Genomic DNA, 48,479 nt, shown 5'->3' on the forward strand with positions numbered 1-48,479 from the left:
ATCCGACTCCGTTTGAGCCAACAGAATGCTTCAATCTAACCAGGAAAGGCTCTAGATCGGGTTTGCGCCTTCCGCAAAAGTTTCAAGCTCGGGGTCGAAATCGACCTCGACGACATTGTTGAAGACGGCGGTGGCCAGCATGATGCCGGCGAAAGCGACGAGATCGACCAGCGTCTTGGTCTCGTAGCGCTCCTTCAGCTTCGCCCAGAGCTCGGCGGGAACAGCGTTGGAATCGGTGACAACAGCCCTGCCGAAGGCATCGAGCAGCGCTTCCGTTTGAGAAAGCTCCAGCGCGTCCGGATCGAAACCCTTGTTGATCAGCGCCCGGCGAAAGAAGGTGATGGCGATCTTCGATTTCGCCGCCTTCGAGATCGCATGCGAGAAAATCCAGATCTCCCGGTCGCTGATGACGGGATCGAGCTCGGCCCGCAACGTGAACCATTCGGCGTAGATGCGATGGGCGGCGGGCGAATGCAGGAGAGTCCGCTTCATATTGGTCATGCGCCCGCGCAGCGTGACTTCCTCGTCATGTGCCGCCCGAACCTCTTGCGATGCGGTATCGTAATCGATCTGCGGGAGGTGGCTCATCGGGTGAAACGCTTTCCTTGAAGATAAATCCGCTTGGCCGCCGCGCGGCGCCTACCTAGATTGTTTACACCGAAGATGGAGGCAGCGCATGAGCGACGACCACGAGCATTCGCATATCGACTGGCGGGAACATGGCGTCAAGGTCATTCCCGGCAATTCGCTCGATGCGAACACCGCGCAGACGCCGGGCATGAACCGCGCCGCCGCGATCAACAATGCCCGCGCCGGCGCCGAGAAGATCTGGGCCGGCACGGTGACGATCCATGCCAACGCCAAGACCGGCGCCCATCATCACGGCGATCTCGAAAGCATCATCTATGTGGTCAAGGGCAAGGCCCGGATGCGCTGGGGCGAGCATCTGGAATTTACCGCCGAGGCCGGCCCCGGCGATTTCATCTATGTCCCGCCCTATGTGCCGCATCAGGAGATCAATGCCAGTCGCGACGAGACGCTGGAATGCGTGCTCGTCCGCTCAGGCCAGGAACCTGTTGTCGTCAACCTCGATATCGAGCCTGTGGAGAAGCCGGAAGATGTGCCCTGGATCGACCCGATCCATCGCTGATGCCAACGCCCGTCAGGCGTGAACCGCATCCGCCCCGCTCGTGGCCGGCTTCTCGATGATCCGGCCGGTATCGGCGGCATAAAGGTGGATCGCATTGTGATCGATCGCGATGCCGATCAGGTCGCCCGACTTCACGGTCACGGCCTCGGTCAGCGCCACGGCGAAGGGCAGCCCGTCGAAATCGGCATGAACGACACGGCTCGCGCCGAGTTCCTCGATGAAGTCGGCCGTTGCAACCAGGGCGCCGGGCGCATCCGGCGCCACCAGCCGGGCGGCTTCGGCGCGCATGCCGAGCACGACCCGTTTGCCTTTCAGGCTCGCAGCGCGCTCGCGCGGCAAAGCGATCTTGCGGCTCTGGTCGTAGACGAAGACGCCCTCGTCGTTGATCGTGCCTTCGAGCAGGTTCATTGCCGGCGTGCCGACGAAGCCGGCGACGAAACGCGACACCGGATGATGATAGACCTCCTCAGGCGTGCCGACCTGCTCCACCCTGCCGCCGTTCATCACTACCAGCCGGTCGGCCAGCGTCATCGCCTCGGTCTGGTCATGCGTGACGAAGATCGAGGTGGCCCCGAGACGGCGGTGCAGGCGGCGGATTTCGGCGCGCATGGCGATGCGCAGCTTGGCGTCGAGGTTCGACAGCGGCTCGTCGAAGAGGAACACCTTCGGTTCGCGGATCATCGCGCGGCCCATGGCGACGCGCTGGCGCTGGCCGCCGGAAAGGGCGGCGGGCCGGCGGTCGAGGAAGGGTTCGAGGCTGAGCGCCTTGGCAACCTCGGCGACGCGGCGCTCACGCTCCGCCTTCGCGACCCTCGCCACCTTCAAGGCATAACCGATATTCTCGGCGACCGTCATGTGCGGATAGAGCGCATAGTTCTGGAACACCATGGCGCAGCCGCGCTCGCGCGGCTCCAGTTGGTTGACGACACGTCCGTCGATGGCGATTTCGCCGCCGCTGATTTCCTCGAGGCCGGCGATCATGCGCAGCAGCGTGGATTTGCCGCAGCCGGACGGACCGAGGATGACGATAAATTCGCCGGTCTGGATCTCCAGGTCGACGCCGTGAACGACGGGAGTCTTGCCGTAGCTCTTTTTCACATCACGGATTGAGATCGGTGCCACAGGACTGCTCCTTCACTTCTCGGTAGAGATAAGGCCACGCACGAACCAGCGCTGCATCAGGATGACGAGCACCAGCGGCGGCGACATGATGATAAGTGTACCTGCCATGGCGACGTTCCAGTCGGGCAGGCCAAATTCGGACGGGATGAGGGTCTTGAGCTGCGTCACCGCAATGCCGAAATTCGGATCGGTGGTGATCAGCAATGGCCAGAGATACTGGTTCCAGGCCCAGACGAACATGATGGTGAACAGCGCGATCATGTTTGGCCGCGACAGCGGCACCAGAATGTCCCAGAAAAACCGGACCGGACCCGACCCGTCCATCTTCGAGGCCTCGGCAAGCTCGTCGGGAACGGTCAGGTAAAACTGGCGGTAAAGGAAGGTACCGGTCGCGGTGGCGACGAGCGGCGCCACGAGACCGGTATAGGAATTCAACAGACCCCATTCGAGCTTGATCTGGATGCCGGACACCCAGGCGACCAGCGCAGTGATTCCGGTGATATCGAGGATCGTCTGGAAAGGCTGCAGCGCGTTGGCGGCAATCGAATAAGTCGGCACGATGCGCACTTCCAGCGGCAGCATCAGCGTGATGAAGATGATCCAGAAGATCAGATGTCGGCCGCGGAAGCGAAAGTAGACGATCGAGAAGGCCGCCATGGCCGAAAGGATGACCTTGCCGGCGCCGACCGCTGTGGCGAAGATGATGCTGTGGATCAGCTTGTTGCCGAGATCGGCGCGGGTCCAGGCAGCCTGTGCATTTTCCCAGAAATGCGAACTCGGGGTCAGCGGCAGCGGCACGCGGTTGACCGTCTCCAGATCGAGCGTCGATGCGATGATGACGATGACGAAAGGCAGAAGCGCGATCACCATGCCGAGCGCGAGAATGGTGTAGCAGATAAAGTTGAATATCGGCGTGCGTTCGATCATGTCCGCGACCTCACTTGTAGTGCACGCGCCGCTCGATGAAGCGGAACTGGAAGATGGTGAGCAGGACGACGAGCGCCATCAGGATGATCGACTGGGCGGCGGCGCCCGAATAATCGAGCCCCCTGAAGCCGTCGAAATAGATCTTGTAGACCATGAGTTCGGTCGCCCGCGCCGGTCCGCCCTGCGTCATGACGTCGACGATGCCGAAAGAATCCTGGAAGCTTTCGGTGATGTTGATGACGAGCAGGAAAAACAAGGTCGGCGTCAGCAGCGGCAACTGGAGATCCCACATGCGGCGCAGCGGCCCGGAGCCGTCCATGGCCGCGGCCTCGATCAGCGAACGCGGAATGCCCTGGAGAGCCGAAAGGAAGAAGATGAAATTATAGCCGATATATTTCCAGGAAAAAGCAATGATGACGGCGATCATCGCATCCTTGCCGTCGAGCGCCGGATTCCACAGACCCGGCCAGACATGGTTGATGACGGAGAGAAGGCCGGCCTCCGGCGCCAGGATGAAGCGGAAGGCGAGTCCGAGAGCGGGCGCGGCAATCGCGTAAGGCCAGATGAAGACCGAACGGTAGATTTTGTGGCCGCGCAGTTCACGATCCGTCAAAAGCGCCAGGATGAGCGCCATCCCCATGGCGATGGCGGTCGAGCTGAAGCCGAAGATCATGCTGCGGGTGATCGACTCCCAATAGATCGGATCGCTGAGCAACTGCTTGAAATTGTCGAAACCGACCCAGGCATTGCCGCCGCCCCATGGCTGCTCGAGCGTGAAGGCCCAATAGAGCGCCTGCGCACTCGGCCAGTAGAAGAAGACGAAGATCAGCAGCAGCATCGGAAAGGCGAAGAGCAGTCCGATCGTCGTCGAGGAGAAAGTGACGCGCTTTTCCATGAGTGGTCGTTTTCGCCATAGTTAGGCGCGGCGGCAGTTCGCATCCGCGACTGATTAAGAGAGCTTACAAAGACGCACCCGGCGCGCGCGCAAGGCGGCCGGGTGCGGCTCATATCAGCCGATCAGGGGAGCTGAACGTTCTTGTAGGTCTGCTGGAAGCGGCGCAGCAGCTGGTTGCCGCGTTCGGCAGCGCCGTCGAGCGAAGCCTGGACGTCGGCATTGTTGACGAAAATCGCCTGCAGGCCGTTGGCGAGCTCGGTGCGGACCTGCAGCAGGCCGCCGAGGCGGATGCCGTGCGGCGCCGTGTCGTCGGCGGGCGATGTGGTCAGGCTCTGGATGGCGAGTTCGCGGCCGGCGTACGGTGCCTTGTCGTAGAAGCCCTGCTTCTTCAGGTACTCGAAGCCGGAGTTGCGAACCGGGATGTAGCCGGTCACGGTCGACCAGGTGAGGGCTTCTTCCGGCTTGGCGATGAAGTTGAAGAAGGCAGCGGCAGCCTTGTATTCGGCGTCGGTGTGGCCTTTCAGAACCCAGAGCGACGCGCCGCCGACATAGGAGCTGTGGCGGGTTGCATTGCCATAGGTCGGGAGCATCGCAACGCCCCAGTTCATGCCCTGCTTGGCGGTGCGGCCGATATTGCCGTGGTCGCCGACCGAGGTCAGGATGACCTGGCAATCGCCGGCGGCGAAGGCTTCGACGAAGGTCTGGCCGACGGCCTTGTTCTTGATGAAGGCCAGTTTGTTGTCGTACCAGGACTTGAGGTCCTTGATGTAGCTGACGAGCAGCGGGTTCTTGTTGTAGGTCAGCTCGGCGTCGAGGCCTTCAAAGCCGTTCTTCTTCGTCGCGATCGCCTCGCCGTTGACGGCTTCGAACTGCTCGATGTACTGCCAGACTTCGTTGCTGGAGATGTCGAAGGCGAGCGGGCAGGCATAACCTGCATCCTTCAGAGCCTTGAAATCTTCGCCGGCTTCCTGCCAGGTGGCCGGAGCATGGTCCTTGCCGATCTTGGCGAAGGCATCCTTGTTCCAGTAGAGCAGCGCGGTCGAGGAGTTGAAGGGGAAGGAATACATCTCGCCCTTCGATGTCGCATAATAGTTTGCGATGCCGGAGAAATAATCCTTCCAGTCGACGGTGTAGCCCATGTCGGTCATCAGCTGGTTGGCCGGGTAGTAGGCGCCGGAAAGCATGATGTCGAGCGTGCCGGCGTCGGAGACCTGAGCGATGGTCGGCTGCTTGCCGGCGCGGAAGGCTGCGATCGTGTTCTGCAGGGAAGCGTCGTAGCTGCCCTGGCTGGTGCAGACGACTTCGTAATCGGCCTGCGACTGGTTGAACCGATCGCACTGTTCCTGGACACGCTTTGCGATGTCGCCGGAATTGCCGAACCAGAAGTCAATCTTGGTCTTATCGGCGGCGGCAGCGGGACCGGCAAGAAACGCTGTAGCGAGAAGGGCGCCAACGGCGCCGAGAAGCTTGGATTGCATGAGAACCTCGAACGTAAAAGGGACGCGCACTTTCGGCGCACGCCCTATTAGCTGGTCCATATTGCCGCGGCCAATGAATATTACATGACATGAAACGATCGAAATCGTGCCGTCACAAAACCTTCATTCGGATGTTATTTGCCGCAGCCGAGGCTATATTTAGAGAAGCCCCGCCAGCCTCCCCAGCGCACTGCCGAACAATCTTATTTGTATGCGAATAATCAGGATTTTCAAGGGTTTTCAATATTTGCCTATATTGCGATGCAGCATCGCTATTGGCGAATACTCGCGCATGAAAACTTGCAAATTCGGCTATCTCTTTGCCCTTGCACTGCTGTGCAACGCCTGGTTTCAGCCCTGGGATTAGAGGAAATCCTTTAAAATTGCGGCAAAGCGGGGATCGAATGCACGGCTGATCGGTCCGGCGGCGGCGCCGATCGCCACCGACCAGGGATCGGCCATGCCGGGCTGCAGGCGCGGCAGCATTCGGCCGGGTCGTTCAGCGATTGAGGGCAGCAACGGGCCGATGGCCGCTATCAACCTGTTCACCAGCGCTTCCGGCGCACTGCCGCAGAGGATCACGGTCTCCGGATCGAAGACCGTTTCGATGAGATGGATGCTCCAGCGCAGGTCTGCTGCCGCCGCTTCGACCCAGGTTTCGATGCTTTGATCACCCCTTGAGGCAAGATCGTTGATGCGTGCATGCAGGCCGGGATCGGCGGGATCGGCCGAGAGATGCTGATAGAGCGAGGCGAGTGAAGCGCGATGTTCGAGCGGCGTCGATTTGCCGTCGGCAAACAGCAGCGCCATGCCGATCTCGCCGGCATTACCGTTGGCGCCACAGTAGAGCTCACCGTTCAGAATGAGGCCGGCGCCGATGCCGTAGCCGACGAAGAGGCAGACGGCATGGTCGAGACCATGGGCGGCTCCGACCATGCGCTCGGCGGTCGCCGCCGCCGCCGCATCGTTCTGCAGGCCGACATCGAGCCCGGTGCCGGCGGTCAGTGTGTCCAGCAGCGGAAACTTCTGCCAGGCTTCCATCATCCACGGATCGTCGCCGCTGCCGGCGACCCCGAAGGGTCCCGGCATGGCGGCACCGAGGCCGACCAGCCGCTTTTCCGACTGCTGGACGATGCCGGCCAGCCTGGAACGCACATCGGCGACGAGATCGAGGATGACCTTTGTGCCCGTCGACGGGCCGCCTGGCGGAAGGCCGGCTTCTGCGCGCACGAGAACACTGCCGATGAGATCGACGGCAACCGCCCGCGTCACATGCCGGTCGATCTGCAGGCCGATCGCGAAGGCGCCTTCGGGCACCAGCCGGTAGGGCGTCGAGGGCTGCCCCCTGCCCTTGCGCACCGGCTCCTGCGAACAGACGAGCCCATCACGCTCGAGTTCCTCGATGATATTGGATACCGTCTGCTTGGTCAGCCACGTCGCCCGCGCCAGATCGGCCCGTGAAAGCTGACCATTGACCCTCAAGGCGTCGATCATCACACGCCGGTTGTGCGCGCTGGTGCCTTCGTGGTTGGTGCCGCTCTTGGCCCGGATCGGCCTGACGTCATTCATGTGCAATTGCCTCTTGACTCCAGTAGAATGTTCAAGAAGTAATAAGTCAAGACAATTGACTTAATAAGGGACCGGAGAGTTCCAGGGAACGCAGGATGCCGACAACGGCTCCGACGACGCTCCGAGACGATTTCTCGAACACCGGTGGCGGAGGGCCGCCCTCGGCAATGCGTAAATGTCAAAAACTGGAGGCTGCAATGCTGAAATCCTTTACCAAGACGCTTCTGGGTGCGGCTTTGATCGGCGCATCTCTTGTACCGCACGCTTTCGCCGAGACGACGCTGAACGCGCTTTTCATGGCGCAGGCCGCTTACAGCGAGGCCGATGTGCGCGCCATGACCGATGCCTTCGCCAAGGCGAACCCCGAGATCAAGGTCAATCTCGAATTCGTTCCCTACGAGGGCCTGCACGACAAGACCGTGCTGGCGCAGGGTTCCGGCGGCGGTTACGACGTCGTCCTCTTCGACGTCATCTGGCCGGCCGAATATGCCACCAACAAGGTGCTGGTCGACGTCTCCTCCCGTATCACCGAGGAGATGAAGAAAGGCGTGCTGCCGGGCGCCTGGACCACGGTGCAGTATGACGGCAAATATTACGGCATGCCGTGGATCCTCGATACCAAATACCTGTTCTACAACAAGGAAATCCTCGAAAAGGCCGGCATCAACGCGCCGCCGAAGACCTGGGACGAACTGACCGAGCAGGCAAAGACGATCAAGGACAAGGGTCTGCTCGCCACCCCGATCGCCTGGAGCTGGTCGCAGGCCGAAGCGGCGATCTGCGACTACACCACGCTCGTCAGCGCCTATGGCGGCGATTTCCTCAAGGATGGCAAGCCGGCCTTCCAGAGCGGCGGCGGTCTCGACGCTCTGAAATACATGGTCTCCAGCTATTCCTCCGGCCTGACCAATCCGAACTCCAAGGAGTTCCTGGAAGAGGACGTCCGCAAAGTCTTCGAAAACGGCGATGCCGCCTTCGCGCTCAACTGGACCTACATGTACAACATGGCCAACGACCCGAAGGACAGCAAGGTCGCGGGCAAGGTCGGCGTCGTGCCGGCGCCGGGTGTCGCCGGCAAGAGCGAGGCTTCGGCCGTCAACGGCTCGATGGGCCTCGGCATCACCTCCGCCAGTAAACATCCTGACGAGGCCTGGAAATACATCACCTTCATGACCTCACAGGCGACGCAGAATACCTATGCCAAGCTCAGCCTGCCGATCTGGGCCTCCTCCTACGCGGACCCGGCTGTTACCACGGGCCAGGAAGAGCTGATCTCCGCCGCCAAGGTCGGCCTCGCCGCCATGTATCCGCGCCCAACAACGCCGAAATATCAGGAGCTTTCGACCGCGCTGCAGCAGGCGATCCAGGAATCGCTGCTCGGCCAGTCCACGCCTGAGGACGCGCTGAAGTCGGCGGCCGATAATAGCGGCCTCTGAAGCCGGCACGAACTCCGGGCGGCGCCTGTCGCCGCCCCCTCCAAACCTATGAATGAAGAAGGGTCGCCTCGATGTCGGGCACATGGCTGACAACCCGCGCGTGGCTTTTGATGTTGCCGCTTCTCATGGTCATGATCTCGGTCATCGGCTGGCCTCTGATCGATACCGTCGGCCTCTCCTTCACCGACGCCAAGCTCGTCGGCACGGAAGGCAGCTTCGTCGGCATCGACAATTATGTGAAGATGCTCTCCGGCTCGAATTTCCAGCGCACGCTGATCACCACCGCATGGTTCGCCGTCGTCTCGGTCGCCGCCGAAATGGTGATCGGCGTTCTGGCCGCCCTGCTGCTGAACCAGCAATTTCGCGGCCGCACTGCGCTGCGCGCCCTGATGATCCTGCCCTGGGCGCTGCCGACCGTCGTCAACGCCACGCTGTGGCGGCTGATCTACAATCCGGAATACGGCGCACTGAACGCCGCCCTGACGCAGCTCGGTCTGCTCGACGCCTACCGCTCCTGGCTCGGCGAGCCGGGCACGGCGCTGGCCGCCCTCATTGTCGCCGACTGCTGGAAGAACTTCCCGCTGGTGGCGCTGATCGCGCTCGCCGCACTCCAGGCCGTGCCGCGCGATATCACCGCCGCCTCGCTCGTCGACGGCGCCGGCGCTTTCGCCCGCTTCCGCTTCGTCATCCTGCCCTATCTCGCTGGGCCGCTGATGGTGGCGCTGGTACTGCGCACGATCGAGGCCTTCAAGGTGTTCGACATCATCTGGGTCATGACCCGCGGCGGCCCGGCCAACAGCACGCGCACGCTGTCGATCCTCGTCTATCAGGAGGCCTTCTCCTTCCAGCGGGCGGGCTCCGGCGCATCGCTGGCTCTGATCGTCACCCTGCTGGTGACCCTGCTTGCCGCCGGCTATGCCGCCCTGGTGCGCAAGACCGCCGGGAGTGCGACCTGATGGAACGCCAAAATCCGCTCTTCTCAGCCTTCATCTATGTCTGCGCGCTGCTGCTTGCCGCCGTCATCCTGGCGCCGATCCTGTGGCTGTTCATCATGAGCATCTCGCCGGCCGCCGATCTTGCCGCAAAGCCGCTGCGCTGGTGGCCGCAGACGGCGGATTTCTCCCGTTACGCCCTGCTGCTTTCGACACTGGAGAACAGCGCCGGCGCCGCCTTCACCTCATCGCTGCGCAACAGCATCGAGGTGGCGGGCATGGCGACGATCGCCGCCATCGCGCTCGCAATCCCAGCCGGCTGGGCCGTGTCGCGCACACCTTCGGTGGGCTGGTCGCTGTCGATGGTGATCGCCACCTATATGCTGCCGCCGGTGGCGCTCGCCGTGCCGCTCTATATGGGGCTCTCTCATCTCGGCATGCTCAACACCGTCTTCGGCCTTGCCTTGGTCTATCTGACGATCCTCGCCCCCTTCACCACATGGCTGATGAAATCCGGCTTCGATTCCATCCCGCGCGAAATCGAATCCGCCGCGATGATCGACGGCGCCGGCCTGTTCCAGACGCTCCGGATCATCACGCTGCCGCTCGCCGCCCCCGTGGTGGCGACATCGAGCCTCTTTGCATTCCTGCTTGCCTGGGACGAATTCTTCTATGCGCTGCTCTTCACCTCGGACCAGCGCGCCAAAACGCTCACCGTCGCCATTGCTGATCTCGCCGGCGGCCGCGTTTCCGATTACGGATTGATCGCCACGGCAGGCGTGCTCGCCGCCCTGCCCCCGGTGCTGATCGGTCTCGTCATGCAACGCGCCCTGATTTCAGGGCTGACCAGCGGCGGCGTCAAGGGATGACGATGACAACAGAAAGAATCCGGCCGGCCGGGCTTGCGGCGATCGACCGCGAGATGGCCCGTCAGCACACCGATGCGCTCGCCTCCTATGAAGCCGTCGCACCGATGGCAGAAAGAACCGCCGCCTCGCTTGAGAAAACCAGCCGGCTGCTCCTGCTCGGCATGGGCGGCTCGCATGCGGTCAACCGCGCCGTCGAGCCGCTCTACCGGGGCCTCGGCATCGATGCCGTCGCCTTGCCGCTGTCCGAACAGCTCGGCCAGCCGCTGCCGATCACCGACAGGACGGTCTTCGTTACCTCGCAATCCGGCGAGAGCGCCGAGGTCCTGCGCTGGTTCGGAGAGACCGGCGGCACGGCGGAAACCTTCGGCCTGACACTGGAAGCCAGCTCCTTCCTCGCCAGAACCGCCCCGTCGCTGGTCGGTAGCGGCGGCACCGAGTTTGCCTTCGCCGCCACCCGCAGCCTGACGGTGACCTTCGCCCTGCATCTGGCAATTCTTTCCGCCCTCGGCGAAGATCCCGCCACCGCACTTGCCGTGCTCAGGACGCCCGAAGACCATGACATCGCCGCTGCCCTCGCTGCCCTCGAAAACGTCGCGACCGTCGTCACCTCAGGTCGCCGCCTGCAGGGTGTTGCCGAGGCTTTGGCTCTCGGGCTGACGGAGCTGTCGCGCCGGCCCTGCTTTTCTCTCGAAGGCGGCCAGCTGCGCCATGGGCCGATGGAGATGCTGGGACCGGAGATCGGCCTCGTGCTGTTCCGCGGCCTGGACGAGACATCAGGCCTCGTCACCGCAATGGCGGTATCCGCCGTCGAGACCGGCGCCCCTGTCGTCCTCTTCGACGCATCGGCCGAAACCCCGGTCGCCGGGGCGGTGACGATCCGCTTTGCCCCTGCAACCGGCCTCGCGGCAATCTTCGCCATGCTGCCGGTTGCCCAGCGGCTGATGATCGCCTTTGCCGACGCCCGCGTCGACAATGCCGGAACGCCGGTCCGTTCCACCAAGATTACCCGGAGTGAATGAATGCGGCCGCTTGCAGTCATCGGCAACGTCAATGTCGACCTCATCCTCGGACCGGCCGCGCCGTGGCCGAAGGCCGGAACGGAAATCATCGTCGATCATGACGAGCTCCGTGTCGGCGGAGCAGCCGGCAACAGCGCGCTCGCCTGGCAGGCGCTCGGCATCGAATTCGAGATCGCCGCCAATATCGGCAGCGATCAGTTCGGCCGCTGGCTCGCCGAAGCCTTCGGGCATCGCGCCGAGAAGTGGCCGGTCCGCCCGGAGAGAACGACGCTCTCCGTCGGCATCACCCATCCGGATGGCGAGCGTACCTTCTTCACGACGACCGGCCACCTGCCGCGCTTCAGCCTCGCCGACGTCTTCGCCGTTATCGACGGCGAAAGGCTGCGCGGCGGCTACGCGCTCCTCTGCGGCGGCTTTCTCACCGACGACCTGGCGAGCGAATATGACGCCTTCTTCGACTGGGCCGACAGCCACGACATCACCGTCGCGCTCGATACCGGCTGGCCGCTCGACGGCTGGACCGAAGAAAATTGCGCGGCCGCCCGCGCCTGGCTTTCGCGCAGCGGCATCGCCCTGCTGAACGAGGTCGAGACGACGACGCTTGCCGGCATCAACGATCCGATCGAGGCCGCCCGCGAGATCAGGTCGCATATGCCGGAAGGCGGGATCGTCGTCGTCAAGCGCGGCCCGGACGGCGCCATCGCCATCGGGCCGGATGGCCTGCCGGCGTCGGTGGCCGCGCCCGTCGTCAAGGTCGTCGACACGATCGGCGCCGGCGATGTCTTCAACGCCGGCTTCCTGGCAGCATTGGCAGATGGCAAACCGCTGGCTTCCTGCCTGGCGGCGGGGACGCAGGTTGCCTCGCGTGCCATCTCCACCCTTCCCCGCAGCTACGGTCCGTCATCCCCACAGGAGACCGTGCGATGAGCGCGCTCGACATCCAAAACATCCGCAAGACCTATGGCGAGGTCGAGACGCTGAAAGGCATCGACATCTCGCTGGAAAGCGGAGAGTTCCTCGTGCTGCTCGGCTCGTCGGGCTGCGGCAAGTCCACGCTGCTCAACATCATTGCCGGCCTTGCCGAGGCGACGAGCGGCGACGTCAGGATCGGCGGGCGCTCGGTGCTCGGCGTACATCCGAAGGACCGCGACATCGCCATGGTCTTTCAATCCTATGCGCTCTATCCCAATCTGACGGTGCACAGGAACATCGGCTTCGGCCTGGAAATGCGCAAGGTGCCGGCGGGCGAGCGTGACAGGGCCGTGCGCGATGCCGCAAAGCTCCTGCAGATCGAAAACCTCCTAGACCGCAAGCCGAGCCAGCTTTCCGGCGGCCAGCGCCAGCGCGTCGCGATCGGCCGCGCGCTGGTGCGCAAGCCGGAGGTGTTCCTCTTCGACGAGCCGCTTTCCAATCTCGACGCCAAGCTGCGCATGGAGATGCGCACCGAGATCAAGCGGCTGCACCAGATGCTGAAGACGACGGTGGTCTATGTGACCCATGACCAGATCGAGGCGATGACGCTGGCAAGCCGCATCGCCGTCATGCGCGACGGCCGCATCGAGCAGCTCGGCACGCCCGAGGAGATCTACAACCATCCGGCAACGCTCTATGTCGCCACCTTCGTCGGCGCCCCGCCGATGAACCTGCTGAAAGCGACAGTGCGTGACGGCCGGCTGGCGCTTTCAGGCTCCGATGCCACTCTGCCCCTGCCCGCCCGTTTCCGCGATGCGGCCGGCAACGGCCGCGATCTCGTCCTCGGCATCCGTCCCGAGGCGCTTCGCACTGACGGCGCCGGCCTATCGATCGAGGCAACCGCGGAGGTCGCGGAACTGACCGGCCCTGAACTGGTCGTCACCGCCCTTGCCGGAAATCAGCGGCTGATGGCCTGCCTGCCGCCGCGCACGCCGATCGGCGACAACGAAAAACTGACCCTCTTCTTCGACGAGGAAGCGATGCATCTCTTCGACCCGGAAACGGGTCTCAGCTGCCTCCGCGCACAATAGACCGGTCGGACGCCGTGAACTGTCGTTCAATTTGCCGCGTCGGCAGGCTTTCGCTTGTACACATGGATATAATCGACGAGCAGAATGGAAGGGTTCGGCGTTTCATCGATCGGCCATCCCGAGCCGAGCGCCAGATTGACCAGTGGATAAAACGGCATGTGAAACTCCTTCGGGGTGTCGAAGCTCCAGAGGTACTGGCGATCCAGATAGAAGGTCGTCTTGTCAGCCTGGATATCGACGCCGTAGGTATGATACTCGCTGTTTAGAATTCCGTTCTCGACCGTTTTCCAATAGCCGCCGGTCGAGTTCTGGCCGCCTTGGCTCTGACGCCAGACATGAAAACCCATGCTGAATTCGTAGGGCGCGCGTCCGTAATATTCCAGCACGTCGATTTCGGCGGTGTATTTCGACCGGTCGAGCCCGATCAGCCAGAATGCCGGCCAGACGCCCTTGCCCGGCGGCAGCTTCATTCGTGCTTCGAAATAGCCGAACTGCTGCGAGAAACCTTCGCCCTTCGGGTTCACCGACGACAGCAAACCCGAGCGCCAGGTGCCATCGGCCTCCTTGCGCGCTTCGATTTTCAGAATTCCCTGATCGGTGGTAAACGGAAAGCCGGGAGCCGGGTCGGTGAAACGGGCATCACCGAAATCGCCGTTCCAGGGCGTATGGGCGATCCAGCGGGAGCTTTTCTCTCCCCAGGCCGAAACGTCGAGATTGTCGAAACTCTCCTCGAATGTCAGCTGATATGCATCGATATTGAGCGGTTCCTGGGCCACGCTGGGCCGGCCGGGCAACGCCCCCAGACCGAGAACGACGAGCAGGCCGAGCCCTTTGGCAGATATCCCGTAACGCATTGTTACTCCTTTAAAAACGCCGAACCAATCATTGCGCTGCACTTTTCCCGATCATGAAGTAAGAACCCCGTTTCGTCGCGGCATGAGCCTTTGAACGACGATCGTTTCGATACCATCAGGCCTTCCGACCATCTGCCACAGCAGCAAGGCGACAACCCAGAAAATGCCCGCTGCCGCCCCGCCGCAAAGCGCGACACAGGCGATAAGGGTGACACCGACGGGCATGGCGACGAGCATCGGCTCCATCCAGAGCAGGAAGGCGATCATCGGCAGGCTCGCGGCCAGCGGCCGGCAAAAGGAATTCAATTGCGCGGCAAAACTCGCGCCGATCAGCCGCCGCGTAATGACGAGCGACGCGCCGTAGGCGACGAGGACTGCCACGATCCGCGCGCCGAGCGCCCCTGCCACCTGAAAATAGGCGATGCCCAGAATGGTGACCGGCACCCTGACGGCGAACTCGACAAACATCCTGAGAGCGACATAACGGGTATTGTTCATGACCATGGCCAATGGCGGCATCATGTTCGTGGGAAGACCGAGCAGGCTGACAAGGCACAGCCATTGCAGGATCGGCGCGGACGATGCCCATTTCTCGCCGACGAGAATACGCACGGTCGGCTCGGCGAGAAGGGCAAGCGCGATGAGAACGGGGGCCGCGACGAAGGTGATCGCATTCGTCGCCTTCAGATAGGCGGCGATCAGGTTGCGGCGGTCTTCGACCGTGGAGAAGGCCGCCATCAGCGGGCGCAGCAACGGCCCGACAAAGGTCTGATACGGAATAGCCGCGATATTGTCGGCGACGCTGAAGGCGCCGAACGTCGATAAGCCCGTAAAACGCGGCAGAAGCAGCCGGTCCAGCTGCCAATTGATCGAACTCAGCACCTGCGACACGGTATTCCAGCTGATCATGTCCTGAAAATGCTTCCATTCGGAAAGGCTGAACGTCGGTCGCATCGGCGCAAAGACATAGGAGGTGATCATCGCCGCCGTCGGGCCGGCGACCGCTCCGATCGCCAGCCCCCAATAGCTGCCTGTTGCCACAGCCACACCCACGCCGAACAGCAATGTCGATCCCTTGGCGATGAGATCGAGCGCGAACTCGCGTTTGAAATCGAACCGCTGCATGAAAAGAACCATGCGCGGACTGACCATGCTGCGCATGGCAGGCGCGATCGACAGAACGGCGACAAGGGCGAAAAGCCGAGAATCGTCGTAGATCAGCGCCATTGGCCAGGAGATGAGCATCATCAGCAGGCTGATGGCCAGTCCTCTCAGCAGGCTGAGAGTGAAGGCCGTGGCGAACATCTCGTCCGAAGGCGACGATTGGCGCATCAGCGCCTGCGTCAACGGCAGGTCCAGGATCGCCTCGACGATGACCAGAACCGACGTCGCAATGGCGACCAGGCCGAAATCCGCAGGGCTCAACAGCCTTGCCAGGACAAGAAGGCTGACGAAATCGAGCATCCGCGCCAGGAATTTTCCACTGATGGTCCAGATGCTCGCCGTCGCCGTCCTCTGAGATACGCTTGACATGATCTGTCTATCTATTCCTCGTCGAGGGGTTGAGACGGCTTTGGGCGGGCGCAGCAAAGCGGGCTGCTCCGTTCCTTTCCCTTCAACCCGGCCGTCTTCCGAAGACGCCGGCAGATCCGTCTCCATGGCTGGACAGCTGTTGTCCGATGAGGCCGGACAGCCGATCGCGGAATACGGTGGAGGAGAATTTCAGCGAGTGCGCACGGATGGCATGCGGATCGATATCGTCCTCAACCTCTTCGAATGCTGCCATCGTTTCCAAAAGGGCTTCAGTCGTCTGCTCAGCAAAGCGAAAGCCGACCTGCGGCGCGGACACGGTTTCCCGGGCGCCGCCGGCGTCGAAAGCGAGCACTGGCCGCCCTGACGCCATCGCTTCCACCGGCAGGATGCCGAAATCCTCCGTGCCCGGAAACAACAGCGCTCGGCATCGCGACAAGTGGTCGCGCAGCACGTTGAAGGGCTGATGGCCGAGAAACTCAACCGTCGGTCCGGCGATCGACTTCAGATAAGGGAGTTGTTCGCCTTCGCCGATCACGACCAGTTTCCGGCCGGCCTCGGTGCAGGCGCGCACAGCAATATCCGGCCGCTTGTAGGTGGTGAGCTGTCCCGCATAGAGGTAGAATTCGCCTTTCCCCTTGCCCACCGCAAAATCGTCGATCGCAACCGGCGGATGGATCACGACGGACTCCCGGTCGTAGAAGCGGCGGATGCGGCTTGCGACATAGTCGGAGTTGGCGACGAACACATCGACGCGCGAGGACGTCGTCACGTCCCAGGCGCGCAGTATGGGCGCGGTAAGCGACATCAAGGCGCGTCCCACCCAGGGCAGGCCATGGCGATAGACATGGAACTGATCCCAGATGTAGCGCATCGGCGAATGGCAGTAGCAGACATGGAGAGCGTCGGCGCGCGTGATGATGCCTTTGGCGGGGCCGGATTCGCTCGACAGCACCAGGTCGTAATCCTGCAGATCGAACTGCTCGAGCGCGAAGGGCATCAGCGGCAGCATCTTAGTATAGTGCCGTTGGGCGCCGGGGATCTTCTGCAGGAAGGACGTGCGGATGTTCCGCGTCTTCAGAAAATCGCTGATGCGATCCCGGTTGCAGACGAGGGTGAAGATGTCGGCCTGCGGAAACATGCGGCACAGCTCTTCGACAACCTTCTCACCGCCGCGCATCGAAACGAGCCAGTAATGCACGATGGCGACACGAAGTTGCCCGGTCTCTTTTGTGCTTCCGGCCTCCGCAGCGCGTCTTTTCGCCATGACGGGCGCATCGGCAAGAAATGCCCTCGCGTCGGGAAGAGAGGTCGTTGCTTTAAGGGTCAACTGAATACTCCTTGTATCGTTGCACCGTCTGCCGGCTCGGAAACCGCATTCGTCGAAATCAGGCTTTGGTATTCGGCAAGAAGCGCATCGCGCCATTCCTCATGCGTCGAGGCGAGGTCCGGCGACAGCCGGAAAGCCCGCTCGCTCATGGCGCGAACCTCTTGCGCGGGCATTTGACTGAAGCGCCTCAAACTATTGGCAAAGGCGTTTTCATCGGCCGTATCGCAGGCAAGTGCCATGCCGGCTCTTTCCATTTCCTCGGCGAGAAAGGCGCTACGCGACATGATGACGGGCAGACCGCTCCTGGCCGCTTCGATAGCGACGAGACCGAACGGCTCGGGATAGCGCGAGGGCATCAACAGCGCGCGCGCCTTGCGGATGATCGGGCCGATCTCCGCATGCGACTGCCAGCCGACGGCCCTGACGTGATCTCCTGACGCTGCGATCCGCGGCATCAGCGGCCCGTCCCCGATCACGCAGAGCCTGACGCCGGCTTTGCGCGTGGCGGCGACGGCGTCCTCAACGCCCTTCTCTTCGTCCAGCCGTCCGATGAACACGAACTCGTCGTTGGTCTCCGCTTCGATGCGCTTGATGGAGAGGGGAGCGACGGGATTGCGGATCGTCGTCAGCCGTTCAGGCCGATAGCCGGCGCCGACGAGAAAGCTCGCCATCTTCTCGTGCAGCAGGATGATACGGCCGAAATCGGCCTGGCCCTTCAAGAGCCGGAGGATATTCGAGCCACGGGCGACCCGCCACAACTTGTGCGAATAACTTCTCTTGTCGCAAGCCGTCGCAATGCAGCCTCCGCCGAGCGGGCGCCGCAGGCAGATTTCCTGCGCCTGATAGTCGAAGAAGGCGCCATTGGGGCAGGCCGTGAAGAAATCATGCGCGTGAACCACGCATCGTCCGGCGACCGGCGCCAGCGCCCTGAAAATCGCGGGAGACAGGATCTGGTGCCAGCCATGCACATGGTAGACGGTGTTGGCGGTATCCTTTTCGGCAATCCAGTTCGCCACCATGCGGGCGGCGGCACCGTTGTGAATGCCGGTGACGAACGCCTTCGCACGCTCGGCGCTGAGCAGGTCGCGACTGTTCAGCCCGACCATCGAGACCCCGAGTGCGGCAAGCTCCGCATTGGCGGCGTCATCCCCGCAAATATAGGTCACGGGAATGCCGAGCCCGTGGAAAAGCTTGGCAGACAGCACCGCCAGGCCCGTCGCGCCGCCTCTGGCCACCGAATAGTCGTCGATGACGACTACGCGGTCGATCTTTGCCGTGCGGAGGCCGGGAAAGCGGCCGACACTTGCGGTGGATCGGATCCCCTCGGAAAGCGACGCGCGCATTACTTCACCGAAACCGCGCCGTTGGCACAGGCCTCCAGCGCATTGCGGTTGAGAATGCGGATCTTGCCCTGCCCCCCGTCGATAATCCTGCCTTCACGCAGGCGCCGAAGGCATTGATTGACCTTCTCGCGCGACGCCGGCAGCGTCGCGGCCAGGTCATTTTGCGAGATGATCAGTTCGTCCCCGCTGTTTGCCGGGTCTTTTCCATAAACAGCCGAAAGCCGCAGCAGCGTGCTGGCCAGCCTCGACTGCAGGCTCGACGCCGCATTCGCGATGATCCGGAGTTCGAGCTCCGAAATACGCGCCAGCGCCCTGGAAAAGACCTTTTCGCGGAAAGAGGGATCGCTCGCATACATGTCGCGCAGCAGCCGACCTTCGAAGAAATGCAGCTCGCAGTTGGAACCGGCCCGATATTCGAGGCTCAGCGTCTGCCTGCGCAGAACCTCGAGCTCGCCGATCAGACCTGATTTCGGGATGATCTCGACAATGAATTCCCTGCCGTCGGGCAGCATGGTGCTTGCGCTGACCACCCCCGAATGCACGCGCGCGAACATATCGTTCAGGACGCCGGCCCCGGCAATGACCTCGCCGCGCCGGAAACGCCGAACGCTCGACCGACAGGAAAGAAATTCATCGTCGAGCACTATGCGGCTGCCGAGATGAATACCGCCGCTGGCCGATACCGCCGCCTTGCCGAGGCCGGCCCGGCGATCCGATGCGTGTGTCACCCCGTCCATGCGCATAACTCCAATACTCGAATAACGATTAAGCATGCTGCACTGCATCATCTATATTGGCTTAATACTCAAGTCAAATAACATCACAGATAGATAGCGTAAAAATTGAGATTACATTTAGATCAAGAAGAAAAAATACATCGCTCATCGCAATCAAAACATCGATATGCCCGAATAATGATCATGTTTTTGCATATATCTGCCTATTAAAAAGCCTCACAAGTCAAAAAACAGCAATAACCCAAATTTGGATATCCAGAAATGTAAATGAGTCTTCATAGATTAATCACCAAAGGTGGGTTAGATTCTTATTTAGAATGAAAATAAATCGATCGAGCTACAAACGGAATTCTCTTCTGCCGTTTTAGTAGCATAAAGAATTTATTAAGGATTATGACTTTGGTAACAGACAACCAGAGTGCGGCGCAGCAAACTTTGAACGGTTCTTAATCGGAAAGTTTTGGAGACCCCCGATGGCATGGGAAGCACATAGTTTCGAGGCATGGTCGCGTGTCGGACGGTCTGCGAAAAGCGGCGACATCCATGCGTCTCAGCCTCGTGCAGCAGCCAGATCATCCAAGCGCGCGCTCGACCTTCTGTTGGCGATCACCGCCCTGATCCTGCTTTCCCCGCTTCTGCTGCTCGTCGCAATGATCGTGAAAATCTCAGACCGCGGCCCGGTCTTCTATTCCCATACGCGCATCGGCTTCGGCGGAGCGCCATTCGGATGCCTCAAATTTCGCACGATGAAGACCGATGCGAGCGCTCAGCTGGCCGAATTGCTGCAGAACAGCCCGGCTGCGCGCAGCGAATGGGAAGCGACGCACAAGCTGAAGGATGATCCGAGGATCACGGCCGTCGGCGATATCCTCAGGCGGTCGAGCCTCGACGAGCTCCCCCAGCTGTTCAATGTCCTGCGTGGCGAAATGAGCCTCGTCGGCCCCCGGCCGATCACCGCCGAGGAATTGCCGCGCTACGGCGAGCATATTTGGGCCTACATGGCCGTCCGTCCTGGACTGACCGGTCACTGGCAGACCAGCGGGCGCAACGATGTCAGCTACGAGCACCGGGTTTCGCTCGACGTTCACTACCTCAACAACTGGTCGTTCGGCCGGGACTTGATCATCATCGCCAAGACCATCCCCGCTCTGTTTTCGCAGCGTGGCTCGTACTGAGCATTCAAATGGGAGAGCTGTCGATCCTGCCCGAAGTCGGAAGATACACGGCTCTCCCCGTCCCCTCCAGGCTGCCAGTACCTCGTTACTCCGTAATCTCGCCATTTTGGACTAGGACGACATGACCTCAAGCACGATCTTCAGCGGTGTTTCCCCATTATCCCTGCCTGCCGCCGCAGCCGCTGGCGGGAACTCGCCGCTGACCCTGCGGGACATGCTCTTTTTTCTCAGAATGCGCTGGCTATGGATCGTGGCCACGACCTTTGCCTTTGTTGCAATGGCCGGCAGCTACCTTCTCACCGCCGAGCCGACTTACGTTGCCAGCACGCAACTTGTGATCTTCCCCCAGGTGAACAGCTCCGAGGCTCAGAGAGCCTTCGCGGAAGACGCGTTCATAGAAGGGCAGCTGGAGATTGCCCGATCGAGCGATGTCATCGGCGGGACAGTAAGAGCGCTCGATCTTGATAGCGATCCCGACTTTGTCGATTGGAAACCTTCGCTGCTCGACAAGGCGAAGGACTGGCTTCTGGGAATTTCTGCTCAAGTGGATACGGCGCAGGACGCGGCAGGCATGCGAACGAGTGAAACGCCGCCCAGACCCCGGACGGAGGAGGAACAGCTCCACGACCTGGCAATCGCCACGCTGCAGAGCATGATGGACATACGCCGGATCGGGAGTTCGACGATCATCGAGATATCAGCTGCAGCGTCGAGCCCTCAGAAGGCCGTCGCCATCGCCGATACGCTCGCCAGGCAATATATCCAGAAGAATATCGCAATGAAGGCCGATGCTTCCCGACAATACAGCGACTGGCTGGAAAAATTCATCAGGGAGCAGCAGCGCGGGCTGGCCGATGCCTCCAGCGCCTTGAACACATTCAACAGCAATCCGCGCGACCAGTTCAAGCTTGCGGAGCTGCAGAGCGCGACGGATGCCCGCCGCACCCTTTATGAAAGCACGCTGACCCAGCTTACCGAAGCCAAACAGCGCATAACCTACCCCGTCTCCGACGCCACGATCGTCTCGCGGGCCACGCTGCCTCTTTCGAAGGCGAGGCCGCGCAGCACTCTCATCATCATCTTTGCCGGGGCGGTTGGCCTCGGCGTCGGCCTGGCGCTCGCCATGATAAGGCACGCCAGCGACCGCCGGATCGTCCGTCCTCAGCAGATCACGGATGCCGGCGGAGTGTCCATCGTCACCTTGCTGGCAAGATCGAAGGAGGATCGGAACGGGCATACTGCTCGCTTCCTCGCTGCCGGCACGGGCAGCGGTGAGACCGCCGGCTATCCTGTCCTTCCCGGCATGGCGGAATTGAGCGCAACCATCGTCGGCCTTCGGCGCAAACGCCGCGTCGCCATCGGGATAGTCGCCGTCGATCCCGGCAGCGGGGCATCGACCATTGCATGCGAACTGGCGGTGCTGTCGTCGATGTCAGGCGCGCACACGCTGCTGATCGATGCGGCTGCGCAGAAATCCTCGCTCAGCAAATCGATCGCGCCCCATACGTCCACAGGTCTCGTCGATGTTCTCGACAATGGCGAACTGATCCAGACGGCGGCGCTGCCCCTCACCCCAACCCTGAAATTCCTTCCGCTCGGCAAGGTGGAAGCAGTGACGCCGGCCGTTCGCCTCAGTTCCCGCCGCACGCAGTTGAGCTTCGCAGACCTGAAAAAGGAGTTCGACGCCATATTCGTCGATATTTCCGCATTCTCGACTTCCCCTGACGCCAATGCGATCGCGCCGGAGCTGGATGGCGTCCTCGTGGTCACCTCGCATGGGCACACCTCGATCGACGATACCGTGCGCGTCATCGACACCATGCGCAATGTCGGCGCCGAGATCGTCGGCGCGATCATCAACCATGCACCGAAGAGAATAGAGTCATGATCTCACCTTCGGCAGGAGCGACAAGACAGGACCGTCCATTGCGGATCGCCTTGGGGATCGCCTCGGCGGGGCGCCCCTCGATACTGCGGGAGACGATCGATTACCTCACCGGCCTGCCGGACCAGGCGGAACGGCTCATCGTCTGCGTGCCTGTTATCGAGGATGCCGCCGGGCTCGCCGGCCGCCGCGATGTGGAAGTCATCGTCGGCAGCCGCGGCCTGACCGCCCAGCGCAACAGGATCATCCAGTCCGCAGCGGCTGATACGGACGTTCTGATCTTCCTGGATGACGACTTCATTCCCGCCGCGACCTTCCTGGCGCGCATGGCAGCCGTCTTTGCAGCAAAGCCGGAGGTGGCAATCGCCACTGGCGAGGTGCTGGCCGATGGCGTCCTCGACGGGGGCCTCAGCATGCCGAAGGCCCTGGAGGTTCTCGCTACGGCAGGCGAAGCCGCCGAGCATGTGGCGGATATCTACAACGCCTATGGATGCAATATGGCGGTTCGCCTTGCGCCCGTTATCGAGCACGCCCTGGCCTTCGACGAGCAGCTGCCGCTTTACGGCTGGCTCGAGGATGTCGATTTCAGCAGGTCCATCGCCCGCCACGGCCGGTCCGTGCACGTCGAAGGCGCCTGCGGCGTACATCTCGGCGTCAGATCCGGACGCCAGCCCGGCCGGAGGCTCGGCTATTCACAGGTCGCCAATCCTGTCTACCTGATCCGCAAGGGCACGATGTCGAAAGGCCGTGCAATCGCGCAGATTGGCCGCAACATCCTGGCAAATATGTCGGGCGCCCTGTTGAAGGACCGCCTGATCGACCGGTGGGGCCGTTTGAACGGCAATTTGCTGGCGCTATCCGACCTTCTTGTCGGCCGTGCCTCTCCGTCCCGCATTCTCGAATTCGGCACTCCGTCGCCGCGCGAGATGCCTTCCCCGTCGATCGCAACGAAACGGAGATAGACCAATGCAGCCTACATCCTTGTTCGATCGCCTCGTCTCCGCGGCACTCGCCTTGCTGGCATTCTGCTGCCTGACCGGCTGGAGCGTCGCCCACGCGCAAACATTCACTCTCGTGCCGGAAGACAAGGTCAGGCTGCGCGTCGTCGAATGGCGGTCGTCGGATTCGCGCTATGCCAGCTGGGAGGCTCTCGACGGCGTTTATACCATTGATGATGCCGGCAATCTGTCGATCCCGATCGCTGGCCACCTGCAGGCGAATGGAAAGACGACCGAGCAGCTTGCCGATGCCATTGCCGCCGCGCTGGCCGAAAAGTCCGCACTTCCGGGCAAGCCGTATATCGCCCTGGAGATTGCCGAGCATGCACCGATTTTCGTCACCGGAACCGTGCAGACTCCCGGCCGCTATGCTTTTGAACCCAACATGACGGTGATGAAGGCCGTCAGCATCGCCGGCGGCTTCCTCAGGGAACGCGAAGACAATACCTATTTCGAGCGCGACCGGATCCAGGCTGCCGGCGCCTACCGAACGGCCGCCCTCAACCGGCGCGATCTGTTGATGCGGCAGGCGCGGCTGCGTGCCGAGATCGCCGGCGAGCAGAGTTTCGAAATCCCCGCCGAACTCCTGGGAACACCCGACGTGGACAAGCTGAAGGACCAGGAGCTGAACCTGATGCGGCTGCGGCGCGTCGACATCGCCAGCCAGATCGAAGCGGCGAACGACCTCACCCGCCTCTATGGCCAGCAGGCCGAGTCGCTGGAGGCCAAGATCAGTTCACAAAAACGGCAGATCGAACTTGCCCAGAAGGAACTGGACAATGTCAACAGCCTGGTGAGCAAGGGCCTGGTCAGCAATTCGCGCCAGGTCTCGGTCGACCGCTGGGTGGCCGATGCGCAAGGCACCCTGATCGATCTCGAAGTCGCCCTGACCACGGCACGCCAGGGCCTCAGCGAAGCCGACCGTTCCAAGATCAACATCGTCAACCGGCAGAACAGCGAAAACCAGGAGCTGCTGAACCAGGTCAATCTCGCGATCGGCAGGGCGGCGATCGACATCCAGGTGGCCCAGCTTCTGGGCGAACAGGCCGGCTACGATGCCCAACTCGCCCAGATCAACACGGACGCGCCGGGTCTCGGCAGGGCGCAGAAGAATTACAGGATCGTGCGCCGCAACGACGACGGGACCTCCCGCAGCATCGTGGCGGACGAGCAGACCGCATTGCTGCCGCACGATCTCGTCGAGGTCGGTTTGGACACGAACCTTCAGACGCCAGCTTCGCCGCCGCAGGCCGCACCGCAGACACAGAGTTCGACGGTTCCGTCCTCCGATGTGGCCGGGGACAATCGCCCGGCTCCCGGCTGGGTCTCCCAGGCGGGATCGAATTAGGAGACGATTGTGATCATCAAGGCCTTGCCCATCCCACCGGAAGGTGGATGCCGCTCTTCGGCAAAAGCGATGCTTCCGCCGCTCGCCCTCCGGCTTGGGATCTGAAGCATGTCGATCGAGCCGATCGGTTTCATGGTGTTGCTGCTTGGCGTGCTCAGCATGCTCAACGGCGCGCGCTTTGCCGTCACCGTCCTTTGCCTTTCGACGCTGCTGGGAGCCGCAGCGGCTCTGCAACTGCCGGCGCTCGGCGGCAGCAGCATCCAGCCGAGCCATCTTCTGGTGCTCTTTCTCGTCATGACGGCCCTGCTGCGCCCGGTTCAGACGCAGGCGATGCTCGCCAGCATCGCCTATCCGGGGCCTGGCTTCTGGTTTGCCTGCTACATCCTGTTTTCCGTGGTCTCGTCCTTCTTCCTGCCCCGTATCTTTGCCGGCGCGACCCTCGTTTACTCCTCCGCCAGAGATCCCTCTGGGATGATGTCGACGGTAGCGGCTCCATTGGCCCCGGGTTCGTCCAATCTCAGCCAGTCCGTCTACCTGCTCGGCGACCTTGCCTGCTTCGCCGTCGTCGCCGGACTTGCCCGGCTCGGCTATGGCCGCTTCATCGCCCAGCAGCTGATCGTGGCATCGATGGCGTGTTTTGCCTTCGCGCTGATCGACCTCGCAACCTTCCAGATCGGTCAGGCCCATGTGCTCGATCTCATCAGAAATGCGAATTATACGATGCATACGGCCGAGACCATCCACGGCTTCAAGCGCATCGTCGGCCCCTTTCCCGAAGCGAGCATGTACGGCGCCGTCGCACTGGCTTATTTCGCCTTCACGCTCATGCTTTGGCTGGAGCGAGTCCAAGGCCGTATGGCTGGGTTGGCAACGCTTCTGATCGGCCCCACCATCGTGCTCTGCACCTCGACAACCGCTTATGTCGCGGGCGCCTTTATTGTCTGTATGTTCGTGCTGTTCTCCCTGAAACGACTGATCGGCGGTCCCGCCACGACCCCGCACGTGACTTTCCTTGTGATCACGCTGTTCTTCATCCCCTGCGCCATCACCGCGCTCAGCCTCGTCCCCGATGCATGGAATTCCATCGCCGGCCTCCTGACCACCACCGTATCGGACAAGCTCCAATCGCAATCCGGCGAAGAGCGCACCGCTTGGAACACGCTGGCACTGATCGCATTCGTCGATACCGCCACGTTCGGCGCCGGACTGGGCACGGTTCGCGCCTCCAGTTTCATCGCCGCATTGCTGTCCAATGTCGGATTGACCGGCACCGCCCTGTTCGCCGTCTTCGTCTACAGCCTGGCGAGGGCAGCCGGCCGGTATAAATTTGGCGACCGCGAGACCCATGCGATCGGAATCGCCGCCGTGATGGCATCCATTGCACAGATCGGCTCCGCGGCGATATCAGGCAGCGGCACGGATCTTGGCTTGCTGTTCAGCACCTCGGCGGGGCTGGCCGCGGGCTGCCTGGCCGGACCTTATGTCCCGCGGCATCGGGCAGTCTCATCGCCTGCGAACCAGCGCCTGGAGGCATCGGCATCTCGTATGAGAGCGCCGATGTTTTCAACACGATGACGCCCGCTCAGGACTTTCGTCGTGGATGGCAGCCTGGCGCAGTCTCAATGTCAGCCTTGCTGGCGCTCGCTGGCGGCAGAGACATTGCCTGCAGAATTGCTCTCCCGCAGCCTGGCATTGCGCCGCAGGAGACCCGACAGGAAGACGCCCGTCAGATAGCCGATCTCCATCAGCACGAGGATAGCGATACCGGATCCGATCGCCGCAACCGCGGAGGACCCGTCCACGAAAACCACGCCGCCCGAGCCGATGGCCACAAGGAATGCAAAGACTGCGAAAGCCCAGGCGCGGATGCAAGCACCGGCAGCTATCGAAATCACGGCGGCGATCAGCGCGGTGATCAGCATCCAAATACCTCTTCTGTCTGCGCCCCGGCTCCCACCGTTGTGCCAGGGAAGAAGACATCGAAACGCAGCCTCATCGCAGGCAGGGCATTCTTCATGGTGAATATCTCAACAATGAAACACACGAAAACCGCCGGCAGCCGGACGCCGATAAGCCAACGGCCGAGACTGCATCTCGGCAATATATACCGGACTGGGCCTTCATACGACAGGCCCTTCGGCTCAATCAACAACAGTTCCCTCGACTTGGAAGGCGACAGCGATTCATGCCTGTTGCGGGCGATCGGAAGGGTGAGGACATGAACAATCAGTGCGTCGTCTACGTCACGGATGTCGAATATTCATTTCCGACTATTCTTTCGGCGCTTCAGGCTCGGAAATTCGCAAGCCCTGCGACCGATGTCTGTGTCCTGATGTCGGAACATCTCGATAATTTCGAAGAGTTGAAAGCCCTGCTCGCAGCGAGCGGGGTCGACTTGATTGATGCGACCGAAGCGCTGCAGGATTCGCTCGGCAAGCTCGACGGATCACATTTCCAGGGACGCATCAGCGTCAGCACCATGGCCAAGCTCGTCCTTTGCGAGATCCTGCCTGCCAACTATACCCAGATCATCTACCTCGATGGGGACACGCAGATCGTCAGCGATCTCGGCAGGCTCGAAAATGCCTTTGTACCCGAGGGCAGGTTTTTCGCGGCGCGCGACTACACGGCGATCCATGACTTCCTCGACACCGGAAAGAGCAGCCACTATTTCAACGCGGGGGTCTTGAAATTCCACCGCAACGGCTGGATCGGACAGGAGGCGCTTGAGCTTTTTGCTAGAAATCCCGAGGCCTGCGAGGGCAAGCATGATCAGGGCGCATTAAACTATGTCTGCGGTTCATCACTCATCCTCGTATCGAACCGCTGGAACTTCCCCAAACAGTTCCTTCATCTCGTCAACATGTCCTCCCTGTCGATCGTCCATTATATGGCGCATCCGAAGCCGTGGCACGGCACCTTCTTTCCCTGGACCGATAGGGAAAGCCAAGTCTATGTCGATCTGCGCAAAGCACATCCAATTTACCACTCGCTGTATCGCGGAATAAGCTTCGATCGTAAGCTCCTCTATAAATACCGGTCGATGCGGGCGCGCATCGAACACGCAATCGAGAAGGATGGATCCAGTCCGCGGGTCCAGAGCCTGCTGGTTGGCGATTACGCCGTGTGACGCGTGGTGAGCCTGGGGGTGAATATCGGCGTGACTGATCTCGGCATGGCAGTCGACCTTTTATTTGCACGCGGAAGCGCAACGAATGTTCAGGACAGACTATGAGTTATAAGGCTTCCGCCGCCAGTATCTCGCATTACACAAAAGCCCGCCTGCGCCGCTCGCTCAAGGCCCGGCAGGTTCGCTACGACCTGCTGCGCAGCGGGCTCAAGCAGGCGCGTCATGTCGTCATCTGCGTCATCCGCGACGAGGGCCACCGGCTGGCATTCTTCCTGCAGTATTATCGCGATCTCGGCTTCGAGCACTTCATCTGCATCGACAACGGCTCCACCGATGGCACGGCCGAATTGCTGTCCGGCTTCGACGATGTCTCCCTTCTCTCTGCCCACGGATCCTACAAGGCGGCGAGATTCGGGAATGATTGGATCAACGAAGTCATCAACCGGCACTGCCAGGAGAAATGGGTTCTCTATGTCGACGCCGACGAGTTCCTGGTCTATCCGCATTGCGACACACGGCCGATCGATCAGCTGACCGCCTATATCGGTTCCACCGGCGGTCGTTCGCTGCGCTCGGTGATGATCGACATGTACAGCCCGCATCCCGTTCTCGAAAACATATGCGAACCCGGTCGCAATCCGCTCGAGGTCTGCAATCTCTTCGACCGATCCGGCTACGTCGCGCATTTCGACGAACGCAACGGGACGATATGGATCAAGGGCGGCGTTCGCGGGCGGGTCTATTTCCACGACCGGCTCTGGGACGGCCCGGCGCTCAACAAGATACCTCTGGTCTATATCGAGGGTGAACGTCTTTTTCTCAAATCATCGCATCAGGTCTGGCCGCTCTCGCTGAATTTGGGCGACATGCGCGGGGCGCTCGGCGTATCCGGCGCGCTTCTGCATTTCAAGTTCCTGTCGAGCTTCGTGCACAAGGTTGCCGATGCGGCGCACCGGTCCCAACATACGGAAGAATATGCCGTATATTCCTCGAGCAGGGATATGGATGACTTCGTCTACGACGACACCGGCACCTACAGAAGCTGGAAGGATCTCTCCGATCACGGGCTCATCCAGGGTGAAGGCTGGAAATACTGGAGGAATGCGTCGGAAAGCGAAGTCTAAAGCGCGTCGCGATCTTTCAGATTCGCTCAATGCGCTTTAGCTCTTTATTTTCTCGCATGTCGTTGCGGCAAAAGCGTTTCGCGCTTTGCCTGGGAAAACCGCTGCACAGTTTTGCGCGACATGCTTTAGCGTCCGCCAGCCGCTCCCACCGCCGTCAAACATAAAACCCGCCGGCGGCGGGTTTTATTGAGACTTTCGCTGCCGCTTTCTTTAGTCGAGGCGCCCCTCAAGCAAGCGACTCCATACCCTCGGCATAAGCTTCCAGCGCCTTCCGATTGAGAATACGGATTTTGCCCTGCGTGCCATCGACCACTTTGCTCTCACGCAAGCGCCGCAGGCACTGGTTGACCTTTTCGCGCGACGCCGGCAGCGTCGCCGCTAGGTCATGTTGGGAGATGATCAGTTCATCGCCGCTATGTTGCGCATCCACTTTGTACAAGGCAGAAAGGCGCAGCAGCATCCGGGCCAATCTCTGCCTTAGGCTCGATCCGGCGTTGGAAATGATCCGCAGTTCGAGTTCGGAAACACGCGCCAGCGCCTTCGACAAGATCTTCACCTGAAATTGCGGATCGTTTGCACACAGGTCCCGCAGCAACCGACCATCGAAGTAGTGCAGTTCGCAGTCCGATGAGGCCCGATATTCCAGGCTGAGGGACTGCTTGCGCAGCACCTCCAATTCGCCGATCAAGCCGCCTTTCGGAATGATTTCCACAATGAACTCTCGTCCATCTGCAAGCGGCGTGCTTGCACTCACCATTCCGCGCTGGACGCGGGCGAACATGTCGACGGCATCACCGGCGCCGGCAATCACCTCACCGCGGCGAAACTTTCGAACACTCGAACGGTAAAACGGAAACTCGTGATCCAAATCTCCCCGGCCGCCGTATACAATACCGACTGGCTCGCAAGTAACCGCTTCGCCTATTCGAGCCGCGCCGCCTCCAGTCTTGTTATCTCTGATACCAATCGCCCCGTCCATACACGCAGCTCCACGCAGACTAATTTATTTATTACTGTCAACAACATTCGTAATCCGTTAAATTAGAAAGTCAAATAGTAATAATATAAAAATCACCTTCTGAAATTATACATAAATTATGACGACTGCTCATATTTATATATAACAAAACCCATATCGAATTCTACAGAATGCAGCGGAGGAAAGCTGCAATTGGATTTTTATACGATTTATGACAATTGTCTAATTACAGCATAAATTTACACAACAGAAGAACAGCCTCTGATCACCACGTTAATATTAGTAACATTTTTCATATGTGCTTTACATTTCGAATAATACCTTAAATAACCGTAAGAAAAACTTTAGAGAATAAATAATTTATTCACCAATATGACCTTGGTCACAGACATCAAACTTATATTAAAACAAGATTTGGCGGTTATTTCTGGGATTCGCCCAACGGAGACGCGGATGGCGGGAAAAAATCATGGCATCAACCAAACAGAACCTTGGCAGGATTGCGCCGGGGTGCAACAGCAAGGGGGTCCATTCAATACGTCAAAATCCCATAAGATCAGCAGAATTCTGAAGCGTGCATTGGACATCGCCATTGCGACGTCTCTCCTATTTCTTCTGTCGCCGATCCTTCTGTCGGTAGCAGTCATCATAGCGCTAAGCGATCGGGGCGCCGTTTTCAATTCCGACCGGCGGATCGGATATAGGGGAAAAGAGTTCGGTTGCCTGAAGTTTCGGACGACGGGAGCCGACGCTACAGCCGGCCTGCATGTGACTGTCGTCGGCGACATGCTGACGCGATCGAACCTCGACAAGCTTCCGCTATTGATCAACGTGCTGCTCGGGCAAATGAGCCTCGTCGGGCCTCGCGCTACTACCAAAGAAGAGCTGCCGCGTTACGGCGAACATGCCGCTGCCTATATCGCGGTCCGTCCTGGCCTGACCGGCCATTGGCAGATCGGCGAACGCGTCGGTTATCAGAACAGCGTTTCCCGCGACGTGGAGTATCTGCGCAAATGGACACTCGCGTTGGATTTCGTAATCATGGCAAAGACTTTGGCAGCCCTGCTTTCCCGGCATGCCTTATTGCCCAAAATGGACGCGTAGGGTCGCTCCGTTTCCCCAACAGTTCGCAGAGGCCGCATCCTGCCTCCTCCCCACGGCATTATCCGTGGGGACGCTTGCCGGTCATAGGTGAGCGCTCTGTGAGCAAGTTCTTTCTCCGGCGCCTTTGGATATGCCCCCACAAAGAATAGGCAAATAGACCCGCCAGATAACTTACTTCCATCAGCACAAGCGCTTCGAGGCAGTAGACGATCGCTTCCGAAAAGGAAGAACCTTTCAGCAGGATCACGGCCCCCCAGGCGACGACCAGCAGAAAAGCAAAGATTGCAAAGGCCGAGGCGCGGATGGTCGCTCCGGCGGCGATGGAGACGGCAACCACGATAAACGCGCTCTTCAGCATTAGTCTGCTCCTCTCTCCACACCTCCTTCAAGCCGTCGCCTGCCCTCAATGACATGACAAAAACCCAAAGTCGAAACGAAGTCCGATCAAAGTATTTTATCGACTACCGTTAAAATATTGCTAAGATCCCCTCAGTAAGCCGAACAACCCGACCGCAGAATATTCGGCTATTCATCCGACAGAGTCGCTCTATCATCCAAAACAAAGAGATGCTTGGCGCACGCCGGAAGATTTAATACAGGTCATCAGGGCGCCTATGCAGCGCGATGATCCAATGGCACTTATCATCCCAGCACGAGATGGCGACGACGTCGATGACGCAAGGCTGGTCCACGCCCAGCCTTCGCGACAGGCGGATATTTTTCCCCGGCAATCGACCACGGCTCAACGAATCAGAACTCGCTGGTGACTGGCAAGCCCTGCTGATGTCCGTCGGGGTAAGGCACGATGGGATCGCCGGCGTCGGGACCGGTATCGATAAGCCTATTTGGCGACTGCGGCGGCCAATTGCCGTTTTGCACCACGCTTGAGACTGAGGTTTTCAAGCCAGGTGACCTGTTTCCTCAATTTCAACGCCGGCTTTTCGATGAATCTCCACGAGAAGGCGGCAAAGCAGGTGGCAACGATGCTGCAGACAATACCATTCAACCACCAGTTATGCGCCCAAGGCCCGAGCGCCACGAACGCCTGTTGAATGGGATAGCCATAGAGGAAGACGCCGTAGGAATAGTCGGCCCCGCTGAGAATGCCGAGCTTGCGGGGCGAGGTCAGGCCGAGAAAGACGGTGACATATCCGATTGCCGGAATGGCAATGAAATCTCCAAAGGAACTAAACCAGTAGGCCCATAATATGGTTGCCACCGAGGCAAGGAATATTCTCACATCCCACAGAACCTTGTCCCTATAGAGATAGAAGGTCACCCCTACGAGAAACGCACAGATGAGCAGGTTGCCCGACGCGGTGGTCGGCATTATTGCCCAATCGCTCTCATGTTTCCAATACCTTGCCATACCGAAGCTGATGATCAAAGCCGGCGTTGCGACAAGGGCGATCACCCGCCGCCTGACCACGCCGAGCAGAAACAGCGCGGCGATCGCGGCATAGCACTCAAGCTCGAAGGGCACCGTCCAGAGCTGCCCATTCACCATCGCGGCGTCGGGATTATCCAGGAATACGCCGGGCAGATTGAAGTGGATGTGGCCCGTGACATTCAGCAAATAGGTAAAGAATTGAGGATCGGTGAAATAGTCACTGAGGTCATACTCTGTATAGATCGCTCCGAGTATAAAGGCAGCCAGCAATACCTCCACCGCAAGGGCAGGGTAGATCCGGATAAATCGGTTCCCGAGAAAGGAGATCAATGTCTTCGACCGTTCAAGACTGCCGGCCACCAGGAATCCGCTCAGAACGAAGAACATGGGCAGCACTGATTTGATGACTGGACGGAAAGGTGACTCCCAGAGAAACAGATCATCGCCGTACGTGACGCGGGCCGTATGTATCCAAAGCACTGAAAAGGCTAACAGCAATCGCATATAATCGAATCCTGTCGGTCGCCCTTTTGCTAGATCAAGCTTTTCGCCGAGAAACATCTGTGGCCCTTTCAGAAGTATTGACACGAATTGGAATGGTAAGCTGTTGCCGCAGAGCGGCGGCGGCATCATTGCCAGGTCGGGGCCGCGTGTCAGTGACCAGAGGTACATCAGGAAAAAATTGAACGAGAGAGCGCCCTCTCCCGAAGACGAGACCGCTGACCGTCAACCCAATGGCCCTGCGCTTCCCGAGGCGCCATGCGACGGTCGGCGTTGGACCAGACGATCGGGCGGCGGATTGGATGAGGAAACTATGAAATTTCTGGCCACCCTGTTTTTTATTGTGCTCGCCTTCATCGGATTGGGTCTGATGGGAGGCGGCGCATTGCTGCTCGGCTTCGGCGGCTCGCCCTATTACGCGATGGTCGGGCTTGCCTATCTGTCTGCCGCGCTTCTGCTGTGGCGCCGGCAGACGTCAGGCGCCCTCATCGTCCTGCTTGTGGCCGTTTTCACCCTTCCCTGGGCACTATGGGAGTCGGGTTTCAATTTCTGGGCGCTCTTTGCGCGTCTGATGTCGCCCATCGCACTGGCTGGCTTTGCACTTTTCTTTGCGCCGTCACTTTCGCCAACCGCCAACCGCAAACTCTTCTATGGCGGCACCTTGATTGCGGTCATCCTCTTCGCTGTCGGTTTTAGCCTTGCGTTCACGCCGCACGGGTTGATCCGCCCCTCCGCCGGCATCCCCGCCTATAAGACCGCCAAGGGTGACAACTCACCCTCCGACTGGACGTCCTATGGCCGCAGCACGGCCGGAGACCGCTACTCCCCGTTCGATCAGATCAACCGCGGCAATGTTGCCAAGCTCGACCTTGCCTGGACATATCGCACCGGCAAAAGCGATGGCGCCGATCAGAACACGCCTCTGCAGATCGGCGATACGGTCTACACCTGCACGCCGACCAATGTGATCGCAGCGCTTGATGCAGATACGGGCAAACCCCGCTGGACCTTCGATCCCAAGGCGGCCGCGCCTTACTGGCAACGCTGCCGCGGCCTCGGCTACTACAAGATGCCACAGGAGGCCCAATCCGCCGACGGTCTTTGCAATGAGCGTCTGGTGCAGACGACAATCGATGCCCGTCTCCTGGAGATCGACAGCAAGACCGGCGCGCCCTGCAGGGGCTTCGGAGACAATGGCACGGTGCAGCTTTCCCAGGGCATGGGTGAAGTCAAGTCGGGTTACTATTTTCAGACGTCGGCGCCACTGATTGCCCGCAATCTGATCGTCATCGGAGGCTGGGTCATAGACAATCAGGAGATGGGCGAACCCTCGGGCGTCATCCGCGCCTTCAATGTCGTTACCGGCGAGCTCGAATGGGCATGGGATCTTGGCAACCTAGAGATCACCAAACTCCCGCCGGAGGGCCAGACCTATACGCGGGCCACGCCCAACATGTGGACGACGGCCGCATTCGACGACAAGCTCGGCCTCATCTATGCACCGCTCGGCAATACCACCCCGGATTATTACGGCGTTAATCGTCCGGCCTTCGCCGATCAATACAATGCCACGTTGGTGGCGCTTGATGTCACGACGGGACGGGAGAAATGGAAGTTCCAGACCGTGCATCACGATATCTGGGACTATGACCTGCCGGCCCAGCCGGTTCTGATCGACCTTCCCGACGGCAATGGCGCCACCATCCCTGCACTGCTGCAGACCACCAAACGCGGGCAGCTTTTCCTGCTCAACCGTCAGACCGGTGCACCGCTTGCCGAGGTTCAGGAGAAGCCGGTACCGCAGCAAGGTGGCGCACCCGAGGAGAAATTGTCTCCGACCCAGCCCTATTCCGTCGGCATGCCGACCATCGGTGCGGAACGGGTGACGGAGCAGACGGCCTGGGGCCTGACGATCTTCGATCAGCTGGCATGCCGCATCGCCTTTCGAAAGATGCGCTACGACGGCGATTTCACCCCGATCGGTCCGCAATATGCGATTCAGCAGCCGGGAAACCTTGGAGGCCTCAATTGGGGGAGCGTTTCGGTCGATCTGCCCAACAACCGGGTCTTCCTGAACGATATCCGTGTGCCCAGCCTCTTCGCCCTCATTCCCCGCGGGGAATATGTCGATTTTGCCCTCACCACGACTGCACACGGCCCCTCCGCCCCGCAGCGCGGCACACCTTTCGGCATGGCCACCGAAATGTGGACATCGAGGCTCCGCGTTCCCTGCACGCAACCGCCCTTCGGCACCATCACAGCCGTGGATCTGAACACCCGCAAGATCGCATGGCAGGTCCCGGCCGGGACCGCCGAACAGCTCGGGCCGTTTAAGATCAAAAGCAATCTGCCGATGCCGATGGGCCTGCCGAGTTATGCCGGTACGTCGGCGACTGCCGGCGGTGTCGTCTTCTTCGCCGGCTTTCAGGATTATTACATCCGCGCTTACGACGCCGAGAACGGTGATGAGCTCTGGAAATATCCCCTTCCGGTCGGCGCGAGTGCAACGCCGATGACCTACGTCTCACCCATAACCGGCAAGCAATATGTCGTGATATCGGTTGGCGGCGCACCATATTCGAAGGATGTCGGCGACTACGTCTTTGCCTTCTCCCTGAAAGACGGAGAATAGCCGCGGTCGCGTCCGCTTCACCGACGATCTTCAAGCCCAGGCGCGACCCCTTCTCATGAAGGCGATGGCTACGTTGCCGGTCACGCTGTGCTATTTTGGTCCGATGAGGAACTGAGGCTACGAGCGTGACGCGAAAACTGGCGGCGATCCTGGTCGCGGATGTGGTCGGCTACAGCCGTCTCGCCGGTGCGGACGAGGATCGCATCCTGGCTCCATCGAACGCCGCCGCCGCGTCCTCCCCTTCCGAAACCCCGAGGACTTTAACCGCCGCGTTGAAGGGCTGCGCAAGGCGGGACTTATGGTCCCGGATGTCGGTCGCTCCTGACAGAAACTGCGGCTCGGACCGATGAGCGGGCAGCTCATTCGCGGGCGAGAATCCGAGAGTTTCATTTTTTCCCGTCCGCCAGTGCCTCTTTCCGCCGGCGACGCGGCAGGACTGATTTGAAGTAGCGCCACATCGGGGAGATAACGTAGCCTGCGACCGGAATCGTGATCAAGCCGGCGACAATACCGACGATGCCCGCTCCGGTGGCCTCGACGGCCCATCGCAACACGGACGCCAGAACGGGAATGGCTTGGGAGGCGACCTCCCCGGCATCATGGATGAGATGCGCAAGGCCACCCACGCCATAGGCTTCGAGGCCGTGCACGATGATGCCGCCGCCGACCCAGATCATCGCAGCCGTTCCGACAATACCGAGCGCTTTCAGAAAATAAGGCATGCCTGTGACCAGTCCACGTCCGACCACGCGCAGGAATGCCCCCATCGGAGACGCCGTCTGCACCCGCGCCATCATCAGGCCCAGATCATCGGCCTTCACGATCAGCGCCACGCCGCCATAGACCATGGCCGTTATACCCAGTCCAACGACGGCAAGGATGAAGGCCTGCGTGAATAAGCTGCCTGATGGCACCGCGGCGAGCGTAATCGCCATGATTTCGGCCGACAGGATGAAATCGGTCTTGATCGCACCGGCGACCTTTTCGTCTTCGAGGGATTGCGCATCGAGGCTTGTCGTCTCGAGTGCCGATTCATGGGCGTGAGCCGCATGCGGCAGCACCAGTGCGTAGATTTTTTCCACGCCCTCGTAGCAGAGAAAAAGTCCGCCGATCATAAGCAGCGGTGTGATCGCCTGCGGCGCGACGAGGCTGAGGATAAGCGCCGCGGGAAGCAGGATCAGAAGCTTGTTCTTCAGCGAACCGACTGCGATCTTGCCGATGATCGGCACTTCGCGTGCTGCCGAAAATCCGGTGACGTAGCGGGGTGTGACTGCCGCATCATCGATGACGACGCCTGCCGCTTTCGCGCCTGCCTTGGCTGCCTGGCCGGCAATATCGTCAAGCGAGGCTGCAGCCACCTTGGCCAAGGCGGCGATATCATCAAGAAGGGCGATCAGGCCAACACTCATTCAAGCCTCCGTTGGGAAGATAGACTTACACAGCATAAAACGGAAAAACCCATCCAACGACCTCGGGACGAGGCGTGTCATCCCCGCCGGGAAGATGCCACGCACAGATCGCAACGGCAATGCCGCCGTTATTCACCCGGCGTCGGGCTCAGCCCGCCTCCCCCCGCAAAGAGCATGTCTGCCGTTTCAGCGAAACCCCTGACAGCCCCGGATTTGCACTCTGTGCCAATGCGGCGGATCAGTATCTCCGCCCGTTCGCCAGACCAGGGAAGCGTAGTTTCCGCAGCTCGGTGCGGCAGGCGAGAACGCGATTTTTGCGTATTGGATATTGGGAAAGTTGGTTGCGGGGCCTGAGAGTCGCAGACTTGCAAATTAGTCGAATTTGGAGGGTGTCTGAGGCGTACGCATATTTATGGACCCACGGTTTCGCAAGCACGACAAACTCCTTGCCGTGAGCCGTCGGCTATTTTTAAAGCGATCTCCATCATCTCCCTTCCCACTCATTTTCGTATTTTTGCGGACCATGCCACTCGAACGCCGAGGGCGCTCAGGACGAATGCGATCTGGCCTCTCAGTTCCATGTCGACATCATTCTGGTTTTTTAGGCGCAGTTCAACCAGAAGAGGATGCAGAAACGGATTCATTGCATCGACAACAGCTTGTGCGGTTTCCACTGAACCAGCAACGCCCAGTTTAGATGATGCATTCATCTCGCGGAGGATTTTTGCGAGAATTGCGATCAATCGTTGAAGATAGAGGCGCGTTACTGCCCAGTTGTCCAAATAAGCTGCGACGTAGAGCGCGTGGATATTCGGCGCATGGATAAAATCTTCGCGAACCCGACGATGAAGGACTTGCAGGATCGTAACCAGCCTTGCCGGAGCGGTGTCGGGACCGCCGGCGATATGAGTGATCGCCGACAGCGTGTCGTCGGTTAGCCTGGCAAAAACGCCATGGTCTATAGCCGCTCTCGTTGGGAAAAAGCGATAGATGTTCGCCCGGCTCATGTCCAGGTTATCTGCTATATCGGCGACGTTGGTTTTCTTGTGGCCGATGCGGCGGATATAGGCTTCGGCATGATCGAGAATAAGGCTCCTGATTTCAGCGTCTTCGCCTCGGCGTGACCTCAGGCCATCGCTTGGCATCACCAAGGTGTCAGAGGCCGCCAACATTTCCCCTTTGCCTATCTTCGCTGCTTTTCAGAACCGAAAAGCTGTTTTGCAACGCCTCGGGCTGCAGCTTGTCCCAGAGCGAAGGTGAACCGTTTAAGCGGGCAAGTTCCTCATGGCGCCGTATCCACTGCTCGGCCGACCTCAATCTGTTGGGATGGATGTCATCAAGAAGCTGGTAATCGCGTTTGATGATGTCATGTCTCCACATGTTCCAGAAGCCCGTGAAGTTGTCCCTAAAACTCATCGTGCTCCTATCGGCGGGATCCGCATTGTAGCCGGCCGGCCGATCTGCCGCGTTCTTGAGGGATCCGCCGAAATACTGATGCACGTCGGTATCTATGTAACGTGCGGGATGTCCCGTCACACGCTCGAACGTCGCAGCGAGTTCGTCGTAACGCACATGTTCGATGGCAACCTCAAGGTCCATTCCGACAGACCGTTCGGTGTTGTCGAAAAGCCAACGGACATAATATGCGCAATCTTCCAGCGAGACATGGACAACGGCTCCACGTCCAAGCGGCACTCTCCAGGTAACAACGCCCTCCTCAATTCTGGGCGTCATCGGCGTAAAGGGCGAGAACGCCATCTCCATATACGGCCCGGTCGTAAATATCGCGGCGCCCATCCTGTCGGCATTGGCTTTGTTTTGCGACAGAATCCATTCTGCGACGCGCCCTTTGCCGTCATAGTGGCCGGTTCGGAAACGCGAATCATATCCTGCCTTTTTCAGCACATAGTCGAGGTTGCCGAAAACGAAGAACCTGATCCCCTCCTCGATCGCGATTTCATAGGTCCTCATCGCGAGATAGGTTTCTGTTTTCTCGCCCGTGTTGAACCCGTCGATATTGACAAAAGCTCCATTGCAAGCACGGAAGCCTTTGCGGAAAATCTCTTCGTCAGCGAATGAACCCTCTATCAAGGAGACATTGCCCATATCCTCCAGTTGTCTCGCGCGCTCCGATGTACCGTCTCGGGTGAGTGCCAGAACGTCATATTTGCCGTCAGCGACCAGACCCTTTACCACCGACATTCCTTGTGCTCCCGTGGCACCAATCACGAAAATTCTGCTGGTTTCAAATGACATCCGGATCTCCTTCAAGTGCTCGACATGCCCACGACCATGAAACGATTTTTGCGTGCATCGTTCGGGCAGTCATGCTGATCGAATCACAGGTGCAGACGTTGTCAGCGCCCGTCGAAATGCCGGCCGCCCTTCACCGCGTGCGACGTAATTCTTAAGATTTGGATTGTTTTCGAGGAATTCAGTGCCGCGTAGCGCTCGCAGCACTGACACCATCAATAGGTCCGCGGCACTGAATTCCCCTTCCAACCAATCAGCGTTGCCAAGCTTGGAGGAAAGTTCCCTAAGCCGAACAGGCAGATAGCCGGCGCCATCGGATGAGATGCAAGGCTCGATTGTGTTCAACGCCGCAAACATCCACATAATCGCACGAGACCTGGCGTTTGGATCGAGCGGGAGCAGGCCAGGAAATTTGTGCGCGATGTGATGGACGATCGCACCTGACTCAAAAAGCACGAGATCCCCGTCCTCATAGGTCGGCACCTGCCCAAAAGGATGAAGCTCGCGGTATTCAGGACGGCGCATTTCGGAAAAAGTCAGCAATCGCATCTCATAGGGCTGCCCAACTTCCTCAAGCGCCCATCGCACGCGCATATCCCGGTGAAAACCCCGGCCGCCATCGGGAGGGTTTCTGAAAATTGATACGATCGGGGTCATGTCGCTCCTATTCTTCGATTCGCGTGGGTGGTTGACGGCTGGATCCCGCCGCCATTGGGCTGGAGGCGGGACCTGATGGTTACCCTTCGACTACTCCGAAGCGTCAGCGACGCTTCGGAGTAGGTCATCGCATCACTCCGCCGCGAGATGCATCTTCGGTTCCGTCTGACTAGCCCCCGACTGGATCGTTCCATGGTCTTGGTGCATCTCGGTTTCCTCTGTGGGCTTGATCCGGAACCATGCCGCATAGAGAGCAGGAAGGAACAGCAGGATCATCGCGGTGCCGACAGCCGTGCCGCCGATCAGCGTGTAGGCCATCGATCCCCAGAACACCGAATGGGTCAGCGGAATGAACGCGAGTACCGCTGCAAGCGCCGTCAGGATCACCGGACGGGTTCGCTGCACGGTCGCTTCGATGACGGCGTGATAGTCATCGAGGCCAGCCGCCTGGTTTTCCTTGATCTGCTCGGTCAGGATGAGGGTGTTGCGCATCAGGATACCGGCAAGTCCAATCAGACCTAGAATGGCGTTGAAACCGAAAGGTTGATTGAAGAGGAGCAAGGCCGGCACTGCACCGGCAAGGCCAAGCGGCGCCGTCAATATGACCATGGTCATGGTCGACAGGCTGCGAACCTGAAGAACGATCACGATCAGTGTCGCTGCGATCATCAAGGGGAAGATTTTGGCGAGCGCGACGTTTGCCTTGAGCGATTCCTCGATATTGCCGCCCATTTCGATCCGATAACCGACGGGCAGCGAGGTGATCAATGGCTGCAGGGCCTGCATGACGGCCTTCGACACTTCCGGTGGTTGCGTTGCCTCGCTGATGTCAGACCGGACGGTGATGACCGGCGTGCGGTCACGGCGCTTCATGATCGGCTCTTCGAAGCTAACCTCCGAGTGACCGATCTGATCGAGCGGAATTGCCCTTCCGTCCCTGCTGATCAGCGAGAAGTCCGAGAGCTTTGAGGGATCAAGACGATTGTCGCCACCGCTGCGCGCAACAACCGGGACGTTGCGGATGTTTTCACGGACCTGGGTTATAGGAACGCCCGTCAGCAGAAGCTGCAACTGTTGGGCGGCTTCGGCTGGCGACAGGCCGATGAGATTAAGCCTCTCCTGGTCAGGAATGAAGCGGACGATGGGCGTGCGGTTGCCCCAATCGCGGTTGGACTGGCGAACGTCCGGGACGGTTTTCATGATCGCGAGTGCCTGTTCCGAGATCTGATAGAGCTTCTCGGGATCGGGCCCCATAATGCGAAACTCGACGGGGAAAGGTGTGTAAGGTCCGAACACGAGCTGCGTGACGCGAACGGAGGCTTCCGGCGCAAGGCCATCGGCGATGGCGGCACGCAGGCGATGCTTCAGCGCTTCACGACCTTCTGCATCGGGGGTGAGCGCTACGATCTTGGCGAAGGCCGGATCCGGCAGTTCAGGCGCCATTGCAAAGAAGAATCGTGGCGCGCCCTGGCCGATATAGCTGGTTACGATCTTCGACTCGGGCTGCTTCTGCAGCCAGCGCTCGAGCTTTTCGACCGTAGCGGTGGTCGTTTCGATACTCGTGCCTTCGGGCAGCCGAACCTCGACCAGCACCTCGGGACGATCCGACGTCGGGAAGAATTGCTGCTTAACGCTTCCCATTCCCACGACGGACACAGCCATGACCACGACCACGACAGCGCAGGTCATGAACTTATGGCGAACGGCGAACTTGATGACTGCACGAAGACGTTGGTAATTCGGCGTGCCATAGATGGCGCCATGTCCGCCCGTGACAGGCTTGATGTCGGGAAGCATCTTGACGCCGAGATAGGGTGTGAACACCACGGCGATGATCCAGGATACGATAAGAGCGAAGCCCACGACCCAGAAAATGTTGCCGGCATACTCACCCGCCGTCGATTTCGCAAAACCGACCGGCATCAGGCCGATAATGGTGACAAGCGTGCCTGACAGCATGGGCGCTGCGGTATGGCTCCAGGCATAGGCGGCCGCCTTGATGCGGTCCATGCCCTCTTCCATCTTTACGACCATGACCTCAATAGCGATGATCGCATCATCTACCAGAAGTCCGAGCGCCAGAATCAGGGCGCCAAGCGTAATGCGATCGAAGAAGCGTCCGGTTTCCAGCATGATCAGGAAGACCACGGCAAGCGTCAGTGGAACGGCGAGTGCCACGACGATACCGACGCGCCAGCCCAGAGCGATCAGACTGACGAACAGCACGACACCGAGCGCCATCGCGAACTTCATCATGAATTCGCCGACGGCTTCCTGAATGTTCACGGCTTGGTCGCTGACCTTCGCCAGAGTCATACCGAGAGGCAGTGATTGGCTGATCGTCGCAGATCTTTCCTCAAGCGCCTTGCCGAGTTCGAGACCATTCCAGCCCGATTGCATAACGGCAGCCAGCATGATCGCCGGCTCGCCCTCGTGTCGAATGATGTAGGTCGCGGGATCTTCGTAGCCGCGACGGATATCCGCTATATCGGAGAGTTTCAGAGTCCGGCCACCGGCCACGATCGGTGTATCCGCGATCGCCTGTATGCTGTTGTAGGCGCCATCAAACCGGATAAAGACCTGCGGACCGCGTGTATCGATGGAGCCGGCGGGCGTCACGGTGTTCTGGTTTTGGAGGGCCGACGCGATGTCCTGCGCCGACACACCAAGCGTAGCGAGCTTGGCGAAGGAGAATTCGACAAAGATCTGCTCGGGCCGTTCGCCGAGAATGTTGATCTTCTTCACGCCCGGCACATGCAAAAGGTCCTGCCGGATCGTTTCCGCCTGACGAACCAGGTCGCGCATCGGCATGCCCTTGGCTTTCAGCGCGTAAAGGGCGAAGCTGACGTCAGAATACTCATCATTGACGAAAGGTCCGAAGACACCAGGCGGCAGGCTCCTCGCCTCGTCGCCCAGTTTCTTGCGTGCCTGATAGAATTCTTCCTCGACCGCGCTGGCCGGCGTGCTGTCCTTGAGGGTAACCGTCAGGTAAGCGTAGCCAGGACGGGTGGTTGTCTCCACCCGATCATACCAGGTCAGTTCCTGAAGACGCTTTTCCAGCGGTTCCGCGACGAGATCCTGCATCTCGCGCGCTGTTGCGCCCGGCCAGACACTCGTAACGGTCATCGTCTTGATGGTGAAGGACGGATCCTCTGCGCGCCCGAGACTCATGAAGGCGTAGACGCCTGCTGCGGCTAGAAGGATGATGAAAAAGAGGGTGACGGCCCGCTCACGAACGGCCAGCGCGGAAAGATTGAAGCTCATCACTTGGCCGCCTCTGCTTTTTCTGCACCCGTCCGAATGGTCGCGCCGTCGGTCAGGAGATGCGCGCCAAGTGCAACGACGACTTCGCCCGGCTTCAAGCCAGAAACGATCGCATCTTCCTCGCCGAGCCGTTCGACCGTCAGTTCCCGGAAGTGAACGGTAGAGGATTTATCGACGACCCAGATGCCCGAACGGTTGCCGTCGTCCAGAAGCGCGCCGATCGGCACCTCGGCATGGGTTTGCGCATCCTTATTGGGTATCTTGATCGTTACCGTTGCGCCCAGATGCGCTGTCGCCGCACCTCCTTGCAGGACCCAACGCGTTTCGTAGGTGCGGGTTCGCGTTTCTGCTGAAGCCGAAATCTGGCGAAGCACCGCGTTGTCTTCTGCGTCGCGGCCATAAACGGTGGCTTGTGCGGTCGCGCCGATCTCCGGCCTGAGATTTTCGGGCATCCACACCAGAGCCTCCCGCGCTCCGGCCTGGGCAAGCCGAATGACCGTCTGGCCGGCTGCGACCACCTGTCCGGGTTCGCCCAGCGTTTCGACAATTGTTCCGTCGGCGTCTGCCAGCAGCACCGTATATGTCGCCTCGTTGTCAGCGACATTCGCCTCGGCTTTTGCCGCCGCAAGTTGCGCGGTGGCAGTATCAAGGGCCGCTTTCGCCTTTTCATACTGCTGCGTGGATGCCGCCAGGTTTTTCACCAGAGCGGCGAAACGCTTTTCGTCGGCTTGTGCCTGAACGAATGTTGCCTGTGCCGCCGCAACGGCATTGCGTTTCGCGGTCAGCGCGAGGCGCAGATCTGTTTCGTCGATCTTCATCAAGGGCTGTCCGGCTTTCACCTCGTCACCGAGGTTCACCAGCCTTTCGACGATCTTGCCGGGGACACGAAAGCCAAGATCGCTCTGGACGCGGGGCGCGATCGTCCCGGTAAAGCTTCTAGCGACGGTATCCGGCGTCGTTGCCTCTACGACACTCACAAAGGGGATTGCGGTCCGAGGATCGGCCGCTGCCGCGACTTTCTCGGTCGGCCAAAAGACAAACGCGGCGGTGGCGGCGCCGGCGATCACGACCGCAGAGGAGAGGAGAAACTTCGTTTTCATGTGATGACCCTTCTTGACGGTCGATTCATCGGAATAGATTGCAACTTAAATCTAAAACGTATATAGATGTCAAATGAAATCTAAAAGGAGCAGCAAATGCGAGTCACTCGAGCCCAGGCCGAAGCAAATCGAGACGCAGTGATCACTGCGGCAAGCCGGCTCTTTCGCGAACATGGTTTTGACGGGATCAGTCTCAAAGACCTGATGAAGGGAGCCGGCCTTACCCAGGGCGGCTTCTATAAGCAGTTCGAATCCAAAGACGATCTCGCGGCGCTCGCATCCCGTCGGGCGATGGAGAGTGCAACGCGCCGGTGGTCGTCCGTCGCAGCCTCGAGCTCCGGTCCGTTGCGCGCGGTCGTCGGTCTCTACTTGTCGGCCGACCATCACGGAGAAACGGGGGACGGATGCCCGCTCGTCGCACTTGGCTCTGACGCGGCTCGCCAAAGGGCGGAAGTCCGGACACCCTTCCAAGACGGGATCGAGGCTCATCTGCAGGTGCTGGAGGAACTGATGCCGGAAAAAGGCGAGCCCGACGCCAATGAAAAGGCGATGGTGGTGCTGTCCCTGATGGTCGGCGCGGTCACGCTGTCAAGGATCATGACGGACGCGGATATGTCGGACCGTCTGCTTCAAGCGGCGGCCAATGAGGTAGAGCGCCTCGCCCCCCTCGACGAAGACTAGGACGCCACCGTTCCAGTCCGGCAACACACAATTTCTCGGAGTTATCATGCGTCGTATCGTCGTCACAGGCATGGGTGCGCTCAGCCCCCTCGGTGCCAATGTCTCAAGCTCCTGGACACGGCTCAAAGCCGGAAAATCCGGGATTCGCCGTCTATCGGACGAGGTTGTCGGTGGTCTCCCCGCCAAGATCGGTGGTGTGGTCCCCTCCATCGCCGAGGACGCAGAAGCAGGGTTCGATCCTGATCTTGTGCTGCCATCGAAGGATCAGCGAAAGATCGATCGCTTTATTCTTTTCGCGCTCGCGGCGGCTGACGAAGCACTTGCCCAGGCGCGTTGGAAGCCCATTTCGGAAGAGGACCGCCTTCGAACGGCGACGATCATTGCTTCCGGGATCGGCGGCTTTCCCGCCATCACTGACGCTGTGCGGACTGTCGACCATAAGGGGCCACGACGTTTGTCGCCCTTCACCATCCCGTCGTTTCTGGTCAATCTGGCAGCAGGTCAGGTATCGATACGACATGGGTTAAAGGGTCCCCTTGGAGCACCCGTGACAGCGTGCGCGGCAGGCGTTCAGGCGATTGGTGACGCCGCCAGGCTCATTCGCGCGAACGAAGCCGATATCGCCATCTGCGGCGGGACGGAAGCCTGTATGAATATCGTGAGCCTTGGCGGCTTTGCTGCCGCGCGCTCCTTGTCTACGGGGTTCAACGACACGCCTGAACTGGCATCGCGACCCTTCGATATACTCCGCGACGGGTTCGTCATGGGCGAAGGTGCGGGCGTGCTGGTCATCGAATCCCTCAGCCATGCCCTTGCGCGCGGTGCCGAGCCTTTGGCCGAATTGGTCGGCTACGGCACGACAGCCGACGCCCACCACATCACGTCCGGTCCTGAGGATGGATCGGGTGCCGCGAGAGCCATGCAAATTGCGATCCAACAGGCCGGTATTTCTCCTCAGGAAATCCAGCACGTGAATGCTCACGCGACCTCCACGCCGGTTGGAGACCGTGGGGAAATCGAGGCCATCAAGTCGGTGTTCGGGAAGGCATCCGGTCTGGCGGTGAGCGGCACGAAATCAGCGACCGGTCACCTGCTCGGCGCTGCCGGTGGGCTGGAAGCAATCTTTGCGATCATGGCTCTGCGCGATCAGATTGCGCCGCCAACGCTGAATCTGGATGCACCAGACCCTGCCAGCGACGGAATCGACATCGTCGCCAAGGCGGCCCGGCCGCTGTTCACGGATTACGCGATCACCAATGGCTTCGGGTTCGGCGGCGTGAATGCGAGTGCGCTGTTCAAGCGCTGGCCTGCAAAAGCGGCATAGGCCTCCACAAGCAATTTCGAACGAGGATAGGACGGATTATAATGATTCACCCCCTAGAGAAACCGGCAGGCTGGAAGCCGAAGATTGCCGTGATCGGTGTCGGCGGCGCCGGCGGAAACGCAGTCGACAACATGATCATGCAGGCATTATCCGGTGTCGATTTTCTGGTTGCAAACACCGACGCTCAGGCGCTCGTCAAGTCCAAGGCGCCGCAGGTCGTGCAACTTGGCCTGAAGGTTACCGAGGGTCTGGGCGCCGGCTCGCTCCCGGCAGTCGGTCGTGCCGCTGCGGAAGAGTCGATCCACGAGATCATGGAGCATCTCGCCGGTTATCATATGTGCTTTATCGCCGCTGGCATGGGCGGTGGCACGGGGACCGGGGCCGCGCCGGTTATTGCCCGCGCCGCACGGCAGGCCGGCATTCTCACCGTCGCCGTTGTCTCGGAGCCCTTCGTGTTCGAAGGCTCACACCGCATGCGCCAGGCGAAAGAAGGCATCGAACAGCTCCTCGAAGTCGCCGATACCGTCATCGTTGTCCCAAACCAGGGCCTCTTTCGCCTCTCGGCCCCGCATACCACGCTTGCCGCGGCCTTTGCTTCGGCTGACGCCGTGCTTTATGCAGGCGTCAGTTCGATTGTCGATTTGATCCTGAAGGAAGGAGTGGTCAATCTCGATTTCGCCGATGTGAAAGCGATCATGCGGGACATGGGCATGGCGGTGATGGGGACCGGCGAAGCTGCGGGCCCCGGCAGAGCGACCGCGGCCGCGAAAGCAGCCCTGGAAAATCCGCTGTTTGGCGCGATACTCGGGGATGCAAAAGGGGTTCTCGTCTCGATCTCTGCCGGTCGAGATCTCACCCTGTTCGAAGTCGATGAGGCCGCCGGCCGCATCCGCGAAGAAGTCGATGGGAATGCCGAAATCATCTTCGGCGCAAGTTTCGACGAATACCTCGGTGAGCGGATGCGGGTGTCGCTCATCGCAACCGGGATCGGACTGGCGGCGCGAGCGCCGCTGCTTGTCGACCGTGTCGCCTGACGTTCATGATTCAGGGTCCGTCGGCTTCCAAAGGCAATGCGTTCCTGAGCATCTCAACTCAGCTCAGCAAAAGATCGTCGGCGTAGACGTTCGGTCTTATCGTCCCCGAAAGGAAAAGGTCGTAAGCGGTGTGCCGCACTCACCTTTACAGTAATCGCTCTTTGATGGGCACAGTAACTATAGCCGTTTGCAGGCTTCGCGATTTGATCGTATCAACAACCTCACGTAGGTGGGTTGGATAGTTGGGAGTCATGATGACAGCGCCATACAATGATCTTGGCTCGCTCGATGACTGGCTCCTTAAACAAGGGATTGAGCAGGCAGAGCGCGGGATTTCGATTGAAGACGAGCTTATTCCGGGGACGGTCGAGCGGTTGGGGCTGCCTTATGTCTATCTTTACGCTACGGTTATTTTCGACGGGGAAGTCGCCAATGGTGGCCTTCCTCAGTTCTTCGAGAACTCATCCGGTGCTTTGGCGCCTATTGTTCGGGATGCGTTGCAGGCAATGGAACTGCGCCACTACGCGACCATCATGACGCAACTTCTCAATGCCTTTGGACCGGAATATCCTCGCAATCGGTGGGTTCGAGTAGATAAGATAGACTCCGACACTTCCGTCCAGGAGATGCTGGATCGCGGATATCATGCCATTGATGTCTGGAGCCGGGAGTTCATCCTCGCACGCGACAATTACGCCAGAAAAAATGAGTTATTGAAATGAGTAAACCGCGTCCAGAATGGCTCTTTTGAGCCTAGATCATATTAGCTATCACTGTAATAAACTTAAGCTCGTTGTCATTCAGAAATTGACTGAAAGCTCCGGCCCAGGTCTTGATCTGACTCAAGCCTTCCGTTCCCACCCCGATCATCGCGCTAGGACCATCAGCTATTGTTTTCCCGTCATCAAATCCCGCATCTGAACTGACCAATAGGCCATTTGGTTTCGCGGCTACGTCCACAGTCACTGAGAATTCTTGGATACCACTGACCTTTGTGACACATAGGAATATCCTCAGAGGGAAGTGCTCGTTCGAACTATGACCCACTGCGACAATAAAATTTCGTCCAGAATTTTCTAGGCGCTCACGCCATCCATCTAGCAATTCGCGCACGACTAACTCAAGGCTACCGATATGATCGAGATTCATATGCATTCCTATTTTTTCATCGTGCCTACTACGGCGTCCATAAGTTCTTGCGTTAGCGAATGAACGACAGGACTTCCATGGGTGTCGATCCAACTGCGCGCGCTGAGTTCTATCCCGACCACGGTCCAGAAACGCAAAAACCCGCCGA

General features: G+C 59.9%; 42 protein-coding genes. 20 read left to right on the top strand and 22 right to left on the bottom strand.

Annotated features, from left to right (window positions below; all coding sequences use genetic code 11):
* Positions 1–51: 51 nt before the first annotated feature.
* Positions 52–588 carry a carboxymuconolactone decarboxylase family protein gene (locus tag AF337_RS06645; protein ID WP_049731495.1) on the bottom strand — a complete coding sequence of 179 codons (537 nt, stop codon included), beginning with the start codon at positions 586–588 and terminating at the stop codon, positions 52–54.
* An 88-nt stretch (positions 589–676) separates the two neighbouring features.
* Here AF337_RS06645 and AF337_RS06650 point away from each other — a divergent pair, with 88 nt between their 5' ends.
* Positions 677–1,150: a cupin domain-containing protein gene (locus tag AF337_RS06650; RefSeq protein ID WP_049731496.1), complete on the top strand. Its 474-nt coding sequence runs from the start codon at positions 677–679 to the stop codon at positions 1,148–1,150.
* Between the two features lie 12 nt (positions 1,151–1,162).
* Here AF337_RS06650 and AF337_RS06655 read toward each other — a convergent pair whose 3' ends face one another.
* The 5 genes from AF337_RS06655 to AF337_RS06675 form a co-directional block, all read right to left on the bottom strand.
* On the bottom strand, positions 1,163–2,272 hold the full coding sequence (locus AF337_RS06655; protein ID WP_049731497.1) for a sn-glycerol-3-phosphate import ATP-binding protein UgpC: 1,110 nt from the start codon (positions 2,270–2,272) through the stop codon (positions 1,163–1,165).
* 12 nt (positions 2,273–2,284) lie between these two features.
* A complete protein-coding gene (locus tag AF337_RS06660; protein ID WP_049731498.1) occupies positions 2,285–3,199 on the bottom strand; it encodes an ABC transporter permease subunit in 915 nt (304 codons plus the stop codon).
* Positions 3,200–3,209: 10 nt separating this feature from the next.
* Positions 3,210–4,094, bottom strand: coding sequence for a carbohydrate ABC transporter permease (locus AF337_RS06665; protein WP_012485023.1), 885 nt, complete (start codon positions 4,092–4,094; stop codon positions 3,210–3,212).
* Positions 4,095–4,216: 122 nt separating this feature from the next.
* Positions 4,217–5,572: an extracellular solute-binding protein gene (locus AF337_RS06670; RefSeq protein WP_049731499.1), complete on the bottom strand. Its 1,356-nt coding sequence runs from the start codon at positions 5,570–5,572 to the stop codon at positions 4,217–4,219.
* 363 nt (positions 5,573–5,935) lie between these two features.
* A complete protein-coding gene (locus tag AF337_RS06675) occupies positions 5,936–7,141 on the bottom strand; it encodes an ROK family transcriptional regulator (RefSeq protein ID WP_049731500.1) in 1,206 nt (401 codons plus the stop codon).
* Positions 7,142–7,338: 197 nt separating this feature from the next.
* On the opposite strand from AF337_RS06675, the gene AF337_RS06680 reads away from it, so the two are divergent.
* From AF337_RS06680 to AF337_RS06705, 6 genes are all read left to right on the top strand, one after another.
* The gene (locus tag AF337_RS06680) at positions 7,339–8,577 is read left to right on the top strand and encodes an extracellular solute-binding protein (RefSeq protein ID WP_049731501.1); all 1,239 of its coding nucleotides are present in this window, start codon (positions 7,339–7,341) and stop codon (positions 8,575–8,577) included.
* Positions 8,578–8,648: 71 nt separating this feature from the next.
* Positions 8,649–9,533, top strand: coding sequence for a carbohydrate ABC transporter permease (locus tag AF337_RS06685; RefSeq protein ID WP_049731502.1), 885 nt, complete (start codon positions 8,649–8,651; stop codon positions 9,531–9,533).
* Positions 9,533–10,378, top strand: coding sequence for a carbohydrate ABC transporter permease (locus tag AF337_RS06690; RefSeq protein WP_049731503.1), 846 nt, complete (start codon positions 9,533–9,535; stop codon positions 10,376–10,378). Before AF337_RS06685 ends, AF337_RS06690 begins: the two co-directional genes overlap by 1 nt.
* Positions 10,375–11,397, top strand: coding sequence for an SIS domain-containing protein (locus tag AF337_RS06695; RefSeq protein ID WP_049731504.1), 1,023 nt, complete (start codon positions 10,375–10,377; stop codon positions 11,395–11,397). Before AF337_RS06690 ends, AF337_RS06695 begins: the two co-directional genes overlap by 4 nt.
* On the top strand, positions 11,398–12,324 hold the full coding sequence (locus tag AF337_RS06700; RefSeq protein ID WP_049731505.1) for a PfkB family carbohydrate kinase: 927 nt from the start codon (positions 11,398–11,400) through the stop codon (positions 12,322–12,324).
* A complete protein-coding gene (locus AF337_RS06705; RefSeq protein ID WP_049731506.1) occupies positions 12,321–13,400 on the top strand; it encodes an ABC transporter ATP-binding protein in 1,080 nt (359 codons plus the stop codon). Before AF337_RS06700 ends, AF337_RS06705 begins: the two co-directional genes overlap by 4 nt.
* Before the next feature lie 26 nt (positions 13,401–13,426).
* On the opposite strand, the gene AF337_RS06710 is transcribed toward AF337_RS06705, so the two are convergent.
* The 5 genes from AF337_RS06710 to AF337_RS06730 all read right to left on the bottom strand — a co-directional run bounded on the left by AF337_RS06710 (position 13,427) and on the right by AF337_RS06730 (position 19,194).
* Positions 13,427–14,254: a glycoside hydrolase family 16 protein gene (locus AF337_RS06710; RefSeq protein WP_049731507.1), complete on the bottom strand. Its 828-nt coding sequence runs from the start codon at positions 14,252–14,254 to the stop codon at positions 13,427–13,429.
* A 51-nt stretch (positions 14,255–14,305) separates the two neighbouring features.
* Positions 14,306–15,787: a lipopolysaccharide biosynthesis protein gene (locus AF337_RS06715; protein ID WP_049731508.1), complete on the bottom strand. Its 1,482-nt coding sequence runs from the start codon at positions 15,785–15,787 to the stop codon at positions 14,306–14,308.
* Positions 15,788–15,869: 82 nt separating this feature from the next.
* Positions 15,870–17,114, bottom strand: a complete 1,245-nt coding sequence (locus AF337_RS06720) for a glycosyltransferase family 4 protein (protein WP_049731509.1) — start codon at positions 17,112–17,114, stop codon at positions 15,870–15,872.
* Positions 17,111–18,457 (bottom strand): glycosyltransferase family 4 protein, encoded by a 1,347-nt coding sequence (locus tag AF337_RS06725; RefSeq protein ID WP_049731510.1) that lies wholly within the window; start codon positions 18,455–18,457, stop codon positions 17,111–17,113. Before AF337_RS06725 ends, AF337_RS06720 begins: the two co-directional genes overlap by 4 nt.
* Positions 18,457–19,194 carry a Crp/Fnr family transcriptional regulator gene (locus AF337_RS06730; protein WP_049731511.1) on the bottom strand — a complete coding sequence of 246 codons (738 nt, stop codon included), beginning with the start codon at positions 19,192–19,194 and terminating at the stop codon, positions 18,457–18,459. The genes AF337_RS06725 and AF337_RS06730 overlap by 1 nt, the downstream gene beginning before the upstream one ends.
* A 473-nt stretch (positions 19,195–19,667) precedes the next feature.
* Between AF337_RS06730 and AF337_RS06735 the strand changes: the two genes are divergently transcribed.
* The 5 genes from AF337_RS06735 to AF337_RS06755 all read left to right on the top strand — a co-directional run bounded on the left by AF337_RS06735 (position 19,668) and on the right by AF337_RS06755 (position 26,175).
* Positions 19,668–20,369, top strand: coding sequence for a sugar transferase (locus AF337_RS06735; protein ID WP_049731512.1), 702 nt, complete (start codon positions 19,668–19,670; stop codon positions 20,367–20,369).
* A gap of 214 nt (positions 20,370–20,583) precedes the next feature.
* On the top strand, positions 20,584–22,257 hold the full coding sequence (locus tag AF337_RS06740; protein WP_244471200.1) for a GumC family protein: 1,674 nt from the start codon (positions 20,584–20,586) through the stop codon (positions 22,255–22,257).
* A complete protein-coding gene (locus tag AF337_RS06745) occupies positions 22,254–23,216 on the top strand; it encodes a glycosyltransferase family 2 protein (RefSeq protein ID WP_049731514.1) in 963 nt (320 codons plus the stop codon). The genes AF337_RS06740 and AF337_RS06745 overlap by 4 nt, the downstream gene beginning before the upstream one ends.
* Positions 23,217–23,220: 4 nt before the next feature.
* Positions 23,221–24,600 (top strand): polysaccharide biosynthesis/export family protein, encoded by a 1,380-nt coding sequence (locus tag AF337_RS06750; protein WP_049731515.1) that lies wholly within the window; start codon positions 23,221–23,223, stop codon positions 24,598–24,600.
* A 108-nt stretch (positions 24,601–24,708) separates the two neighbouring features.
* Positions 24,709–26,175, top strand: coding sequence for a hypothetical protein (locus AF337_RS06755; RefSeq protein WP_049731516.1), 1,467 nt, complete (start codon positions 24,709–24,711; stop codon positions 26,173–26,175).
* 50 nt (positions 26,176–26,225) lie between these two features.
* Here the strand turns inward: AF337_RS06755 and AF337_RS06760 are convergent, their stop codons facing one another.
* Positions 26,226–26,522: a hypothetical protein gene (locus tag AF337_RS06760; protein WP_049731517.1), complete on the bottom strand. Its 297-nt coding sequence runs from the start codon at positions 26,520–26,522 to the stop codon at positions 26,226–26,228.
* A 296-nt stretch (positions 26,523–26,818) separates the two neighbouring features.
* On the opposite strand from AF337_RS06760, the gene AF337_RS06770 reads away from it, so the two are divergent.
* Both AF337_RS06770 and AF337_RS06775 read left to right on the top strand, forming a co-directional pair.
* Positions 26,819–27,730, top strand: a complete 912-nt coding sequence (locus AF337_RS06770) for a glycosyltransferase family 8 protein (RefSeq protein WP_049731519.1) — start codon at positions 26,819–26,821, stop codon at positions 27,728–27,730.
* Positions 27,731–27,831: 101 nt separating this feature from the next.
* A complete protein-coding gene (locus AF337_RS06775) occupies positions 27,832–28,854 on the top strand; it encodes a glycosyltransferase family 2 protein (protein ID WP_049731520.1) in 1,023 nt (340 codons plus the stop codon).
* Between the two features lie 226 nt (positions 28,855–29,080).
* On the opposite strand, the gene AF337_RS06780 is transcribed toward AF337_RS06775, so the two are convergent.
* Positions 29,081–29,833: a Crp/Fnr family transcriptional regulator gene (locus AF337_RS06780; protein ID WP_049731521.1), complete on the bottom strand. Its 753-nt coding sequence runs from the start codon at positions 29,831–29,833 to the stop codon at positions 29,081–29,083.
* Between the two features lie 453 nt (positions 29,834–30,286).
* On the opposite strand from AF337_RS06780, the gene AF337_RS06785 reads away from it, so the two are divergent.
* Positions 30,287–30,937: a sugar transferase gene (locus AF337_RS06785; RefSeq protein WP_049731522.1), complete on the top strand. Its 651-nt coding sequence runs from the start codon at positions 30,287–30,289 to the stop codon at positions 30,935–30,937.
* A 58-nt stretch (positions 30,938–30,995) separates the two neighbouring features.
* On the opposite strand, the gene AF337_RS06790 is transcribed toward AF337_RS06785, so the two are convergent.
* Together AF337_RS06790 and AF337_RS06795 are read right to left on the bottom strand one after the other, a co-directional pair.
* A complete protein-coding gene (locus AF337_RS06790; RefSeq protein WP_049731523.1) occupies positions 30,996–31,295 on the bottom strand; it encodes a hypothetical protein in 300 nt (99 codons plus the stop codon).
* 483 nt (positions 31,296–31,778) lie between these two features.
* On the bottom strand, positions 31,779–32,888 hold the full coding sequence (locus tag AF337_RS06795) for an acyltransferase family protein (protein ID WP_049731535.1): 1,110 nt from the start codon (positions 32,886–32,888) through the stop codon (positions 31,779–31,781).
* 253 nt (positions 32,889–33,141) lie between these two features.
* On the opposite strand from AF337_RS06795, the gene AF337_RS06800 reads away from it, so the two are divergent.
* Positions 33,142–35,460 carry a membrane-bound PQQ-dependent dehydrogenase, glucose/quinate/shikimate family gene (locus AF337_RS06800; RefSeq protein WP_049731524.1) on the top strand — a complete coding sequence of 773 codons (2,319 nt, stop codon included), beginning with the start codon at positions 33,142–33,144 and terminating at the stop codon, positions 35,458–35,460.
* Between the two features lie 386 nt (positions 35,461–35,846).
* Here AF337_RS06800 and AF337_RS06805 read toward each other — a convergent pair whose 3' ends face one another.
* From AF337_RS06805 to AF337_RS06830, 6 genes are all read right to left on the bottom strand, one after another.
* Complete coding sequence (locus AF337_RS06805) at positions 35,847–36,869, bottom strand: DUF808 domain-containing protein (RefSeq protein WP_049731525.1); 1,023 nt, start codon at positions 36,867–36,869, stop codon at positions 35,847–35,849.
* 500 nt (positions 36,870–37,369) lie between these two features.
* A complete protein-coding gene (locus AF337_RS06810) occupies positions 37,370–38,041 on the bottom strand; it encodes a TetR family transcriptional regulator (RefSeq protein ID WP_049731526.1) in 672 nt (223 codons plus the stop codon).
* A complete protein-coding gene (locus AF337_RS06815; RefSeq protein WP_049731527.1) occupies positions 38,025–39,125 on the bottom strand; it encodes an NmrA family NAD(P)-binding protein in 1,101 nt (366 codons plus the stop codon). Before AF337_RS06815 ends, AF337_RS06810 begins: the two co-directional genes overlap by 17 nt.
* 69 nt (positions 39,126–39,194) lie before the next feature.
* A complete protein-coding gene (locus AF337_RS06820; RefSeq protein WP_049731528.1) occupies positions 39,195–39,779 on the bottom strand; it encodes a glutathione S-transferase family protein in 585 nt (194 codons plus the stop codon).
* A gap of 132 nt (positions 39,780–39,911) precedes the next feature.
* Complete coding sequence (locus AF337_RS06825; RefSeq protein ID WP_049731529.1) at positions 39,912–43,043, bottom strand: efflux RND transporter permease subunit; 3,132 nt, start codon at positions 43,041–43,043, stop codon at positions 39,912–39,914.
* Entirely contained in the window at positions 43,043–44,143 is a 1,101-nt protein-coding gene (locus AF337_RS06830) for an efflux RND transporter periplasmic adaptor subunit (RefSeq protein WP_049731530.1), read from the bottom strand. Before AF337_RS06830 ends, AF337_RS06825 begins: the two co-directional genes overlap by 1 nt.
* 96 nt (positions 44,144–44,239) lie before the next feature.
* On the opposite strand from AF337_RS06830, the gene AF337_RS06835 reads away from it, so the two are divergent.
* The 4 genes from AF337_RS06835 (at position 44,240) to AF337_RS06850 (ending at position 47,904) form a co-directional block, all read left to right on the top strand.
* Positions 44,240–44,824 carry a TetR/AcrR family transcriptional regulator gene (locus tag AF337_RS06835; RefSeq protein WP_049731531.1) on the top strand — a complete coding sequence of 195 codons (585 nt, stop codon included), beginning with the start codon at positions 44,240–44,242 and terminating at the stop codon, positions 44,822–44,824.
* A 46-nt stretch (positions 44,825–44,870) separates the two neighbouring features.
* The gene (gene fabF, locus AF337_RS06840; protein ID WP_049731532.1) at positions 44,871–46,148 is read left to right on the top strand and encodes a beta-ketoacyl-ACP synthase II; all 1,278 of its coding nucleotides are present in this window, start codon (positions 44,871–44,873) and stop codon (positions 46,146–46,148) included.
* A gap of 41 nt (positions 46,149–46,189) precedes the next feature.
* Complete coding sequence (ftsZ, locus tag AF337_RS06845) at positions 46,190–47,182, top strand: cell division protein FtsZ (protein ID WP_116429621.1); 993 nt, start codon at positions 46,190–46,192, stop codon at positions 47,180–47,182.
* 251 nt (positions 47,183–47,433) lie between these two features.
* On the top strand, positions 47,434–47,904 hold the full coding sequence (locus AF337_RS06850) for a DMP19 family protein (RefSeq protein WP_049731533.1): 471 nt from the start codon (positions 47,434–47,436) through the stop codon (positions 47,902–47,904).
* Positions 47,905–47,935: 31 nt separating this feature from the next.
* On the opposite strand, the gene AF337_RS06855 is transcribed toward AF337_RS06850, so the two are convergent.
* A complete protein-coding gene (locus AF337_RS06855; RefSeq protein WP_152970940.1) occupies positions 47,936–48,331 on the bottom strand; it encodes a hypothetical protein in 396 nt (131 codons plus the stop codon).
* Positions 48,332–48,479 lie beyond the last annotated feature (148 nt).

Origin of the sequence: Rhizobium ecuadorense (assembly GCF_001187535.1) — a bacterium.
Classification (GTDB): Bacteria; Pseudomonadota; Alphaproteobacteria; order Rhizobiales; family Rhizobiaceae; genus Rhizobium; species Rhizobium ecuadorense.

Excerpts from the sequence above, each read along its gene's own strand:
- AF337_RS06645 (WP_049731495.1), bottom strand. The coding sequence starts at position 588 with ATGAGCCACCTCCCGCAGATCGATTACGATACCGCATCGCAAGAGGTT.
- AF337_RS06650 (WP_049731496.1), top strand. The coding sequence starts at position 677 with ATGAGCGACGACCACGAGCATTCGCATATCGACTGGCGGGAACATGGC.
- AF337_RS06660 (WP_049731498.1), bottom strand. The coding sequence starts at position 3,199 with ATGATCGAACGCACGCCGATATTCAACTTTATCTGCTACACCATTCTC.
- AF337_RS06665 (WP_012485023.1), bottom strand. The coding sequence starts at position 4,094 with ATGGAAAAGCGCGTCACTTTCTCCTCGACGACGATCGGACTGCTCTTC.
- AF337_RS06670 (WP_049731499.1), bottom strand. The coding sequence starts at position 5,572 with ATGCAATCCAAGCTTCTCGGCGCCGTTGGCGCCCTTCTCGCTACAGCG.
- AF337_RS06675 (WP_049731500.1), bottom strand. The coding sequence starts at position 7,141 with ATGAATGACGTCAGGCCGATCCGGGCCAAGAGCGGCACCAACCACGAA.
- AF337_RS06680 (WP_049731501.1), top strand. The coding sequence starts at position 7,339 with ATGCTGAAATCCTTTACCAAGACGCTTCTGGGTGCGGCTTTGATCGGC.
- AF337_RS06685 (WP_049731502.1), top strand. The coding sequence starts at position 8,649 with ATGTCGGGCACATGGCTGACAACCCGCGCGTGGCTTTTGATGTTGCCG.
- AF337_RS06690 (WP_049731503.1), top strand. The coding sequence starts at position 9,533 with ATGGAACGCCAAAATCCGCTCTTCTCAGCCTTCATCTATGTCTGCGCG.
- AF337_RS06695 (WP_049731504.1), top strand. The coding sequence starts at position 10,375 with ATGACGATGACAACAGAAAGAATCCGGCCGGCCGGGCTTGCGGCGATC.
- AF337_RS06700 (WP_049731505.1), top strand. The coding sequence starts at position 11,398 with ATGCGGCCGCTTGCAGTCATCGGCAACGTCAATGTCGACCTCATCCTC.
- AF337_RS06705 (WP_049731506.1), top strand. The coding sequence starts at position 12,321 with ATGAGCGCGCTCGACATCCAAAACATCCGCAAGACCTATGGCGAGGTC.
- AF337_RS06710 (WP_049731507.1), bottom strand. The coding sequence starts at position 14,254 with ATGCGTTACGGGATATCTGCCAAAGGGCTCGGCCTGCTCGTCGTTCTC.
- AF337_RS06715 (WP_049731508.1), bottom strand. The coding sequence starts at position 15,787 with ATGTCAAGCGTATCTCAGAGGACGGCGACGGCGAGCATCTGGACCATC.
- AF337_RS06725 (WP_049731510.1), bottom strand. The coding sequence starts at position 18,457 with ATGCGCGCGTCGCTTTCCGAGGGGATCCGATCCACCGCAAGTGTCGGC.
- AF337_RS06730 (WP_049731511.1), bottom strand. The coding sequence starts at position 19,194 with ATGGACGGGGTGACACACGCATCGGATCGCCGGGCCGGCCTCGGCAAG.
- AF337_RS06735 (WP_049731512.1), top strand. The coding sequence starts at position 19,668 with ATGGCATGGGAAGCACATAGTTTCGAGGCATGGTCGCGTGTCGGACGG.
- AF337_RS06740 (WP_244471200.1), top strand. The coding sequence starts at position 20,584 with ATGCTCTTTTTTCTCAGAATGCGCTGGCTATGGATCGTGGCCACGACC.
- AF337_RS06745 (WP_049731514.1), top strand. The coding sequence starts at position 22,254 with ATGATCTCACCTTCGGCAGGAGCGACAAGACAGGACCGTCCATTGCGG.
- AF337_RS06750 (WP_049731515.1), top strand. The coding sequence starts at position 23,221 with ATGCAGCCTACATCCTTGTTCGATCGCCTCGTCTCCGCGGCACTCGCC.
- AF337_RS06755 (WP_049731516.1), top strand. The coding sequence starts at position 24,709 with ATGTCGATCGAGCCGATCGGTTTCATGGTGTTGCTGCTTGGCGTGCTC.
- AF337_RS06760 (WP_049731517.1), bottom strand. The coding sequence starts at position 26,522 with ATGCTGATCACCGCGCTGATCGCCGCCGTGATTTCGATAGCTGCCGGT.
- AF337_RS06770 (WP_049731519.1), top strand. The coding sequence starts at position 26,819 with ATGAACAATCAGTGCGTCGTCTACGTCACGGATGTCGAATATTCATTT.
- AF337_RS06775 (WP_049731520.1), top strand. The coding sequence starts at position 27,832 with ATGAGTTATAAGGCTTCCGCCGCCAGTATCTCGCATTACACAAAAGCC.
- AF337_RS06780 (WP_049731521.1), bottom strand. The coding sequence starts at position 29,833 with ATGGACGGGGCGATTGGTATCAGAGATAACAAGACTGGAGGCGGCGCG.
- AF337_RS06785 (WP_049731522.1), top strand. The coding sequence starts at position 30,287 with ATGGCGGGAAAAAATCATGGCATCAACCAAACAGAACCTTGGCAGGAT.
- AF337_RS06790 (WP_049731523.1), bottom strand. The coding sequence starts at position 31,295 with ATGCTGAAGAGCGCGTTTATCGTGGTTGCCGTCTCCATCGCCGCCGGA.
- AF337_RS06795 (WP_049731535.1), bottom strand. The coding sequence starts at position 32,888 with ATGTTTCTCGGCGAAAAGCTTGATCTAGCAAAAGGGCGACCGACAGGA.
- AF337_RS06800 (WP_049731524.1), top strand. The coding sequence starts at position 33,142 with ATGAAATTTCTGGCCACCCTGTTTTTTATTGTGCTCGCCTTCATCGGA.
- AF337_RS06805 (WP_049731525.1), bottom strand. The coding sequence starts at position 36,869 with ATGAGTGTTGGCCTGATCGCCCTTCTTGATGATATCGCCGCCTTGGCC.
- AF337_RS06810 (WP_049731526.1), bottom strand. The coding sequence starts at position 38,041 with ATGTTGGCGGCCTCTGACACCTTGGTGATGCCAAGCGATGGCCTGAGG.
- AF337_RS06815 (WP_049731527.1), bottom strand. The coding sequence starts at position 39,125 with ATGTCATTTGAAACCAGCAGAATTTTCGTGATTGGTGCCACGGGAGCA.
- AF337_RS06820 (WP_049731528.1), bottom strand. The coding sequence starts at position 39,779 with ATGACCCCGATCGTATCAATTTTCAGAAACCCTCCCGATGGCGGCCGG.
- AF337_RS06825 (WP_049731529.1), bottom strand. The coding sequence starts at position 43,043 with ATGAGCTTCAATCTTTCCGCGCTGGCCGTTCGTGAGCGGGCCGTCACC.
- AF337_RS06830 (WP_049731530.1), bottom strand. The coding sequence starts at position 44,143 with ATGAAAACGAAGTTTCTCCTCTCCTCTGCGGTCGTGATCGCCGGCGCC.
- AF337_RS06835 (WP_049731531.1), top strand. The coding sequence starts at position 44,240 with ATGCGAGTCACTCGAGCCCAGGCCGAAGCAAATCGAGACGCAGTGATC.
- fabF (WP_049731532.1), top strand. The coding sequence starts at position 44,871 with ATGCGTCGTATCGTCGTCACAGGCATGGGTGCGCTCAGCCCCCTCGGT.
- ftsZ (WP_116429621.1), top strand. The coding sequence starts at position 46,190 with ATGATTCACCCCCTAGAGAAACCGGCAGGCTGGAAGCCGAAGATTGCC.
- AF337_RS06850 (WP_049731533.1), top strand. The coding sequence starts at position 47,434 with ATGATGACAGCGCCATACAATGATCTTGGCTCGCTCGATGACTGGCTC.
- AF337_RS06855 (WP_152970940.1), bottom strand. The coding sequence starts at position 48,331 with ATGAATCTCGATCATATCGGTAGCCTTGAGTTAGTCGTGCGCGAATTG.